This window comes from Acidobacteriota bacterium (assembly GCA_039028635.1).
Classification (GTDB): Bacteria; Acidobacteriota; Thermoanaerobaculia; order Multivoradales; family JBCCEF01; genus JBCCEF01.
This window is the reverse complement of record JBCCHV010000014.1, coordinates 1-55,966: the sequence shown is the minus strand read 5'-3', so window position 1 is coordinate 55,966 and position 55,966 is coordinate 1. Positions and strand designations below refer to the sequence as shown.

At 67.3% G+C, this 55,966-nt stretch carries 56 protein-coding genes (1 of these 56 cut by a window edge); 20 read left to right on the top strand and 36 right to left on the bottom strand.

Annotated features, from left to right (window positions below; translation table 11 throughout):
- The 3 genes in view from AAF604_08210 to AAF604_08200 are tightly spaced (at most 1 nt apart) and all read right to left on the bottom strand, a layout consistent with a single transcriptional unit that may run on beyond the window.
- A protein-coding gene (locus AAF604_08210) for a R2-like ligand-binding oxidase (protein MEM7049627.1) crosses the window boundary here: on the bottom strand, positions 1-398 show its beginning. Its footprint begins 493 nt before the window's first position; the window shows 398 of its 891 coding nt (coding positions 1-398); the start codon lies at positions 396-398; the stop codon falls past the left edge of the window.
- On the bottom strand, positions 395-811 hold the full coding sequence (locus AAF604_08205) for an SCP2 sterol-binding domain-containing protein (GenBank protein MEM7049626.1): 417 nt from the start codon (positions 809-811) through the stop codon (positions 395-397). The genes AAF604_08210 and AAF604_08205 overlap by 4 nt, the downstream gene beginning before the upstream one ends.
- A gap of 1 nt (position 812) precedes the next feature.
- Positions 813-1,349, bottom strand: coding sequence for a DinB family protein (locus AAF604_08200; GenBank protein ID MEM7049625.1), 537 nt, complete (start codon positions 1,347-1,349; stop codon positions 813-815).
- A 198-nt stretch (positions 1,350-1,547) separates the two neighbouring features.
- Here AAF604_08200 and AAF604_08195 point away from each other — a divergent pair, with 198 nt between their 5' ends.
- Complete coding sequence (locus AAF604_08195) at positions 1,548-2,438, top strand: glycosyltransferase family 2 protein (GenBank protein MEM7049624.1); 891 nt, start codon at positions 1,548-1,550, stop codon at positions 2,436-2,438.
- Positions 2,439-2,444: 6 nt separating this feature from the next.
- On the opposite strand, the gene AAF604_08190 is transcribed toward AAF604_08195, so the two are convergent.
- The 3 genes from AAF604_08190 to AAF604_08180 all read right to left on the bottom strand — a co-directional run bounded on the left by AAF604_08190 (position 2,445) and on the right by AAF604_08180 (position 3,539).
- On the bottom strand, positions 2,445-2,645 hold the full coding sequence (locus AAF604_08190) for a PspC domain-containing protein (protein ID MEM7049623.1): 201 nt from the start codon (positions 2,643-2,645) through the stop codon (positions 2,445-2,447).
- Between the two features lie 141 nt (positions 2,646-2,786).
- Complete coding sequence (locus AAF604_08185; GenBank protein MEM7049622.1) at positions 2,787-3,149, bottom strand: hypothetical protein; 363 nt, start codon at positions 3,147-3,149, stop codon at positions 2,787-2,789.
- Between the two features lie 132 nt (positions 3,150-3,281).
- Complete coding sequence (locus AAF604_08180; GenBank protein ID MEM7049621.1) at positions 3,282-3,539, bottom strand: hypothetical protein; 258 nt, start codon at positions 3,537-3,539, stop codon at positions 3,282-3,284.
- 172 nt (positions 3,540-3,711) lie between these two features.
- On the opposite strand from AAF604_08180, the gene AAF604_08175 reads away from it, so the two are divergent.
- Entirely contained in the window at positions 3,712-4,077 is a 366-nt protein-coding gene (locus AAF604_08175) for a hypothetical protein (GenBank protein MEM7049620.1), read from the top strand.
- 100 nt (positions 4,078-4,177) lie between these two features.
- A complete protein-coding gene (locus AAF604_08170) occupies positions 4,178-4,663 on the top strand; it encodes a hypothetical protein (protein ID MEM7049619.1) in 486 nt (161 codons plus the stop codon).
- Between the two features lie 377 nt (positions 4,664-5,040).
- Here the strand turns inward: AAF604_08170 and AAF604_08165 are convergent, their stop codons facing one another.
- The 7 genes from AAF604_08165 to AAF604_08135 form a co-directional block, all read right to left on the bottom strand.
- Positions 5,041-5,409 (bottom strand): RebB family R body protein, encoded by a 369-nt coding sequence (locus AAF604_08165; protein MEM7049618.1) that lies wholly within the window; start codon positions 5,407-5,409, stop codon positions 5,041-5,043.
- A gap of 36 nt (positions 5,410-5,445) precedes the next feature.
- Positions 5,446-5,670 carry a RebB family R body protein gene (locus AAF604_08160; protein MEM7049617.1) on the bottom strand — a complete coding sequence of 75 codons (225 nt, stop codon included), beginning with the start codon at positions 5,668-5,670 and terminating at the stop codon, positions 5,446-5,448.
- Positions 5,671-5,794: 124 nt separating this feature from the next.
- A complete protein-coding gene (locus AAF604_08155; protein MEM7049616.1) occupies positions 5,795-6,214 on the bottom strand; it encodes a RebB family R body protein in 420 nt (139 codons plus the stop codon).
- 33 nt (positions 6,215-6,247) lie between these two features.
- Complete coding sequence (locus AAF604_08150) at positions 6,248-6,607, bottom strand: RebB family R body protein (GenBank protein MEM7049615.1); 360 nt, start codon at positions 6,605-6,607, stop codon at positions 6,248-6,250.
- Positions 6,608-6,720: 113 nt separating this feature from the next.
- Complete coding sequence (locus tag AAF604_08145) at positions 6,721-7,089, bottom strand: RebB family R body protein (protein MEM7049614.1); 369 nt, start codon at positions 7,087-7,089, stop codon at positions 6,721-6,723.
- Positions 7,090-7,207: 118 nt separating this feature from the next.
- A complete protein-coding gene (locus AAF604_08140; protein ID MEM7049613.1) occupies positions 7,208-9,388 on the bottom strand; it encodes a sigma-70 family RNA polymerase sigma factor in 2,181 nt (726 codons plus the stop codon).
- A gap of 499 nt (positions 9,389-9,887) precedes the next feature.
- The gene (locus AAF604_08135) at positions 9,888-10,865 is read right to left on the bottom strand and encodes a threonine/serine dehydratase (protein MEM7049612.1); all 978 of its coding nucleotides are present in this window, start codon (positions 10,863-10,865) and stop codon (positions 9,888-9,890) included.
- Positions 10,866-10,973: 108 nt separating this feature from the next.
- Between AAF604_08135 and AAF604_08130 the strand changes: the two genes are divergently transcribed.
- Positions 10,974-11,600 (top strand): PAS domain-containing protein, encoded by a 627-nt coding sequence (locus tag AAF604_08130; protein ID MEM7049611.1) that lies wholly within the window; start codon positions 10,974-10,976, stop codon positions 11,598-11,600.
- Here AAF604_08130 and AAF604_08125 read toward each other — a convergent pair.
- Positions 11,575-12,561 (bottom strand): ornithine cyclodeaminase family protein, encoded by a 987-nt coding sequence (locus AAF604_08125; protein ID MEM7049610.1) that lies wholly within the window; start codon positions 12,559-12,561, stop codon positions 11,575-11,577. The genes AAF604_08130 and AAF604_08125 overlap by 26 nt on opposite strands.
- A 150-nt stretch (positions 12,562-12,711) precedes the next feature.
- Between AAF604_08125 and AAF604_08120 the strand changes: the two genes are divergently transcribed.
- The 3 genes from AAF604_08120 (at position 12,712) to AAF604_08110 (ending at position 15,749) form a co-directional block, all read left to right on the top strand.
- Positions 12,712-13,842 carry an aminotransferase class I/II-fold pyridoxal phosphate-dependent enzyme gene (locus AAF604_08120; GenBank protein ID MEM7049609.1) on the top strand — a complete coding sequence of 377 codons (1,131 nt, stop codon included), beginning with the start codon at positions 12,712-12,714 and terminating at the stop codon, positions 13,840-13,842.
- A 94-nt stretch (positions 13,843-13,936) separates the two neighbouring features.
- On the top strand, positions 13,937-14,764 hold the full coding sequence (locus AAF604_08115) for an AraC family transcriptional regulator (GenBank protein MEM7049608.1): 828 nt from the start codon (positions 13,937-13,939) through the stop codon (positions 14,762-14,764).
- Between the two features lie 502 nt (positions 14,765-15,266).
- Complete coding sequence (locus tag AAF604_08110) at positions 15,267-15,749, top strand: hypothetical protein (protein ID MEM7049607.1); 483 nt, start codon at positions 15,267-15,269, stop codon at positions 15,747-15,749.
- A 474-nt stretch (positions 15,750-16,223) separates the two neighbouring features.
- Here AAF604_08110 and AAF604_08105 read toward each other — a convergent pair whose 3' ends face one another.
- The 8 genes from AAF604_08105 to AAF604_08070 all read right to left on the bottom strand — a co-directional run bounded on the left by AAF604_08105 (position 16,224) and on the right by AAF604_08070 (position 20,365).
- Positions 16,224-16,655 (bottom strand): hypothetical protein, encoded by a 432-nt coding sequence (locus tag AAF604_08105; GenBank protein ID MEM7049606.1) that lies wholly within the window; start codon positions 16,653-16,655, stop codon positions 16,224-16,226.
- 95 nt (positions 16,656-16,750) lie between these two features.
- The gene (locus AAF604_08100) at positions 16,751-17,248 is read right to left on the bottom strand and encodes a hypothetical protein (GenBank protein MEM7049605.1); all 498 of its coding nucleotides are present in this window, start codon (positions 17,246-17,248) and stop codon (positions 16,751-16,753) included.
- A 124-nt stretch (positions 17,249-17,372) separates the two neighbouring features.
- Positions 17,373-17,720, bottom strand: coding sequence for a hypothetical protein (locus AAF604_08095; protein MEM7049604.1), 348 nt, complete (start codon positions 17,718-17,720; stop codon positions 17,373-17,375).
- On the bottom strand, positions 17,717-17,962 hold the full coding sequence (locus tag AAF604_08090; GenBank protein ID MEM7049603.1) for a hypothetical protein: 246 nt from the start codon (positions 17,960-17,962) through the stop codon (positions 17,717-17,719). Before AAF604_08090 ends, AAF604_08095 begins: the two co-directional genes overlap by 4 nt.
- Before the next feature lie 12 nt (positions 17,963-17,974).
- Entirely contained in the window at positions 17,975-18,511 is a 537-nt protein-coding gene (locus tag AAF604_08085) for a hypothetical protein (GenBank protein ID MEM7049602.1), read from the bottom strand.
- Positions 18,508-19,158, bottom strand: coding sequence for a hypothetical protein (locus AAF604_08080; protein MEM7049601.1), 651 nt, complete (start codon positions 19,156-19,158; stop codon positions 18,508-18,510). The genes AAF604_08085 and AAF604_08080 overlap by 4 nt, the downstream gene beginning before the upstream one ends.
- On the bottom strand, positions 19,155-19,793 hold the full coding sequence (locus tag AAF604_08075; protein ID MEM7049600.1) for a hypothetical protein: 639 nt from the start codon (positions 19,791-19,793) through the stop codon (positions 19,155-19,157). The genes AAF604_08080 and AAF604_08075 overlap by 4 nt, the downstream gene beginning before the upstream one ends.
- Positions 19,790-20,365, bottom strand: a complete 576-nt coding sequence (locus tag AAF604_08070) for a hypothetical protein (GenBank protein ID MEM7049599.1) — start codon at positions 20,363-20,365, stop codon at positions 19,790-19,792. The genes AAF604_08075 and AAF604_08070 overlap by 4 nt, the downstream gene beginning before the upstream one ends.
- 370 nt (positions 20,366-20,735) lie before the next feature.
- On the opposite strand from AAF604_08070, the gene AAF604_08065 reads away from it, so the two are divergent.
- Positions 20,736-22,487, top strand: a complete 1,752-nt coding sequence (locus tag AAF604_08065) for a nuclear transport factor 2 family protein (protein MEM7049598.1) — start codon at positions 20,736-20,738, stop codon at positions 22,485-22,487.
- Here AAF604_08065 and AAF604_08060 read toward each other — a convergent pair.
- Both AAF604_08060 and AAF604_08055 read right to left on the bottom strand, forming a co-directional pair.
- Positions 22,484-24,061 carry an MFS transporter gene (locus tag AAF604_08060; GenBank protein ID MEM7049597.1) on the bottom strand — a complete coding sequence of 526 codons (1,578 nt, stop codon included), beginning with the start codon at positions 24,059-24,061 and terminating at the stop codon, positions 22,484-22,486. The genes AAF604_08065 and AAF604_08060 overlap by 4 nt on opposite strands.
- A gap of 19 nt (positions 24,062-24,080) precedes the next feature.
- Complete coding sequence (locus AAF604_08055; GenBank protein MEM7049596.1) at positions 24,081-25,814, bottom strand: dynamin family protein; 1,734 nt, start codon at positions 25,812-25,814, stop codon at positions 24,081-24,083.
- Positions 25,815-26,090: 276 nt separating this feature from the next.
- Between AAF604_08055 and AAF604_08050 the strand changes: the two genes are divergently transcribed.
- A complete protein-coding gene (locus AAF604_08050) occupies positions 26,091-26,513 on the top strand; it encodes a helix-turn-helix transcriptional regulator (GenBank protein MEM7049595.1) in 423 nt (140 codons plus the stop codon).
- Between the two features lie 42 nt (positions 26,514-26,555).
- Here the strand turns inward: AAF604_08050 and AAF604_08045 are convergent, their stop codons facing one another.
- From AAF604_08045 to AAF604_08030, 4 genes are all read right to left on the bottom strand, one after another.
- A complete protein-coding gene (locus tag AAF604_08045) occupies positions 26,556-27,800 on the bottom strand; it encodes an aminotransferase class I/II-fold pyridoxal phosphate-dependent enzyme (GenBank protein MEM7049594.1) in 1,245 nt (414 codons plus the stop codon).
- Positions 27,801-27,828: 28 nt separating this feature from the next.
- Complete coding sequence (locus AAF604_08040) at positions 27,829-28,785, bottom strand: NAD-dependent epimerase/dehydratase family protein (protein ID MEM7049593.1); 957 nt, start codon at positions 28,783-28,785, stop codon at positions 27,829-27,831.
- 84 nt (positions 28,786-28,869) lie between these two features.
- Positions 28,870-30,243: a protoporphyrinogen oxidase gene (gene hemG, locus AAF604_08035; GenBank protein MEM7049592.1), complete on the bottom strand. Its 1,374-nt coding sequence runs from the start codon at positions 30,241-30,243 to the stop codon at positions 28,870-28,872.
- 49 nt (positions 30,244-30,292) lie between these two features.
- The gene (locus AAF604_08030) at positions 30,293-30,676 is read right to left on the bottom strand and encodes a copper-binding protein (GenBank protein ID MEM7049591.1); all 384 of its coding nucleotides are present in this window, start codon (positions 30,674-30,676) and stop codon (positions 30,293-30,295) included.
- A gap of 216 nt (positions 30,677-30,892) precedes the next feature.
- Here AAF604_08030 and AAF604_08025 point away from each other — a divergent pair, with 216 nt between their 5' ends.
- Together AAF604_08025 and pgl are read left to right on the top strand one after the other, a co-directional pair.
- A complete protein-coding gene (locus AAF604_08025; GenBank protein ID MEM7049590.1) occupies positions 30,893-33,598 on the top strand; it encodes a bifunctional transaldolase/phosoglucose isomerase in 2,706 nt (901 codons plus the stop codon).
- A gap of 8 nt (positions 33,599-33,606) precedes the next feature.
- Positions 33,607-34,335 (top strand): 6-phosphogluconolactonase, encoded by a 729-nt coding sequence (pgl, locus tag AAF604_08020; GenBank protein MEM7049589.1) that lies wholly within the window; start codon positions 33,607-33,609, stop codon positions 34,333-34,335.
- Positions 34,336-34,345: 10 nt separating this feature from the next.
- Here the strand turns inward: pgl and AAF604_08015 are convergent, their stop codons facing one another.
- Positions 34,346-35,203 (bottom strand): dienelactone hydrolase family protein, encoded by an 858-nt coding sequence (locus tag AAF604_08015; GenBank protein MEM7049588.1) that lies wholly within the window; start codon positions 35,201-35,203, stop codon positions 34,346-34,348.
- A gap of 309 nt (positions 35,204-35,512) precedes the next feature.
- On the opposite strand from AAF604_08015, the gene AAF604_08010 reads away from it, so the two are divergent.
- Complete coding sequence (locus AAF604_08010) at positions 35,513-36,301, top strand: hypothetical protein (GenBank protein MEM7049587.1); 789 nt, start codon at positions 35,513-35,515, stop codon at positions 36,299-36,301.
- Positions 36,301-37,074, top strand: a complete 774-nt coding sequence (gene lepB, locus AAF604_08005; GenBank protein MEM7049586.1) for a signal peptidase I — start codon at positions 36,301-36,303, stop codon at positions 37,072-37,074. Before AAF604_08010 ends, lepB begins: the two co-directional genes overlap by 1 nt.
- 560 nt (positions 37,075-37,634) lie before the next feature.
- Here lepB and rocD read toward each other — a convergent pair.
- Complete coding sequence (gene rocD, locus AAF604_08000) at positions 37,635-38,906, bottom strand: ornithine--oxo-acid transaminase (GenBank protein ID MEM7049585.1); 1,272 nt, start codon at positions 38,904-38,906, stop codon at positions 37,635-37,637.
- Between the two features lie 329 nt (positions 38,907-39,235).
- Here rocD and AAF604_07995 point away from each other — a divergent pair, with 329 nt between their 5' ends.
- Positions 39,236-41,284, top strand: coding sequence for a DEAD/DEAH box helicase (locus tag AAF604_07995; GenBank protein MEM7049584.1), 2,049 nt, complete (start codon positions 39,236-39,238; stop codon positions 41,282-41,284).
- Positions 41,285-41,290: 6 nt separating this feature from the next.
- Positions 41,291-42,550: a phosphopantothenoylcysteine decarboxylase gene (locus tag AAF604_07990; protein MEM7049583.1), complete on the top strand. Its 1,260-nt coding sequence runs from the start codon at positions 41,291-41,293 to the stop codon at positions 42,548-42,550.
- A 25-nt stretch (positions 42,551-42,575) separates the two neighbouring features.
- On the opposite strand, the gene AAF604_07985 is transcribed toward AAF604_07990, so the two are convergent.
- From AAF604_07985 to AAF604_07965, 5 genes are read right to left on the bottom strand one after another with little or no spacing between them, the layout of a single operon-like run.
- The gene (locus AAF604_07985; GenBank protein MEM7049582.1) at positions 42,576-43,193 is read right to left on the bottom strand and encodes a response regulator transcription factor; all 618 of its coding nucleotides are present in this window, start codon (positions 43,191-43,193) and stop codon (positions 42,576-42,578) included.
- A complete protein-coding gene (locus AAF604_07980) occupies positions 43,190-44,284 on the bottom strand; it encodes a sensor histidine kinase (GenBank protein MEM7049581.1) in 1,095 nt (364 codons plus the stop codon). Before AAF604_07980 ends, AAF604_07985 begins: the two co-directional genes overlap by 4 nt.
- A gap of 3 nt (positions 44,285-44,287) precedes the next feature.
- A complete protein-coding gene (locus tag AAF604_07975; protein MEM7049580.1) occupies positions 44,288-46,063 on the bottom strand; it encodes an amidohydrolase family protein in 1,776 nt (591 codons plus the stop codon).
- Positions 46,056-46,814, bottom strand: coding sequence for an ABC transporter permease (locus AAF604_07970; protein MEM7049579.1), 759 nt, complete (start codon positions 46,812-46,814; stop codon positions 46,056-46,058). The genes AAF604_07975 and AAF604_07970 overlap by 8 nt, the downstream gene beginning before the upstream one ends.
- Entirely contained in the window at positions 46,811-47,734 is a 924-nt protein-coding gene (locus tag AAF604_07965; GenBank protein MEM7049578.1) for an ABC transporter ATP-binding protein, read from the bottom strand. The genes AAF604_07970 and AAF604_07965 overlap by 4 nt, the downstream gene beginning before the upstream one ends.
- A gap of 113 nt (positions 47,735-47,847) precedes the next feature.
- Here AAF604_07965 and apaG point away from each other — a divergent pair, with 113 nt between their 5' ends.
- The 5 genes from apaG (at position 47,848) to AAF604_07940 (ending at position 53,568) form a co-directional block, all read left to right on the top strand.
- Positions 47,848-48,228: a Co2+/Mg2+ efflux protein ApaG gene (gene apaG / locus AAF604_07960; GenBank protein MEM7049577.1), complete on the top strand. Its 381-nt coding sequence runs from the start codon at positions 47,848-47,850 to the stop codon at positions 48,226-48,228.
- 106 nt (positions 48,229-48,334) lie between these two features.
- Complete coding sequence (locus AAF604_07955; protein ID MEM7049576.1) at positions 48,335-50,050, top strand: hypothetical protein; 1,716 nt, start codon at positions 48,335-48,337, stop codon at positions 50,048-50,050.
- A gap of 159 nt (positions 50,051-50,209) precedes the next feature.
- Positions 50,210-51,445, top strand: coding sequence for an argininosuccinate synthase (locus tag AAF604_07950; GenBank protein MEM7049575.1), 1,236 nt, complete (start codon positions 50,210-50,212; stop codon positions 51,443-51,445).
- Complete coding sequence (locus tag AAF604_07945; protein MEM7049574.1) at positions 51,442-52,794, top strand: lyase family protein; 1,353 nt, start codon at positions 51,442-51,444, stop codon at positions 52,792-52,794. The genes AAF604_07950 and AAF604_07945 overlap by 4 nt, the downstream gene beginning before the upstream one ends.
- Before the next feature lie 24 nt (positions 52,795-52,818).
- Complete coding sequence (locus AAF604_07940; GenBank protein MEM7049573.1) at positions 52,819-53,568, top strand: class I SAM-dependent methyltransferase; 750 nt, start codon at positions 52,819-52,821, stop codon at positions 53,566-53,568.
- 614 nt (positions 53,569-54,182) lie between these two features.
- On the opposite strand, the gene AAF604_07935 is transcribed toward AAF604_07940, so the two are convergent.
- Positions 54,183-55,835 carry an RHS repeat-associated core domain-containing protein gene (locus tag AAF604_07935; protein MEM7049572.1) on the bottom strand — a complete coding sequence of 551 codons (1,653 nt, stop codon included), beginning with the start codon at positions 55,833-55,835 and terminating at the stop codon, positions 54,183-54,185.
- Positions 55,836-55,966 lie beyond the last annotated feature (131 nt).

Below are 55,966 nucleotides of genomic sequence, written 5' to 3'. Positions count from 1 at the left end.
CGATAGCTCGGCGTGTGGTAGCGCGACAGGTCCGTGTGCTCGTCGGCGACCTCGTCGAGGAAACGCCGGAAGAGCTCGACATGCTTGGCCTCTTCCCACAGGAAAGCCGCCAGGAACATCTCCTCTTCGAGCCGACCTTCCCGGGCCACCACCTGGATCAGCGGCAGCAGGTCGAGGGCGACGGATTCTTCGCCGGCCTGGAACAGAGAGGTCAGCCGCAGCAGCACATCGCGCTCGTCCTCGGACAAGCGTCGCCAGTCCTCGGCGTCGCGCCGAAAGTCGATGTCCGCCGGATTCCAGATACCGTGGCGTTTCGCCTTCTGCCACAGGCGCATCGGCGGCAGGCGATGATCGAGGCCTCGCGGGCTGGTGGTCTGAAAGGTGCGTTCTGGGGTCATGGGCTGGACTCCTGGCGGCGGGCATCGACGCGGCGCGCGGCGGCGACGAGCTCCTGGGCGGCTTTGGCGTGGGGAACCAGTTGGGCGGTGCGGCCGCGCTCGAGCTTGAGCTTGCCCGACATCATCGCCCAGATGGGCTCGATGTCGCCGCTGAGAACCCGCTGCCAGTCGTGATCCGTGGCGCGCAGGATGAAGGCGGCGTCGCCGGTGTCCTGCTGCGAGGCGACCCGGGCGGCCCGGCAGTCGCCATGCCAGAGATCGAGGAAGGCCAGCCGCTCTTCGCCCGTCGGCAAGGCCATGATGAACAGGATCGAGCCCTCCCAGGCGGCGGCCGCGGCGCGATAGGCGTCGCTGCTGTTGAGCTCGTCGCCCCACTCGGCGATCCAGGCTTGCGAAAAAACGTCCGGTGACACGTCAGCTCCTTGCGACGGCGCTGCCGATGTCGGCGATGATGCGCAGGTGGTGTTGCTGGTGAATGGCGAGAAAGCGCAGCCATTGGCGGGCATTGAAGTAGCCCAATACGGCGTGGCGACTGGCCTGCCGGCTGTCCGCGATGCGCGGCAGATCAGCTTCGAGGGCCGGCAGCCGCAGGCGGTAGGCTTCGAGCCGCTGACGGGCCGCCTCGCGACCGCCGTCACCCGGAAACCACTCCGGCCGTGCCTTGCCGCGGCCGCGCGGAATCCTGCCGCTCAGGAGCACCAGCCGCCCCATGGTGCTGGGACTGCCCTGAGGGTGGCCGTTGCCGCCGAGCAGCGAGTCGATGGTGTCGAGGGTCAGGCTACCGGTGATGCCGAGATGCTCGAGATGCTGCGCCACATTCCAGGCGGAAACTCTCTGCTGGCGAGCATCGATCGCCGGGCCGGCGCCATCGAGAATGGCGATCAGGTGATCCGACTGGGTGACGATGCGCCGGAACTGGCGGCCCAGGGCGGGTGTGGTCGGCGGATTCACCAACAGATCCTATCCGATCCGTCGGCCGCCGCCGGGAGGCCCCGTCGAGCCTCCGGAGGGACTCTCGAAAAGCGCCGTCGGCAAGGGGCGAGGTGGTTCCTTCGGCGGTGATGGTGGACTGTCGAGTCGGCGTCGGCGGGAACGGTTTCGAAGGCCCGGCGAGCGCGATAGGATCGGCCCCCGAGGAGGGGGATTGCGATGTCACAGAATCAGAAAGAGGGCGCCGCGTCGCCCCAGCGACCCGCCGTTTCGGCGATCATCACCACCTTCAACGAAGAGGCGAACATCGCCGGTTGCATCGATTCGCTCCTCTGGTGCGACGAGATCTTCGTCGTCGACTCCTTTTCCACCGACCGCACGCCGGAAATCGTCCGCGGCTACGAGCAGGTGCGCTTCCATCAGCGCACCTATTACGGCTCGGCGTCGCAGAAGAACTGGGCGATGGATCAGGTGGAGCATGACTGGATCCTGATCTTCGACGCCGACGAGCGCTGCACTCCGGCCTTGCAGGCGGAGCTCGAGGGCATCCTCGCCAAGGGTCCGAAGTACAACGCCTACACGATCACTCGGCGGGTCTACTTCTTGGACAAGGTGATTCGCTTCTCGGGTTGGCAGCACGACCGCGTGGTGCGGCTGATTCGCAAGGGGACGGCGCGCTACCCCAACCGTCGGGTGCATGCCGACATGACCACCGAAGGGCCGGCGCCGATCCTCAAGAACGCCATGCAGCACTACATGGTGGACAAGCTCGACGAGTACATCCTGCGGATCGTCAAGTACAGCGTGTGGGGCGCCGCCCAGGGCTGGCGCGATGGGCGGAAGTCAGGGTTCGTGCAGGTCTGGGGACGCTCCGTCTGGCGATTTTTCCGCACCTACATTTTGCAGGGAGGCTTCCTCGATGGCATGCACGGCCTGGTGTTTTGCATGCTGCAGGCCTACGGCACCTACATGAAGTGGGCCATTCTGTGGGGCTGGCGGGTCAACGCCGCCCGCGGCAAGCAACCCAACCTGCCGCCCTTCGACGACGACGACGAGGTCTGGGAGCCACCGGAGGACGAGGAAGCGACTGCAGGCCCGCCAGCCCGGTGACGGCGATCAGGCCATGACCCGCTGGGAGTCCTGCGGCGTGACCAGCCACAGGATCAAGTAGACCAGGATGCCGGGGAAGGTGGCCGAGCAGACCGAGAGCAGCACGTAGGCGATCCGGACGAAGGTCGGATTCCAACCCAGCCAACGAGCGATACCGCCGCACACGCCGGCCAGGACTTTGTCGTCCGTCGAGCGATAGAGGGCCATGAGTTCTCCTTTCCGTCGCGAGGGCCGAAGTGGCCCTCGTCGGACCCTACGTTTGGCCTCGCCTCGATGTTTCCACCGCCGCGGGCGGATGCCCGCTCGGCCCTTCTGCGCTCGCTGCCTCGGGCTCGTCGAGGCTCCGAATCAGCAGCCGGGGCAAGACGAATTGTCGACCACGAAATTGAACACGCCGGGATCCTGGGAATCCTCGAAGCGGGCCGAGTCGTCGAGGTCGGGGTCGCCCTGAATGCGGTAGCAGCGGTTGACCACCAGATTGGGATTCTGCTCCGCGTTGACGATCAGCTTGCTGCCATCGGCGCCGCTGCCCTCGAGGGTGGCGGCGGCGTTCTCGATGACGGTGCGGCAGCCGTCCGATTCATCGCGAACGGTGACGTTCGAGAAAAGCTGGCTCTGGAAGCGGGTTTGGGAGACCTGGCGCTTGGAGTTGTTGGAGCGAGGCTCATGGCTCAGGGACACGGTGACGGTGATGGATTGAAGGTCGGTCATGGGAACCCTCCTGGGAAGTGGGTGGCTGGTGGTGACCGGCTGCCCGGCCAGCGCTGGCGGCCAGCGGTCTCGTGTCGCGATGCTTCGAGAGGTCAGACGGTGGGCGGTGAGCGCCTGTGAAAGGTTGCCCGGTCAAACCTCGAACAGGCGAAGTCCTTGCTGGCGGCCGAGGTAGCGGGCCTGGAGGTTGAGGCCGGTGGCGAGCAAGACGTAGGTGCGGCCCTCGGTCAGGGGGGCGAGGGCGCGGGATTCGGCCGTCTGGTGGATCTCGACCACGGCAGGAGGGTGGTGGATCAGGGCGCGAACGTTCCACAGGCAGCGCGCGCCGCTCGCGCCGCAGATCACCGTGGTGCCGTCGAAGCATCTTCCCGGCCTGACCATCTCGAACACAGAACGGCGCCGCGCGCCGGCGGTGAATTTGTCGCCGCCGCGTCCTCGGCAGCGGGATCCCGGGATCGGCCGCGGGGAGCGCCGCTGCACTCGCCCGCGAGGTCGCGTCGCAAGCTTCACGGAACGGTCGATCGGCCGTCTTTGCGGGGGACGGAGAGAGAAAGGAATCCAGATGTCGGACCCGGCAGCACCCATTCGCGATCTCGAGCTTTGCGCCAACGAGGCGCTCGAAGCGGCGCAGCAGGTCGAGCATCACGCCGACGAGGCGTTGCTCGCTCTGCGCGCGGCTCGGGACGCGGCTCGGCAGACTCTCGAGCAGGCGCAGCGCGCCCAGCTCTGGCTGCAGCAGCTATCCGATGCCGGGGGACCGTCCTTCCGCAGTCAGATCGGCATCCTCCAGGCTCAGATGGCGGTCGCCAAAGGCCTGCAGGGACTCGAGCTGGCGGAAGGCATCCTTTCCCATTCCCGCCTCGATCTCGGCGTCGCCGGTGACAACCTGCGCGAGATCTCGGGCTCCCTCCGTCCCGCCGGCGACTGATCGCCGCCCTGGGGTCGGCGAGGTGGCCGATCGGCCACCTGAACGCTCACCCTCAATCGACAGCTCGGGAGTTGATCAGGCTCCCGGCAAGGAGAATGCGATGGCCGATGGGCTCAACTTCACCATCCTGGAGTTCTTCGAACAGCTCGGTTCGGAGGCCGGGCGCCTCGATGTGCCGTGGGCGAAATTCGAGGGAGAAACCTCGTCGCGCAAGACCTTCGAGATCGTGGGCAATCCCACCATCTACGACGCCGCCACCGAGGCCAACCTCAATCAGGCGTTTCTGCTCGGCCAGTTCTGGGGCGTTTCCGACAGCTCCAGCCAGGTGATGATCAACGGCCAGGCCCTCGAGGGTCTGACCATCCCGGCGGCCACCGGCTGGAATAGCTGGCTGACGGTTTTCTCAGCGCCGGTACTGCAGCAGGGAACCAACTCCCTCGAGATCAAGGCCAGTCCGACCCTGCCTTCCAACTTCATCATCGGCAGTATCGTGCTGCAGTGGCAGGAAGAAGATGCCGAGGGCGGAGACCAGGAGCCGGCGAATGACGTCAGCAACCTCGAGGAGCCTGCCGGGCGTCGTCGCTGAGAAACCTGCCCCGAGGGGGTGGTGGCCGAAGGAGTCGGGTGCGGCTTCTTCGGTTTTTTTGTTCCTCTCGGGAGCACTCTTGCGGGCAGCTCAGACCCGATTTTTATCATCTGCCCGGCGGGGCGTCGTCCACACCAGTCGAAGAGGCGGCTTGCCGAGGACGGCGCGGCGCGGTGTCGGATCGATCTGGCGAGGCAGGGCCCGGCGAGGGTCGGGAGGTCCGAAGCCTCGAGGGCGGTGGTCTGCGGGGGGCCTGAGGGGACGAGCGCCCCGAGCTCGGTGCCCGGGCGCGGAGATGGCGGACCACCGGTCGCCGGAGGAGTGGGGTGCGCCGGAGGGCGGGGACGGGACGTTTCGAGCCGAAGCGGCTCCGCGGCTCAAGGTGAGGAGACCGCGCTCGACAGATCGCTCAGCACGGAAGCCACCGCTTTGCCAATCTCCTCGACGTCCTGGATGCTGTCCTGGACCACCTGGTTGGCCTTCTGCAGCGCCAGCTCCGCCTGAGGAATCTTCTCCGGATCGGCCAGGATGATGGCGAGGGCCTGGCCGGACACGGCGCTGTCCAAGGTCAGGGCGTTTTGGAGGTGATCGACACTGTCCTGGACTGCCAGGCCGACGGCCTGGGCGATCTGTTGCGAAACCGCCCCCATGCCCATGGTGGCGGCCTTCGAGAGGACGATGGCGTTGGTGGTCTCGACGGCGTCGACGATCTGGGGGTTGACCTTCTGAGGGGGATCCTGCGGCATGCTGGTTCTCCTTCTTCGGCGGATCGCCGGCCGTTCTTAGGCAGTGCCCGCCATGATCTTCTCGACCGCCTTGGCGGTGGCCGCGGCAGCGACGGTCTGCATGTTCTGCTGGGCGCTGGCGCCGTTCTGCATCGTCAGGCCGATGGTCTGTCCCAGGACCTGGTAGATCATGCCCATGGCCTCGGCCGGAGCCTCGGCGAGGACCTTGACGTTGGTCTGGGTGACGGCGTCGGTTATTTGCTCGTTGACTCGATCAGGCATCGGAAGTCTCCGCTCTGGTGAATCACGCCGGGCCGCGATCTCGGGCTTCTGGTGGGAGGCCCGAGATCGCGGGCGGCGTCAGGACCGCGGTTCGAGAGCGCGGCGGGGTCAGACCCTCATCGCCCTAGCCCGCCGGCTGCAGCGGCTGCTGCGGCGGCTGGCCGGCTCCCGGAATCGTGTTCGAGGACGCGCTCGGAGTGCTCTGCGCCGTCTTGACGATCTGCTGGTTGCTTGCCAGCGACGCACTGAGCTCGGAGAGGGACGAGGCGAGGGCATTGCCGGTCAGCAGATTTTGAGTGCTGACCGCCGCCGAAGCCGGATCCATCGTGAACAACAGGTTGATTCCCTGGGTGGCGGTGGCTCCGCTGAGGGTGGTCTGCTGCTGCTGGGCGGCGACGGCGTTCTGCATGCCGATGCCGACGGTGTGAGCCATCACCTGGTAGACGGTACCGAGGGCTTGCCCCGGCGACTCTCCCAGAATCTTGACGTTGGTTTGGGTGGCCGCATCGGTGATTTGGCCATTGACGAGGGTGGGATCAGCCATGAATCAGATCTCCGTGGTTGAAAGCGGTAGGGACTAGCCGGTGGGGGTGCTCTGGGCGGTCTTCGCCGCCTGCTGGTTGCTGCTCAGGGTGGCGTTGAGGGATGCCAGCTCCTGGGCGAGGGAGTTACCGGTCAACAGCTCCTGGGTGCTCACCGAGGCCGAGGCCGGATCCATCGTGAACAGCAGGTTGACGCCCTGGGTGGTAGCGGCGGAGCTCAGAGTGGTCATCTGCTGCTGCGCCGAGGCGGCGTTCTGCATGCCGATGCCGACGGTGTGAGCCATCACCTGGTAGACCATCGCCAGCGCTTCGCCGGGAGCCTCGCCGAGGATCTTGACGTTGGTCTGGGTGACGGCATCGGTGATCTGGCCGTTGACGAGGGTGGGATCAGCCATGGTTTTTCTCCTTGTCGATGGAGGTTGAGGGAGCCGGAGTCACGCCTCCGGGCCCGCGGTTGTGAAATCGGTTGTGAAACATGGAATCAGTTCTCGAGCCGTTCGAAAGTCGCTCAGCGAACCGGAGCGATTGGTGTGGACTGGGCGGTCTTCGCCGCCTGTTGATTGAAGGACAGGGCCGATTGCAGCTCGGCCAACAGGGTGGCGAGGGAGTTGCTGCTCAGCAGCTCCTGAGTGCTGACCGAGGCGGCGGCCGGATCCATGCTGAACAGCAGGTTGATGCCTTGGGTGGTGGCCGCCTGGCTGAGGGTGGTCATCTGCTGCTGGGCAGTGACGGCATTTTGCATGCCGATGCCGACCGAGTGGCCCATCACCTGGTAGACCATCGCCAGCGCTTCGCCGGGAGCCTCGCCGAGGATCTTGACGTTGCTCTGGGTGACGGCGTCGGTGATCTGGCCGTTGACGAGAGTGGGGTCCGCCATAGTTCGTTCTCCTTCTCAGGGTCGTGGTCCGGCTGTCACCGGCACCGGTTTTCGCATCGGAAGACGACCGCTCTCCGGGGGCTGTGAATTTGCTTCTCGGTCGCTCCTGCGGAGGCCCTCAGGATCCGGTCTGGCGGAGCGCCCAGCGAGCCGTCTCACGCAGCGGGAAGAGCAGGCCGCAGCGCAGCGCCGCCTGCAGGGCTCGGCGGGCGGCGCCGGCGAAGTCGAGTTGCTGCAGGGCGAGGCCCTGGAGGGCGAGACCGTGAGCGGGTTGGGTTTCTCCCAGGTGGGTGCTGTGATCGACCGCCCGCTGGAACCAACCCTGGGCGGCGCAGCGGTCATCCAGCTTGCGAGCCGCGAAGGCGGCGTCGAGGGCGGCCGCCGCCGACAACCCGAAGGCGTCATTCGATGGCAGCCGTTGCCAGCCTTGATGGAAGGCGTCGAGGGCCAGCGTCCAGCGGCGCCGAAGGAGCTGTCGGCGAGCGCACGCGAACCAGGCCCCCGGCTCCGTCGGCAGCAGTTCCCACAGCTTCGGTAGATCGCCAGCCTCCGGAGGATCGGCGGCGCGGTGCTCGAGGAGGTCGCGCAGGAGAAAGGCATCCTGGACGTTGTCGCGCAGCAGTTTCGCTAGCAGGTGATCGGCGAGCTCATCCTGGCCGGCTCGATCGAGGATCTTCCAGCCTTTGCGGGCGGCGCGCCGATCCTCTGGATCGAGCTGACAGGCGGTGGCGGCGGCCTGGGCCGCGACGCGATGGTTGCCGGTATTGGCCAGGAGCTGCGCCAGCAGACTCCAGCCGCGGGCGTGGTGCGGTCGGCGATCGACGAACTCGGCCATCGAGCGCAGGCCATCGTGCCAGTAGCCGCGGGCGACCAGCAGGCGGGCCTCGATGCCGACCGTTTCGGCGCGGTCTGGCGCGGCGGCGCGGAGCGCTTCGAGCAGTCGGAAGGTCTCGCCCTCGGCGGCCTGGCGGCCGGCGGCGCGGTGGCGCAGGAGGCGCTCGAGGACGGCGTGGTCGGCAGGGGCCTGCTCATAGGCCGCCGCGAGGTGGCGACGGGCGGCGCGCTCGCGGCCCAGGGCGATGGCGAGATCGTGAGCGGTGATCAGCGCCGTCGGCTGGTCAGCGGCCAGCGGAAGGACGCCGGCGAGGGCTTCGGCGGCGTCCGACAGGCGACCGAGCTCGAGGGCCGTCGCCGCCAGGGTCAGACCGTGAGTGGGGTTGCGGCCGTTCTGCGACTGGGCCTGGCGGAAGGAGCCGAGAGCCTCCTCCCACTGCCCCTCGGCTCCCGCCAATAGGGCACGCAGGTGACTGGCCAGGTCTTGCCTATGCTGGCGCTGGAGAGCGCGGCGGTAGGTTGCTCGACAGGCGTCATGCTCCCCCAGCGAGCTCAAGGTCGAACCGAGCTCGATCCAGACCGCGGCCGGCACGGCATCGCGTTCCACCACCGCCCGGTAGTGGCCGAGGGCGGCCTCGAGGTCGCCCCGGGAACGCAGGGTGCGGGCGAGTTCGAGGCGCCGTTTCCAGCCCCGGGGGTGGCGTGCGATGTAGCGTTCGAGATTGCGCACGCGGGCCTCGGTGCTCGACGCCGGAACCGCGAAACAGGGCAGCTCGACGTCCCGTTCGACTCCCGTCGGCAGGCGGACCTGGGCCGGCGTTCGGGTCTCCAGCCGGAGCGCCGGGGGAGACTTTCGGGCGCTGGCCGCGGGTGGCGGTGCGCTGTCTCCATCGCGGTAACGCTCGATTCCGCGACGCAGGATCTGGCGTCCATGCTGAATCCGCTTGCGCACGTTGACCTCGGTGATCGCCAGGCGCTCGGCGATCTGTCGGTAGCGCACCCCATGGAGGAAGTGCAGCTCCATGGGCTCGCGCAGCCGGGCGGGCAGCGCAGCGAGGTGCTCGAGGAGAACGCGCTGCATCTCGGCATCGAGGGCCAGGCGCTCGGGGTTGCGCCGGGGCGCGCCGAGGGTGCGGCTGGGGAGCGCGTCGAGATCTTCCTGAAAGCTGACTCGGCTGCGCCGCCGCTCGCGGTGCAGGTCCATGCAGGTGTTGTAGGCGATGCGGAGCAGCCAGCCGCGAGCGCTGGTCAGGGCTTCGGGTTGGCGCGGGAAGTTCTGGAAAGCGGTCATCGCCGCGCGGCTGAAGGCCTCCTCGGCGTCGTCCCGGCGGCCCCCGGTCCAGCCCAGGCAACGCTTGAAGATCTCGCTGCCGTGCTCCTCCCAGAGCTGCGAGAATCGGTGCCGCGTTCGGTCGCCGCGGCAGTGGTTCCCCCCACGCGCAGGGGTCGAGCGATCGGAGTCCACGGCGACAGTCCTCCCAGCAGCCATCGAATCGCGCCGGTAGGGCGCGGTATCGCAAGTTCTGGCCGGGTGACGTCTTCATCGCGCAGCTTGTGAATTTTCTTAAGCGAAGCTTCTTTAGAAATGTGGAACGAGGGGGCGAGAAGTTTCTTTGCGTTTTCGATGAAAAATTGACATGAGTTGGCGACGCCAGGCCGTCGACCTGGTCGACCGGTGACGCGAAGGTCCGACCGTCAGCTAGCAGGTTGCTGAACAAGTCTTGACTCGGCGCATCTTTGGTCCTCAAGAGTTCCCGAGCCCGAGGGGCGAGGCGGCGGCTAAAGCCGCCGAGGTCGGGGGTGAAGGCGCACGACATGTGCGTGCGCCTGAGGGGGGCGCCTTTAGCCCCCCTGAAACAAACAGCAGGCGCTGAATAAGTCGCCATGCGACTTTTTCAGCAGCCTGCCAGCGGGCCTCGCGGCGCGCGGGCGCCCACGAGAAGGAACTGCGGCAGGAAGGAGTGTCAGGAATCGGCGCCGAGGAGGCGTGCGAGCTTTCTCGGGTCGACGTTGTCGCCGCTGACGATGACCGCGATGTGCTGGCCCAGGCGGCCCTCGAGCTTGCCTTCGAGGAGGGCACCGAGGCAGATTGCCCCGCCGCCTTCGAGCACCAGCCGCTCTTCGACGAAGGCGTAGACCATGGCGCGGGCGATCTCCTCTTCGGAGAGCAGGACGATGTCGTCCACCAGGTCGCGACAGAGGGCGAAGGTGTGGCGATTGGGTCGCGGCAGGCCGCCTTGCAGGGCGTCGGCGAGGCTGGGTTCCTCGACGACGTCGACGATCTCTCCCGCTGCGATGCTGTCGTACATCGCCGGTCCCAGATCCTGAGACACGCCGAACAATCGGATCTCGGGGCGCAGGGCGCGGGCCGCCAGGGCGATGCCGCCCATCAGGCCGCCGCCGCTCACCGGCACGACGATGGTGTCGATCTTCGGGTCTTGCTCGAGGATTTCGAGAGCGATGGTGCCCTGACCCGCGATCACCGCCGGTTCGTCGAAAGGGGAGATGTAGGTCGAGCCCTGGGTGGCGGCCAGGTCGAGGGCGAAGGCGGTGGCTTCGTCTTGATCTTTGCCGACGACGCGCACCTCGGCGCCGCGGCGGCGAATCCCCTCGACCTTGTTCTCCGGCACCTGCTGGCTGACGCAGATGGTCGCCGGAATTCCCAGGTGCCGGGCGACCTGGGCCAGCGCCTGGCCGTGATTGCCGCTCGACATCGTCACCACGCCACGGCGACGAGCCTCCGGCGGCAGCTCGAGCACCGCGTTGGCGGCGCCCCGGATCTTGAAGGCGCCGGTCGGCTGGCAAGTCTCGAGCTTCAGGGAGACCGGGCGCCCGACCTGCTCGCCGAGGCGGTAGGAGGGTTTGAGCGGTGTCTCGACGGCGAGACCGCGAATTCTCTGGCGGGCTTCTCGAACCGAGGCGAGGGTGGGGGAGTCGGTCATCGTGGGCTGCGCCCGGGGCGGTTGCGTACAATCGGCGCCATCAACTTCTCGGTCGACGATCTTGAGCAGCCTAGACGAAATTGTCAAACCTCTCTCCGGCGGGCCGCCGTGACCGCGGCCCTCGAACAGGCGGCGACCGTCGGGGAGGCCCTCGCCCGCCTCTTCCACCCGTTCGTCGAGGTGGTGGTGCACGATCTCGCCAGTGGCCGCATCTCGGCCATCTTCAACCCCCTCTCGCGGCGCTCCGTGGGCGACGACTCGAGGGTGCGGGATCGCGCCGGCCTGGCCGCCGGGCCGGATGTTCATGGTCCCTTCGAGCAGCGCGGTCTCGACGGTCGGCGACAGAAGTACGTCAGCGTGGTGTGGCGCGACGAGATGGGCGAGGCCGTTGGCCTGCTGTGCATCAACATGGATCTCGGCGTTCTCGACCGGGTGCAGGAGGTGCTCGGTGCCTTCCTCCAGCCGGCTGGCGACTCGGCCGCCCTCGACGCCCACTTCCGGGACGATTGGCAGGATCGGGTGCGGTCCTTCGTCGGCGACTACTGCCGGCGCCACGGCCTGCCGACGACGGGGCTGGCGCGGGAGCGGCGCCGCGATCTGGTGGCCGCCCTGCAGGAGGCCGGCGGATTGCGCGCCAAGAACGCCGCCGCCTTCGTCGCCAACGTCCTCGGCGTGTCGCGGGCGACGGTCTACAACGACCTGGCGGCGCTCAAGGAGAAGGACCGAGGCGGCTGAGGGCGAAGCGGGCGATGGCGGTGTCCTGGGTTCCCAGGCCGGTGAGATCGCAAACGCTGATCTCGTCGGCGTGCCGGCGGCCGGGATGCCGACCGAGGAGGATCTCTCCCAGCTCGACGGTCTCGGCGACCGAAGGGCGGTCGCCATCGGCCTGGGCCAGCTGCTGCAGCTCGCCCAGGCGCTCGGCTTGTGACCTGGCGTCGCACACCAAGAGATCGGCGGCGCCGAGCAGATCCGGTGACAGCTCGCCCTTGCCCGGCAGATCCGCGCCGACGGCGGTGATGTGCATGCCGGGCCGAAGGTCGCGCGCCGTCAGCAGGGGCGCGCGCGCCGGCGTGGTGGTGATCAGGCACTGGCTCTCGGCGGCCAGCCGGCGCAGGTCGGTGAGGCAGGAAATCTCGACCTCGTTGCCGAGGCGCGACGCCATCTCCCGGCGATAGGCCTCGGCATGAGACGGCTGGCGCGACCACACCAGCAGGCGGCGGAAGGAGCGCACCAGCCGCAGGGCTTCCACCTGGAAGCGCGCCTGGGTGCCGCTGCCGACCACGCCGACGGTGTCGATCTGAGCCGGCGCCAGGTGTTGGGCGGCGACGGCTCCGGCCAGGCCGGTGCGCAGATCCGTCAGGTAGCCGTTGTCGAGCAGGACGGCCTCGCAGAAGCCCGTCCGGGCGCTCAGCACCAACATCAGACCGCTGCCCGTCGGCAGGCCGAGATCGACGTTGCCGAAAAACCCGGACGCGATCTTGACGGCGAAACGGTCCTGGCCGGCGACGTAGGCGCCCTTGATGTCGACATCGCCATGGCCTGCGACGTCGAAGTGCATCACCGGAGGCATCTCGGCCCGCCCCTTGCTCCACCAGGTGAAGGCTTCGGAGACCGCCGCGAGGGCGGCTTGGTCGCAGCCGACCCGCTGGCGCAGGTCCGCTTCCGAATAGACGACGACAGAAGGGCGCGAGGTCATGGGGCGGTCTCCGGAATTGCGGCCGATCGTCGTTCTTGACCCGATCTCATTTAGACAATATTGTCCACTCTCGAAGTGAGAGTCAACACCTGGCCCGGCCGTCTCACCGTGCCAGACGCCCGCCCGATCACCGGGGGAGGACCCACCGCGATGAAAATCGAAACCTTCGAGCTCGAACGCCTGCAGTCCCTGTGGGAGAACCGGGTCGACTACAACCTCACCGAAAGCGGAGTCCATCCCTACACCCTGCGCGAGCTCTTGACGCCGGAGGAGATCGAGTCGCTGCTCGACGTCCGGCTAGGCTACGGCTGGACCAACGGCGCTCCCGCCCTACGCGAGCAGGTGGCCTCCTACTACCCCGGCGCCGGAGCCGACAATGTGCTGATCACCAGTGGCTCCGCCGAGGCCAACTTCCTGGCCATGTGGACGCTCCTCGAGCCCGGCGACGAGATTGCGGTGATGGTTCCCAACTACCTCCAGATCTGGGGCCTGGCGCGCTCCCTCGGGGTGACCGTGCGGCCCTTCCGGCTGCGCGAAGAGCAGAATTGGGCTCCCGATCTCGACGAGCTGGCGGCGATCGTGACCCCGGCGACGCGGGCGATCGTGCTGTGCAATCCCAACAATCCCACCGGAGCCGTGCTCGAGCCCGCCGTGATGGAGGCGATCGTCGACCTCGCCGCAGGGGTCGACGCCCAGATCTATGCCGATGAGGTCTACAAGGGTGTCGAGCTCGAGGGACCGGAAGGGCCGAGCTTTCGCGACCTCGATGGGCGTGCGCTGGTCGCCTCGGGGTTGTCGAAGGCCCTGGCCCATCCCGGTCTGAGGATCGGCTGGCTGGTGGGGCCGGAGGAGTTCATCGCCCGCGCCTGGAAGCGCCACGACTACACCACCATCACCACCGGCTTGCTCAACGAGCAGGTGGCGTTGTCGATCCTGCAGCCGCCGCGCCGGCAGCAAATCCTGGAGCGCAATCGCCGTCTGCTGCGCTCCAACCTCGCCCTTCTCGAAGACTGGATCGGCGAGCGTTCCGAGCGCTTCTCGTTCGTCCCGCCACGGGCCGGGGGCATGGCCTTCGTGCGCTACCACTACGACATCAACTCGAGCCGGCTGGCGGAGCGCCTACGCCGCGATCAGAGCCTGCTGGTTCTGCCTGGGGACGTCTACGGCATGGACAACTTCCTGCGCCTCGGGATCGGCGAGCGTCCGGAGTACTTGACCCGTGGCCTCGAGCTCTTGGCCGAGGGGCTGGCGAGCCTGCCCGAGGGCGATCCGCCGTCCTGAAGCAGAAGCCAGCGCGCTTTCCAGCCGCGGTCGAGGGGAGTAGGCTTCCTCTATAGGGAGGAGATATCAGGACGTCTATCCGTCGGAACCGCTGGTGCGGAGCGACGACCGCGTCCGTCCCCTGGCTTCGGAGCTGCTCTCCCTGGAGTATTTCGAGGCCGAGCCCGGCGAAATGCCGACCGAGATCTTCGAGCAGCACCACATCCTGATCAACCTCCGGGACGAGCCGCAGCGGGTCGAGAACTGGCGGGCGGGCGAACACCGCGACTTCATCTTTCGCCGCGACGAGATCGTCGTCACCCCCGCCGGAGTGGAGAGCGGCTGGCGCTGGCACGCCCGCTCGAAGGTGATCGTCATCACCCTCGAACCGGACAAGCTCGAGCGCTTCGCGCAATCGGAGCTGGCCGTCCTGCTGACCGAGGCGCAGCTCGCCAACATCCCCCAGTTCCTCGACCGCGAGATCAGCGACGCCAGCGTCCTTCTCGCCGAGGCCCTCGAGCAGGCGGTGGGCTCAGCGGTGATGTTCGAGAGCCTCGCCCGCGTCTTCCTCACCAAGTTGATTCTGAAGTACGGCGAGCGCGACGAAGCCCGCGCCTTCTCGGCCAGCTTCACGCCGCAGCAATACAAGCGGGTGCTCGACTTCGTGGCGCGCCACTACGGCACCGGCATCACCCTCGAAGACATGGCCCGCGAGGCAGGGATCAGTCCGTACCACTTCTCCCGCCTGTTCAAGAAGACCATCGGCCAGTCCCCCTACCAGTTCGTCATGGCCTATCGCGTCGAACAGGCCAAGAGGCAGATGAGCGACCCGACCAGATCACTCGTCGACGTCGCCCTCTCCTGCGGATTCTCCGATCAGGCCCACTTCTCGCGCGTCTTCAAGCGCTTCAGCGGCTGCACGCCCAGTGCCTGGCGATCCTAGGCACTGGCTGAGACCGAGGTTCCGGCAGTTAAGCCGTTGGTTCCCTCCCGCGAGTTGGCTTGGAGACGGGATCCCCGCAGGCTGGTGGCGATGATGGCGAGGCGTAGGCGCACGGGTTCCCCCGGCGATGAATTTGAACTTCATTGCATTCGAATTATGCGAATACGAGGCAGGCGAGGGCCGCTGATGCCACATTCCAGCCGTTGCAGATCCGAACAACGAAGTCACGGCTCAGGTCCGCAGACGTTCAAGAAATTGCTCAAAACGACCGAAACTAGGACGCTTTGGCTGTCGTAATAGAGGATGAGTGCCCAAGCGTGGAGGGTTATTTTTGTTGACAATTTTCATAGATATCCCTCAGTATCAACGGTCAATACAGCCAGGATGTGGCTGTTCTTGGGGGACGCACGAAATGAGTCGACGGCCAGGATTCTTCGCTGGATTCCGGATCTCCCCTAGTCAGCCGGCCTGTTAGCCGGCCCAACAAGGGAGGTACTGCTTCATGAACATATTCCCCATTCTGTTCGGGGTTCGAGACCCGATCATTGGCAATGGCTTCGTTGCTGAGGTGGTGGCAAACGGGCGCTGCCTGATGCGCGAAGAATCCGATGGTGCGTTCTGGGTCGACGGAGTCAATCCCGGTGCCGTGTGCGCGGGCGGAGCGACCAAGGACGAAGCGCTCCTGAGGTTTAGAGAGGTCTACCGGGACGTTCTGGTTGAGGCGGCCAGCAGGGCCGAGTCCTTCGAGGAGTTCAGGTCTGAGCTCGAGAGATTCTTTTGGGAGGTCACTCCGGGCGATCCGGAGGAGTGGCACGAGGCGGCCGAAAGGCTGCGTAAAGACAATGGCCTCTGCGGAGACTGGCTCCCGCTGCAGCGCGATTGGGGCGAGCCGTCGCTCAAGGTTCTGAGGCGCGAAGACGACCTGGAACCCGACGTCAATGCCGCCGAGCACCTGGAGCTCGCAGCAAACAGAAGGGCTGCGTGAGTTCGAACGGCCAAGTGCAGCTCAAGAAGGTTTGGAAAATGCTGAACAAATGCGCCGATGGACACAAGGCGATAGAGCAGCAACACCTCTGGCGAATCGAGTTCCAGGGAAGAACCTTCCCTAGCCTGCCCATTGGAAGGCGGAAGGTGAAGGTACCCGAGGTTCAGCTCGGCATTGTCCGAAAGATGGTTCGCCATCTGCAGCTCGACGAAAAGTGCGTTCGGAGGCACCTTCCGCAGATCTGATCCCTCAAATGGCGGCCAGATAGACCTCGACGGCCGGCAGCTCCCCGGTGGCCCCTCGGTCGACCCTGACGGCTCGATCTCCCTCAACGGCGGCCACATGGACCCCGATGGAGGCGTCTGCCTCAATGGGGGGCAGTACGACCCGGATGGAGCTCCGGCCTCCGGTGGTGGCGGTCACGACCCAAACGGCTAGGGAGGGCTCGACGCATCCGGGAGCGAAGGCGGCTTCCTAGTCGTAACCCATGGAGTCCAAGAACGCCGAGTCCCTGATCCGCTCGCGGGCCTCGGCAGCCTCGCGATGAGATGCCTTGGCCGCGGCGTGGACGCGCTCCGCGAACACGCTCTTTTCGGCCTCCGATAGCGACGAGGCCTTCTCCAGCCCATCGACGAGGGCCTCGAGCCCGTTGGTGGAATAGCCCGAGAGGTGCTCCCGAATCTCCGTCTGGGCGGTCCGTCTAGTGCGTCGATGGTCTGGACAGCAGACCCTCAGGGCGCGGTCGGGAAGCTCCCAGGGCTCGACCCCCTTCGGGAAATAGTTGATGTGAACCGACAGATCTTCGTAGGCATCGCAGTCTTGACACTCCCCTCCCGCAGCCCGAATGACCTGCTCCTCTCGCTCGATCCATCGAGGGTCCTTGAACTTCTCAGCGAAGGTCTTCATGTGTCAGTGCAATCCTCAGGAAACGAGTGGCTCATCAGGGGCTAGTGCTCCGTGGGTGGTTCGAGGGGCGGGAGAGTGGGTGTGGCGGCTGACTGTCAGCTCAAGTTCATCGTTAGTTGAGGCTCCTTGGTCAACCAGGCCCGGACGATGTAGTAGACGCAGCAAACTCCGCAGGCAAATCCGACGAGCAGGGCCACTGCCGAATAGCGACTCTCGACTCCGGCGACTGCTGCGAAGGCGAAGATCGCGAGAATCTGGACCAAAATTGCAGACCAGCCTGCTATCGAGTACCTATAGGCTCCCTCTCTCTTCTCCTTCACCGCGCGATCATGGGCCCGAAGGAAGAAATAGCTCGTTGAGAAGATGAGGCACAGCGGGAGACACATGACATACCCTGGGCCTGCAAGCCCCAGGAGGAACGCAATTCCCGCAACCCCATTCGCCACCGCTCCTAGGAGCACTAGTCCGATGAAGCAGTCCCGACACCAAATACTGCAGGCGATTACGATTGCAAGAATATATCCAAGTACAGAGGCTTGTAGCGCAAGCGGCACGACTAGAATGCCAATCGAGTAGACAATCTGAAAGGCCATAGCTTTCCTTCCTTTCCGCAGATTTAGGAGCCAGGGTCTCGCCGCAGCGCGGAGGTGATAGTCGCGCAGTTGCCCATCAGGGGCCAGTGCTCCGTGGGTGAGTCGAGGAGTGGAGGCGTTGCCCTCACTGCTTCAGCCTTTGGTCGAAGTACCTCTCCCCGCTCCCGATCTCAAGCTGAGCCCAGCTTGGGGCTGCGGGGTTGTCCAGCTTGAATACCTCCACTTGCACCACTGTGCCGTCCTCCAGCGTGAGGGGAAACGAGTTGGAGTCGTCGGCGAAAGCGGCAATCAGCGCGGCGGACGGCTGAGGATTGAGGACCGTCATCGAGCCCTCGATCTCCCCAACTCCTGGCGCGCCCTCGACGAACCACTGCTGGATGCGGAACTCGTACCGCACGGGGATTTGAGCCTCTCCGACGGCGAAAGTGCCGTGGCCGGAGAGGGTCTCGAGGAGGAGGAGTTGGCGAGTCACAGGACTTGAAAGCTGTCCGCTGCGCTGGGCGGCTCCGGGTTGGGCTCCTTGCTCGCCTCTGCGATCCTTCGGTCGGCCTCGAGCACGCTCTTCGTTAGCGCTGCAACCAACTTCTCGGCGTCGGATGCCGGTGGGATTGACTTGGCATCTCCTCGCGTTGCTCCTAGCCCCGCAACCAAGGCCGCTGCGACCGTCTTGCGAACCCAGGTCTGTCGGTAGGTCCCCAACTTCTCGTCACTCATTCCTAGCTCTCCTTACTCAATCCCCCCATCCAGGATGGCGTCGAGCTCGGCCTGGAGGGCGGGATTCATGGTGGCCTCGTGAGGCTTCACCGCACGGCGCTCTTGCCCCGGAGGTGGGATCGTGCTGAACGGCTCGAAGGGGCCGTCCACCGCCTGCGCGCCCAGGTCTAGACGGTACGCGACCCAGCGATCACGCACGGGATTGCAGTACACCAGCTTGATGTCTGGGTCCGAGAGGTGGCTTCGGAAGACCCACTTCTTGCACTTCGGAACCAAGTCGTTCGCTCCGAGTGCCAGCGCGAGTCGGGTGGCCTGCTTCGCGCTCAGAGCGGGATCCCAGGGGCCGGGAAAGGCGGCGACTCCTGTTGGTCGGGCTCGAGGCTTCCCCGCCCTCGTTGGCGCCTCCTCGACAATCGCGGATAGCGCGGTCGACCGGGGCTGGCCTTGGTGGCGAACGACGAACGCGATCACGGCCACAAGAGCGATCCCTGCGGCCAGCATGATGCCGATGGCGATCAGGACGCTCTGGAGGTTGGATCGAGCGCTCATTGGCTCCTGCGAGCTCGCTGCTGCTTCCGCTCACGAAGGATCCGCTCGACTTCGTTGCGGGCGTGGTTGCTGGGGTCGAACTCTGAAAACTCACCAATAGTTCGCCGATTCGCAGGCGATGGTCGGAGATCGGCCGGCAGCGGGATCCCCGCGACGAGCTCAGGAAGCTCGGCGCAGGTCTCCGTTCCGGAGCGGAGAATGTACGCCCGAGTTGGCTCCCCGGGCCAGCCTGAGTAAACGAGGTACTGGCTCCGCTCGGTAGAGTGCCGCCGAAAGTAGTGGAGATCACCGCCACGGATTCCGCAACCGGGCTTTGCGATCGTCCGAAGGACCGGAATCGCTCCGTCGTCTGTTGCTGCGAGCCACCGCCCAGGGTACTCGTGGCCCCGGACAGGTGTCTTCGCCACCTTCGACGCGATCGCGTACGGGCTCGGGCTCAGGGCCGCCCAGGCGACGACTCCAGCTCCGATGACAAGCATCACCATCGTTGCAATGCCCACGGCCTTGAGGTTGCGATCGAACTCCGAAGGTTGAACCGAGACGACGCCGTAGGGGCTCGGTGCCTGCTGAGGGATCGCCTCCCCGCAGAACCGGCACTTGATGGCGGCGTCCTGGATCTCCTCGGTGCAGTAGGGACAGAGTTTCATCGCCCACCTTCCGTCGCGCCGCTATCTTCGAGCGAGACGCCCAGGGTTTCCAAGAGCGGGTCTCGGGCGCGATGCCAGAGTTGCCGGTCCGAGAGGTCGAGGCAACGGAGGGCTTGAAGCAGGTAGGCGGCCCCAAGGGAAGGCTTGCCCGTCTCGAGGTGGCACTCGCCGATTGACACGAGAGCCGCACTCTTGGTCTGGAGGAAGTAGTTGGCGCGAACCACGTGCTTCCTCTGCGACCGAAAGTGATCCTCCAACCAGAAAATGTCCTCGGTATCGACTCCCCGTGGCGAGCCCCGCAGGCCGGGGCGGACACTGGAGTAGACGAGGAATGCGAGGGCCTCGGCGTCCTTCGCAAGGCGCTCCCAGTGGGGGATCGCTTTGGCGCAGCCGCCGGACTTCGCAGCGTCTTCGGCCAGAATCTCGTGCCTTACGATGGCGCGAAAGGTAGGAAGCGGCTTGTCAGAAGGCCAGGTCTCGAGCACTGCGGACGCCGACAAGCAGTGGTCGATTGGCAGGGGCATGCTGGCCTGGGTAATCAGGTTCTCCAGTCTCTGAAGCTCAGGTTGGGCGCTGGCTCCTGAGACGGCAAAGAGAAGCACAACGAGGCCGGAAGCGAAGGACCGCCCGCTCACTCTCTGACCTCGAGAATCAGGCGGAGCTTTGCATCGTCACCTCCCAAGCTTTCCTGAAAGGCATCCTCGGACGGGAAGGTAAAGACAGCCTCCCGGCTTTCGGTCCTGTTCGGGGCAACCACACCCACGAGCCCCTCCGTCACCTTGACTCCAACAATGAACTCGTCTTCCCAGTTTTTCACCAGGGTGTCGCCGGCGAGGAGCTGGACCTGGAGATTGACTTTGTCTCGGCGGTTGATGGTCCGGAGAATTGGCATCACGACGACTTCGGTCCGCTTCTTTTTCCCTTTGCGGTGGAGGAGGGTGACGCTGTCGATCGTCACGCCGCGCGATATGAAGTCGCGAGTGTCTCGGATCAGCCGGGAGGTCTGCTTCGGGAGGTCGACGAAGTGGGCTTTCTTGTCGTCGCCTGCAAGAGGCAGATCGAGAAGCATGGGGGAGGCGATCTCCTGCTGCACTTGGGAGACCTTGGCGTCTTCCGGCGTCGCGGTACGGGCCTCGATCTGGGCCAGGGCTTGGATCGAGAGGAAGCCCGCGAGCACAGCCGTCTTCCACGGCAAAGCACGGCGCATTCGGTATCTCCTCGCCCTAGAGGGCACTGTGGGTTCGCTGCGAGTTTCAATCTTAGTTAGTTTTCGACTTTGCGTTATCGATTTTAGCGGCCATCATTCTTTGCGCCAAGCCTGAATTTCCATGCGGAAATCCAGATGCGTCAATTTCTTAGGGTCGCTTTGAACCTTTGACGATTTTTGGTGCCGCATCTCCGCTTTCTCAGGAACCTCCGAGCAAGAATCTTCAAGAGTCGAGCAGGGTGATTCAAGCGTGGCTGGTGGGGTGGCTTTTAGGGTTGGATGCATCACGAGGTGGTGCCGTCAGCCAAGGGCTTTCCGCACGAATCAAACGCACTGTCCCATCCCACCGGGGACGCAATCGGAGGTCGCCATGAAGAAGACCGTTACGTTCGAGAGCCACGGCCAGAAGCTGGCCGGAGACCTTTATCTACCGGAGAGCGATGCACCGGGCCAGAGCTGGCCGGCGGTCGTTGTCACCGGCGCCTGGACGACCGTGAAAGAGCAGATGGCGGCGACCTACGCTGCCGGCCTGGCCGAGCGCGGATTCGCCGCCCTGGCGTTCGACTTTCGCGGCTGGGGGCAGTCCGAGGGCGCGGAGCGGTTCGTTGAGGATCCGGAGCTCAAGACCGAGGACATCTCCGCCGCCGCGGCCTTTCTCGCCAGCCGTCCGGAGGTCGATTCGGACCACATCGTTGGCCTCGGAATCTGCGCTTCGTCCGGCTATATGAGCGACGCGGCTCGTCAGAACGCTGCCATCCAGGCGATTGCGCTGGTGGCGCCCTGGCTGCACGATGCCGCCATCGTCGAGCAGGTCTATGGCGGATCGGAGGGGGTCGACGGGCTGTTGCGAACGGCCCGTAACGCCGCCGCTGGGGAGGAGCCCGTGGTGATCGAGGCGGCGAGCCTGACCAACGAGTCCGCGCTGATGTTTGAGGCGCCTTACTACACCGAGGAGGATCGCGGGCTGATCCCCGAGTACGACAACCGCTTCGACGTCCGCTCTTGGGAACCCTGGCTGACCTACGACGGTCTGCACGGCGCCGACTCGCTCACCAAGGAGACGCTGCTGGTGCACTCCGAGGCGGCGGCGATCCCGCAGGGCGCCAAGGAGTTCGCTCGTCGTCTGGGAGAGCACGCCGAGACCCTGTGGCTGAAGGACGTCACCCAGTTCGATTTCTACGACCAGCCGCAGGCGGTGGTGACGGCGATCGAGGCGGTCGTGGCCCACTTCCGGGCGGCCCTGCGGCGGGGCGACCGCGATCGCGCGGCGATCGCCAGCGTCGTCGAGAGTGTCGGCGTCCTTGCCGATCAAGGGCGGTTCGAGGTTCTCGAGCAGCTCTACTGGGATGAGGTCGAGGTGGACTACACCAGCCTTTCCGGCGGTGAGGTCGAGCTGAAGAGCGCCCGCGCCTTGATGAACGATTGGGCTGCCGTGCTGCCGGGATTCGACCGCACTCGCCATGAAATCTCGAACGTCGCCGTCACTCTCGATGGCGACCGCGCCGAGGCGACGGCGGAGGTGACCGCCGATCATTGGGTCGGAGAGCTCTTCTGGCAGGTCGAGGGCGAGTACGCCTTCGAGTTGCGGAGCGACGAGGACGACTGGCGGATCTCCCGACACGTCTTCCTGCTGCGACGGGAAGTGGGATCGCGGGACGTGTTCGGGCCTGCCGGCGAGAAGGCGGCGGCCAAGCCCCCGGCCCATCTCCTGCGGCAGCAGACGGAGCAAGCGGTGCGCGGCTTTCTCACCGCCCTCGAAGACAAGGACATGGAGCGGTTCGCGGAGCTTTGGAGCGATGACGCGGTCCAGGACATGCCCTTTTCACCGGACGGCTTCCCGAAGCGGGTCCATGGACGAGAGGGCTTGATCGCCCACTACGCGGCCTGGCCCGAGAACAGCGGCGAGGCGGATTTCACGTCGCAACTCGTGTTCTATCCAATGGTCGATCCCGAGAAGGTCTTCGCGGAGTTTCGCGGCCGGGTCGAGATCGTGCCCACGGGGCGTCTCTACGAGCAGACCTACGGCGGCCTGTTTCACGTCGAGAACGGCAAGATCCGCCTCTTCCGGGAGTACTACGACCCGGCGCCCTTCCGCTACGCCTTCGGGCTAGACGAGAGCTAGGGTTCGTCTCCGAGAGCGTCGCCGGCGCCGTGGCGGGCGGCGCTGATGGCTGCGGTCAGCAGACCTCCGATGGCGCCGAAGGCGAGCAGGCCGACCCAGCGCAGGGCTCCTTTGATGCCCACTGGCTGCAGGACTTGGCCGAGGTGATGGGCGAAGTCGATGCCCTCTTCGGGGTTGCCGAGGGCCGCCATCAAGGCGATCAGGAGCACGCCGGCGACGGCCGTGGCGAGGCCGCCAGCGAGGCCGCGCAGGGCCAGGTTGCGGGTCGAGAGGGGCTCCCTGTGAGAGGTCTTCTCGACCCGGAACTCCGGCTCCCGGGTACCCAACGGAACGAAGCGCGCCAGCAGCAGCAGGCCGGGAATGCCCGCCGGCAGGGTGAGCCAAAAGAAGGTCTGCCAGCCGACGGCGTGCACGGCGTAGCCGGCGATCGGCCCAGAGATGATGCGCGGCAGGCCGAAGAGGCTCGAGAACAGGGCGTACTGGGTCGCCGAGAAGCGTTTCTGGGTCATGCGCAGGAGCAGAGTGGAGAAGGCGCCGGTGCCGAGCCCCTGGGTGAGCACCTCGAAGCCCATGGCGCCGTACATCAGCGGCCGATCGACGCCGCCTTCGGCGGCCACCAGCACATAGCCGACGTTCGAGAAGATCTGCAGGATGCCGAAGATCCACAGCGAATGGCCGAGGCCGATGACGGTGGTCAAGGCGCCGCCGAGGAAGGTGCCGGCGAGCACCGCGATCAGGCCGACGGTGCCGAGGGCAATGCCGCGGTCGAGGTTGCTGTAGCCCATGTCCACCAGGAAGGGCCGTTTGAGGCTGTCGGCGAGGTTGTCGGCGAGCTTGTAGAACAGCACGAAGGCGAGAATCTCGAGGGCGCGGTGGCGCGACAGGAAGCCGACGAAGGGCAGCCAGACTGCCTCCTTGAGGGATTGCGGCGGCCGGCTGGGCTTTTCCGGCGGCGGTGCCTTCCAGGTAATCACCATCATCGGCAGGTAGAGGGCGGCCAGGCCAATGGTGACCCAGGACCAGCCGATGGCACCGGCGAGGGTGATCGCGAAGGCGCCGGCGACCTGCATGGCGGCGCGGTAGACGGCGATGCGGGCGCCGACGGCGACCCCTTGCTCTTCCTGGCGCAGTACATCGACGGCGTAGGCATCGATGGCGATGTCCTGACTCGCCGAGGCGAAGGCGATGGCGAGGGCGAGGGCGCCGACCACCCACGGAGCTTCCGGGTGATCGCCGATGCCGGCGAGGGCGAGGGTGAGGACGAAGAGGGCCACCTGGGCGATCAGGGCCCAGCCGCGTCTGCGCCCGAGGCGGGCGAGGGGCGGCGAGAAGCGGTCCATCCACGGCGACCACAGGAACTTGAAGGTCCAGGGTGCCTGGGCGAGGGTGATCAGGCCGATGGTGCGAATGTCGACACCGGCGTCGCGCAGCCAGTCCGGCAGGGCGATCCACACCAGTCCGAGGGGCAGCCCCGACGAGAAGGACAGCAGCGCCACCGACAGGGTGCGCCACGAGCCCATGGCGGCTCGCAGGCTGGCGAAGGTGCCGAGGCGCTTGGGCTTGCTGTCGCTCATCGGCCGGGGAACAGGGCAGTCAGGAGATCGCCTGCACCCGCTCGGCGAGATCGGCGAGCGAGGTGTCGAGGCGTTGCGCTTCGGTGGTGAGGGCGGTGAGCTTGTCGCGCTCGGCGCGCACGAACCGCGAGTAGGGGGCGATGGACTCCAGAACGCGCCGGATGCTGCGGTCGATCTCGCCCTCGAACTCCTCCGTCAGGGTGGTGACCAGGCGATGGCGGAGATCCTCGATCTTGACCTTGAGGTCGGCCTTGGCGCGCTTGCGCTTGGCCGGAATCACGAACAGGCCGACCACCGCCAGGGTGGAGGCGGCGAGGATGCCGGTGATGTCGACGGCGGTCGAGGTCGCCAAGGTGGCCACCAAGGTGCCGAGGCCGACGGCGCCGGCTTCGAGCAGGGCGGTGCTCGCCAGGGCGCTCTGTACCGATTCCGCCAGCCGCGCCGACTCGCGTCGCCGGTCGAAGCTGTCGACGGTGCGGCGGGCGGCGCCGCCGACGGCCTCGAGGAGACCGCCGCGGTCGAGCTCGAAGCGCGCCTGGGTGCCGCCGACGATGCGGTCTTGGTGGGCCGCCTGGCGAGCGGCGAGACGGTCGCGTACGGCTTCCCACTGGCGCAGCTCGCCGTTGATCATCCAATCGATGATCTCACTCACCTTGTGGTCGATCTGCTGCGGCACGTCGGCGACCACCTGGCGCTCGAAGTCGGCCTGGATCTTGGATCGGTTCATCAGGTCGAAGGCGCGGGTCAGGCGCAGCGTCTCGTCGAAGAACTCGTGGCCACGATTCTCGAAGGCGTGGAGCACCTTCTCGACGTCGGCGAGGCGAAAGCGAAACTCCCGGGTCATGTCCTCGCGGTAGACCTCGAGCTGGCCCTCGATGTCTTCGAGGGCGGTGAAATCACCCCGCAGAAGATCCATCTGGCCATCCACCGAAGCGCGGTAGGTGGTCGCCAGCTTGCGTCCGACGCCGAGCGGATTGAGCAGCTTGAGGCGCAGCCGTTCGCCGGCGTCGAGGGTCTCGACGATGTAGCGTTCGAGGGCCTCGAAGCGGCTGCTCTCGGGAACGGCGTCGCCGGCGAGCTTGGCCTCCAGGGCCTGCAGGGCCGAGACCGGGAAGACGGCGGGTTCGAAGCCCAGCAGGCGTCGGGCGCTGTCGGCGATGAAGGTCTCGATCTCGGCGATGTCCTCGGCCTTGGCGAGGTGGTCGATCTTGTTGACCACCACCACCACCTTCTTGCCCCACTCGCGAATGCCCTCGAGGAAGGCGCGCTCACTCTCGGTGAAGGGACGATCGGCGGAGGTGACGAAGAGCACCAGGTCGGAGGCCGGCACGAATCGCCGGGTGATCGCTTCGTGCTCGCGATCGATGGCGTTGGTGCCGGGGGTGTCGACGATGTGCAGGTGGCGCAGCAGCTCGAGCGGAGCGCTGACCCTGGCCACGCCGTCCTCGATCACCGGCTCGCCGCCGGCTTCGCCATGACCCAGCAGGTGGATGCGGGCGGTGGTCGGCGTGACGCCTTCCTTGAGCAGCCGTTGGCCGACCAGGGCATTGATGAAGGCGCTCTTGCCGGCGTTGAACTCACCGGCCACCACCAGCAGGAAGAGCTCGTCCAGCCGGCGCACCGATTCGGCCAGCAGACGGCGATCCTCGTCGGTCCCTTCGACTCTCTCGAGAAATCTCTCTAAGTCGCTGAGGGCCTGACGGTTGTCGTCGAGGAGCTGGTCGTGTTCCGGGGCGAGAAGAGGCTTGATCATGGGCGCGCGACCGAATCTAGCATGGGGTTCGTCGCAGAAGCCTGGGGCCGCGCCGTCGCCGGGCGAGCGGTCATCCTGGTGAGTGTCCTTAGTAGACTTTTTTGAATTTTTCTTCTCATTTTTGGAAAATCTGACGAAATACTCTGAGATCAATGGACTTTTGTTGTTTTCAAAGGAAGAGAATTACCTTTGGGGAAATTCCATGGAAATCTTCAATATATTGATATTAAAGGGTTTGTTATTGATCTGTGGGCGGAAGATGTGTAGAGTTCGCGCATGTCCGAGAATGACCGCCTCGATCTGGCTCTGAAAATCTTGCGCATCGCGCGAGGCATGAGTCAGAAACAACTGGCCGCGACCTCGGGCGTACGCAACAACGCGATTTCGAAGTATGAGAGCGGCAAGGCGACGCCCAAGTACGACACGTTGCTGCGGCTGACCGATGGCCTCGGCTTGACCGTGACCCAGCTTCAGGTTGCCAAGGAATTCGTCGCCGACATCAATCGCCTGGCGGCGATCGAAGGGGACGGCGCGGAGGCGGCCCAGGACGGCATCGATCGCCAGGGAAACGGCATCGCCCTGGGGCACCAGATCGATCAGGTGTCGAAGGATGCCGGGCGGGTGGTGGAGCGCCTGTCGGCGCTGATGTTGGAGCTCGTCGCCCGCGGTCAGCGGTCCGAAACACCCACCGACGACTGAAACCTACCTCGCGCGGTCGAGCCCAGGACCTTCTGCTCGGGCTCAGTCCGCTGTCGCGGGCCTGCCCTGCCAGTCGGCGAGCACCGCCAGCACCTCGTCGATATCGGCGGCGGTGTGGTCGGCGCAGATCTGAAAGCGAATCTCCTCGTCCCCGCGCGGCACCACCGGGTAGGCCAGACCGGTGGCGAGGACGCCCTGCTCGAACAGGTGGCGCACCAGGTCCTGGGTGCGGGCGGTGTCCCGGACCAGCAGCGGGACCACCGGGTGGGGGCCCGGAATGATCTCGTAGCCGAGGGCCACCAAGCCGTCTTCGAAACGGCGCGTGAGATCGCGCAGGTGGGCCAGCAGGCCGAGGCCGCGCTCGCTGTCGAGGATCTCGATGGCGCGGTGGGCGGCGGTCGCCTCGCCGGCGGTGATCGGGTTGGAGTAGATGTAGAGCGGGGCCGACTCGCGCAGAAAGGTGATCACCTCCCGGCTCGACGTCACGTAGCCGCCGTTGACGCCGAAGGCTTTGCCGAGGGTCGCGATCAGGACGTCGGCCTGGCCACCGGTGTGCTCCTCGGTACCGCGGCCGGAATGGCCGAAGGCGCCGGCGCCGTGGCTGTCGTCGACCACCACCACGACGTTCTCGGAGAACTTCTCGTCGTAGCGCCGCGCCGTCTCCACGACCTCCGCCAGCGGCGCGTGGTCGCCGCGCATCGAGAAAATGCCGTCGGTCACCAGCAGCACGCGCTCGGCCTTGGCGGCGACAGCCTGATCGAGGGCGCGAGCCAGGTCGGCGACGTCGTTGTGGCGGTAGATCGCCTTGCCGAGGGGCCGCGCCATGCGCATGCCGTTGATGATGCAGTTGTGGTTGAGCTCATCGCTGACGATGAAGGTGCCCTTGGTAGTGAGGGGCACGAGCACGCCGACCACGGTGGCGTAGGCGGAGCTGAAGATCATCGCCTCTTGCCGTCCGTGAAAGCGCGCTAGGCGCTCCTCGAGGGCGACGTGTGCGGTGCAGGTGCCGCTGATGAAACGCACCGCCCCGGGGCCTGCTCCGAAGCGCTGAGTGCCCTCTTCTTCGGCGGCCATCACCTCGGGATCGAGGGACAGGCCGAGGTAGGAGTTCGAGTTCATGCGCAGGAAGGGCCGCTCGCCTTCGCCGGCGAGGCGGTAGCGGGGACCGCGGCCGTCGGCCGCCGGCAGGGTGGCCGTGACGACTTTCTCTTCGCCCTTGGCGGTGCCGGCGGCGTGGAGGTCCTGAACCTGCTGGGCGAGGGTCGAAGCGAGGCGGTCGAGGGGCATGAGGTCTAGGTCTCCGTAGACTTGTGGGCTAGTCCGAGGGAACCGTCGCCAACCCCAGCTTGCGCGACAGGTTTTCGAGCATGTCCCGGGTCATCGCGGCGAGGTCGTAACGGTGTTGCCAGCCCCATTGCCGTCGCGCCGCCGAGTCATCGAGGCGGCGGGGCCAGGAGTCGGCGATCGCCTGGCGCACCGGATCGATGCGGTAGTCGATCTCGAAGCCCGGGCGATGGCGGCGGATTTCCGTCGTCAGGAGCTCGGGAGTGAGCTGCATGGCGGTGACGTTGAAGGCATTGCGGTGCTCGAGATGGGTGGCGGGGGCTGCCATCAGCTCGATGGCGGCGCGCACCGCATCGGGCATGTACATCATGTCGAGCTGGGTATCGGCCGACAAGAAGCAGGTGTAGCGGTCGTCCTGCAGGGCGCCATAGAAGATGTCGACGGCGTAGTCGGTGGTGCCGCCTCCGGGCTCGGCGGCCCACGAGATCAATCCCGGGTAGCGCACGCCGCGAACGTCGAGGCCGTAGCGCTGGGCGTAGTAATCGCACAGCAGCTCGCCGGCGACCTTGGTGACGCCGTAGATCGAGGTCGGCCGCTGCAGCGTGTCCTGGGGTGTCGGATCGGGCGGCGTCGAGGGGCCGAAGGCGGCGATCGAGCTCGGCACGAAGAGGGCGCAGCCGGCCTGGCGCGCCACCTCGAGGGCGCTCTCGAGGCAGCCCATGTTGATCTGCCAAGCGCGCTGTGGATTTTCTTCCCCTTTGGCCGAGAGCAGGGCCACCAGGTGGAAGACGACGTCCGGCCGATGCTCGTCGACCAGCCGCGCGAAGGCCTTGCGATCGGTGCAGTCGAGGCGTGCCGAAGGACCCGAGGTCGAGATCTCGCGGATGTCCGTGGCGAGGACCGCTTGCTCGCCGTAGCGGGCTCGCAGGGCCGGCACCAGCTCGGAGCCGAGCTGGCCGGCGGCTCCCGTGACCAGGGCGCGGGTCATGGCCGGAGGCGAGCGCGGGGCGGGCTGGGGTGCAACGGCGACGGCATCGACATGGGAGATCTCCAGGAGTGAGAACGGGCGGGATTATAACCCTGCTGCAGGCTGGCGGCGGACGAGCTCGGTGGCGCGCCGGACGCAGTCCGGGACGGCGGCTCCAGTGCGGTAATTGCCGAGCAGATGGAGGCCCGGGAGCTCGCTTTCGAGGTCCGTCGCCAAACGCTCGAAGCGAGCGTGGCCGATTTCGAGCTGAGGCAGGGCGCGGGGCCAGCGCTGCAGATGCCGAAAGCTCGCCGGAGCGCTGGCGCCGAGGGCTCGGGTGAGATCGGCCTCGGCCAGGGCGATCAACTCGTCGTCCTCGCCGGCGAGCACTTCGGGATCGGTGCTGCCGCCCAGGAAGACGCTCAGGGCCACCTGGCCCTCGGGGGCGCGGTGCGGGAACAAGGTGGACGCGAAGAGGCCGCCGAGGAGCTTCAAGCCGGTGTTGCGAGGGGCCAAGAACCCGAAGCCGTCGAGGGGGTGAGCGATGGCCTCCCGGGGGTATCCCAGGGAAATCACCGCCAGCGGGGCATAGGGCAGCTCCCGGAGCGCAGCGGCGCGGCCGCCGGTCGTCGCCTCCAGGAGGTCGGCAGCGATATCCGCCGGCGTCGTCAGCACCAGTTGGCGGCAGCGGACCGTGTGGGATTCGTCGTTGCCTCGCCGCAGCTCGCAGCGAAAGCGGTCGCCCTTCTGGTTGACGGAGAGACAGGTGGTGGCGGTGTGGAGGCGGTCGCCGAGGACTTCGGCGAGGCGGTGCGGCAGGGTCTCCTGACCGTCGCGAAAGGACATCAGGGCACCCCGGCCGGTCGCCTCGCGGCCTTTAGCCGGTGCTTGCGACCGCCGGGCCCGCCGCGCGGCACGCAGGCCCCGCAACAGGCTGCCGTGCCGGTCTTCGAGCTCGGCGAGCTTCGGTAGCGCCCAGCGCAGCGACAGGCGTTCCGGATCGCCGGCATGGATGCCCGACAGGAACGGTGCCACCGCCCGCTCGAGAATCTCACCACCCAGGCGGCGACGGACGAAGTCGCCCACCGACTCCTCTTCCGGCGGTGGCGGCGGCGCCCAGGGCTCGCGCAGCAGCCGTAGCTTGGCGGCGGCGCTGAACAGAGGAGAGCGCAGCAGGGACAGCGGGCTGTCGGGCAGGGCAGCCAGCCGCCCGCGATGCCACAGGTAGCGGTAGCGGGCGGCCGGTGACGCCGTCAGTCGTTGATCTTCGAGGCCGAGGTCGCGCACCAGGGCGCGGATGGTGGGCTCTCCGTCGAGAATCGTGTTGGGACCGAGCTCGAAGCTCCAGCCGTCGCGGCGCAGAGTCCGGATGGCGCCGCCGACGGTCTCTCGCCGCTCGGCCACCAGCACCCGCTGGCCCGCTTCCTGGAAGCGGTAGGCGGCGGTCAGGCCGCTGATGCCGGCACCGACGACGAGCACGTCGACCTCGGTCGGCGAGAGGGATGGCATCGGGCGGGGCGGGGGCCGATCAGCGGCCCGTTAGCTGCAGCTCCGTTTGCGGCGGCAGCGCTTCGATGCGGAGGACCTGATAGGGCGGGTCGCCTTCCCAGCGCACTTCGAAGGAAAAGCTCACCTTGTCGCCGATCTCGACTTCCGAGAGATCGACCTCGGAGGCCACCGGAAAGGGCATCGTCATGGACGGCATGCCGACGATCTCGCCATCGAGATCGCGGAACTCGTCGATCGCCTCGTGATGCAGGTAGAGGGCCGATTCGACGGCACTCTCGCCGGGCAGGGAGACGACCTGGGCGCGGCTGTCGTAGATGGTTCCCGGCACCGCTTCCGGCTCGGCGTCGCCGCAGCCCAGCCAGGGCAGTGAGAGAAGGATGAGGAGGGGGGAGATTCGCAGCATGCTGGCGGTCTTTCTTCGACCCGCGAATCGTAGCACCGAGTCGATCTTCGGGGGCTCGCCGTGTGAGAGGATTCGGCGGGCTTTCGACAGCTCGTCGAGCGGCGATGGCCGCCGGGGCCGGGGGTGAGAGCGATCCCCGTGGAATTGGCTCGAGAGGCTCCTCGAAGGCTCACCGGTGCGGATTTCTGGCGCGAACGATTCGGAGGACGACAGACGATGAACCCATTGCGACGGTTGAGCGATCAAGGGCAGGCGGTCTGGCTCGATTTCATTCGCCGCAAGCTGCTCGTCGACGGTGGCCTGGCGCGGCTGATCGAAGCCGACGGCTTGCGCGGCATGACGAGTAACCCGTCGATCTTCCAGCAGGCCATCGGTGGCAGCGATGACTACGACGAGGAGCTCCAGGAGCTCCTGGGCCGGCGTCCCGCGACCACCGCCAGCGAGCTCTACGAGGCGCTGGCGATCGAGGACATCCGGCGGGCGGCGGATTTGCTGGCGCCGGTCTACGGCGACACCGGTGGGGACGACGGTTACGTCAGCCTCGAGGTGTCGCCTTACCTGGCCCACGACACCGAGGCCACCCTGGTCGAGGCGCGCCGCCTTTGGCAGGCCGTCGACCGGCCCAACCTGATGATCAAGGTGCCGGGGACGGCGGCCGGCGTGCCGGCGATCGAAGAGCTGACGGCGGAGGGCATCAACGTCAACGTCACGCTGCTCTTCTCCCTCTCCGACTACGAGGCGGTGGCGCAGGCCTACGTGCGCGGGCTGGAGCGCTGCACCCGGCCACAGCAGGTGGCGAGCGTCGCGTCCTTCTTCGTCAGCCGGGTCGATTCCGCCATCGACCGCCAGCTCGACGGGATCGCGGGCGCCGAGGCCCTCCTCGGCAAGGCGGCGATCGCCAACGCCAAGGTCGCCTACCGTCGCTTCCAAGAGATCTTCGGCGATTCCCGGTTCGCCGCTCTGAAGGCCCGCGGAGCCCGCCCCCAGCGCGTCCTTTGGGCCAGCACCAGCACCAAGAACCCGGCCTATCGCGACGTCCTCTATGTCGAAGAGCTGATCGGTCGCGATACCGTCAACACCCTGCCTCCGAAGACCCTCGAGGCCTTCCGCGATCACGGGGAGGTGCGCTCGACCCTCGACCAGGGGGTCGACGAGGCGCGCGGGCAGCTCGCCGCCCTCGCCGATCACGGCGTCGACCTCGACGCCGTCACCGACCAGCTGCAGGCCGATGGCGTGGCCGCCTTCGCGCGTTCCTTCGACGATCTCTTGGCGGCCGTCGAGGGCAAGCGGCGGGCGGTACTGGCGCAGTCCGTGGCGGCCCTCGAAACCACCCTCGGGGACAGCCGCTGGCGGGTCCATCGGCGTCTTCAGAGTTGGCAGGACGAGCGCTTCTCCGAGCGCCTGTGGCGTCGCGACCCGACCCTTTTCGGCAGCGACTGGGCGCCGGAGCTGGTCGACCGCCTCGGCTGGCTGGCCTTGCCCGAGAGCATGCGCCCGCGGCTGGCGAATTTCACCGCCTTCGCCGACGAGATCCGCGGCGAGGGCTTCGAGCGGGTGCTGCTTCTCGGCATGGGCGGCTCGAGCCTGGCGCCGGAGGTTTTCCAGGCGGTGTTCGGCAATGCCGCTGGCTACCCGCGGCTGGTGGTCGGCGACAGCACCCACCCGGCGGCGGTGTCGGCGCAGCTCGCCGACGGCGACCTCGCCAAGACCTTGGTGGTCGTCGCCAGCAAGTCCGGCTCGACCCTCGAGACGGACTGCCTGCGTCGTCTTCTGTGGCAGCGGCTGGCGGCGGTCGTCGATCAGCCCGGCCGTCACTTCGTGGCGATCACCGATCCCGGATCGGGCCTCGCCGCTCGGGCGCGCGAGGACGGCTATCGCCGTATCTTCGAGGCGCCGCCGGACGTCGGCGGCCGTTACTCGGCCCTCAGTCCCTTCGGCTTGCTGCCGGCGGCCCTCATCGGCGTCGACCTCGAGCGCTTCCTGCACCGCGCCGTCGCCATGGCCGAGGCCTGCTCGTCGCGCCGCTCGGAGCTGGTCAACCCTGCCCTCGAGCTGGCGGCGGTGCTGGCCGAGGAAGGCGCCGCCGGCCGCGACAAGATCACCTTCATGACCTCGCCGCGGCTGTCGTCCTTTCCCGATTGGCTCGAGCAGCTGATCGCCGAGAGCCTGGGCAAGGACGGCCGCGGCCTGCTGCCGGTGGTCGGCGAAGGCGCGACGGCCCCGGGGGACGATCGTCTGTTCGTGATCTTCGAGCTCGCCGGGGACGAAGCCGTCGCCCTGCCGGAAGCGGGTCGCGCGGTGGTTCGCCTGCGCCTCGCCGATCCGCACGATCTGGCCGGCGAGATCTTCCGCTGGGAGATGGCCACCGCGGCGGCCGGCGTCGCCCTCGGTGTCCAGCCCTTCGATCAGCCCGATGTGCAGCTCGCCAAAGAGCTCACCCAGCGCGCCATGGCTCCCGCCGCCGATGCGGCGGCCGCGGCTCCCGAGGCGCAGCCGGTGGTTGCCGGCGGTGGGGCTTTGCAGGGCTGGCTCGCCGGGGCCGACTACGTCGCGGTGATGGCCTACCTGCCGCCGACGGGCGAGATCGTGGCGCTGCTCGATGACCTCCGCCGCGCCCTGTCGCGCCACGCCGGCTGCGCCGTCACCGTCGGTTTCGGGCCGCGCTTCCTCCATTCCACCGGCCAGCTCCACAAGGGCGGGCCGGCAGGCGGCCGGTTCGTGCAGCTCATCGATCAGCCGCCGGCAGACCTAGAGGTCCCAGGCAAGGACTTCGGTTTCGCCGCCTTGGTGCGCGGTCAGGCCGACGGCGACGCCGCCGCCCTGGTGGCCAGGCAGCGCGAGCTGCGGCGCTTCGACCTCGGGAGCGACGGCGCCGCGGGATTGCGCGCCCTGGTCGATCAGCTCGCCGCCGTCGCCGTCTGAGGGCTGGTGTGGTGCCCTTCGCGGCGGGTCCTCCTCGGGATGAGCTGGTGGTGGTCGCGACCAGCCCCGAGCTCGCTTCGGCGGCGGCCGCGGCGATCGCCGCAGACCTGCGCCGGGCGGTGGCCGATCGTGGCGCCGCCTCCCTGGTACTCGCCGGAGGATCGACGCCGCGCCCGGTGTACGAGCTGCTGGCCGCGGCGGAGCTGCCCTGGGATCGCATCGAGCTCTTCTTCGGCGACGAGCGTTGCGTCCCTCCGGACCATGACGACAGCAACTTCGCCATGGTCGAGACCTGTCTTCTCAGAGCCTTGCCGGGCCCGCCGCCGGCGGTTCATCGCATCCGCGGCGAGCTCGGGCCGCGCGCCGCGGCGCGCGCCTACGACCAGGTGCTCCGCAAGCACTGCGAGGCCCGTGGCGGTTGGGACGTGGTTCTGCTCGGCCTGGGGGAGGACGGCCACACGGCGTCGCTGTTCCCGGCAGCTTTGCCGACCGAGGATGGTCGGCTGGCGGCGGAGGGGCGAGCGCCGGTGGTGCCGCACGAGCGGGTGACCTTCACTCTGCGAGGGTTGGCGTCTTGCCGGCAGGTGGTGTTCTTGGCGCGCGGTGCGAGCAAGCTGCCGGCGCTGCGCTCCGTGCTGGCGTCCTCGCCGGCGCAGAGTGGCGTCCCGCCGGCGGCGCTGGTGGCCGGGCGGCGGCGCTGGTTCGTCGACCTCGCCGCCCTCACCGGCGTTTCGTAGGCAGCCTCGCTCAGCCCGTGGCGGCGAGGTTTTTCTTCAGGAAAGTGAGGGCCTTGTACCAGGCGTCGCGCGCCGCTTCCGGCTGATAGCGCGTGCCGGAGGGATTGGCGAAGGCATGGTCGGCGTCTTCATAGACGTGGATCTCGGCGGCCTTGCCGAGCTTCCCGAGGGCGGCCTCGAAGGCTTCGACCTGAGCGACCGGAATGCCCCCGTCGAGGGCTCCGAAGAGGCCGAGGATGGGCGTTGTGAGATCGGCCAGGATCGCTTCGTCGGTCACCAGGCGACCGTAGTAGATGATCGCCGCGTCGAGCTCGCCCGGGTGCAGGAGGGCGGCCTGTAGCGACCAGCCGCCGCCGAAGCACCAGCCGATGGCGCCGGTGGTCGGGACCGACCACTGACTCTCCAAGAAGTCGTGCGCCAGGCGCAGGTTCTCCTCGCCGGCAGCGCTGTCGGTCATCGCCGCCTGCATCAGGCTGCGGGCCGAGTCGCGATCCTCGGCGACCTCGCCGCCGTAGAGGTCGACGGCCAGCGCCACATAGCCCTCCTGGGCCAGCATGCGCGCCATCGTCTCGATGTTCTCGTTCAGTCCCCACCATTCGTGGATCACCAACAGCCCGGGGTACTCACCCGGTTGACTGCCGGCTGGCCGGGCGAGATAGCCCGACAGCTCGAGGTCCCCCTGCTGCCCATAGACCACCCGCTCGCTCTCGACGTCGAGCACCTTTCCGGCGGCGCGCTGGGCGTCGGCGGCCACCGGCTCGTCGTTGGCATGCTCGTGGGCCATGCGGTCGGTGTGGGAGTGCTCACCGGCGCAGGCGGCGAGCAGGGCGAAGAGGCTCGGGATCAGCAGGACTTTGCACAGGCGCATGGTCGGGCTCCTTGGGTTGGTTTCGCGGCGGGACCCTATCAAGGGCCGGTGGCCGCTGCCTGATCGACCTCGAGGGGCCGCCATCCCGCCGGTGGTCGACCGGCGCGATTGCCCGGCCTGGCAGGGCCCGCTTTGTGGGAAGATTGCCGACAGATCTCCTGTTGCCCTTTTCGAGCTGCTGCGCGAGTCCGTTGAACCGTCAAGTTTTCGTTGCGTCCGCCTGAGCTCGGGAAGGGACGCAGTGCAACCCAGGAGGTGCGAGAGTCGATGAACGGTCGCCGAAGCAGTTCAGCCTGCGGGGGAGGCCTGGTGCTCGCCCTGCTGCTCGCGTGGTGCGCGGTGCCGGCCTTCGCCGATTGGCGCCAGAGCCCGGTGTGGGATGACGGCAAGGCCGAGTACTGCGCCTATGAGGTTTCCTGGAGCCGCTACGGCAACTCCTACGACGGCCAAGCGCTCTTGGTGGTGGTCAAGGAGCCGTGGGCGCCGGATCTCGAGGTCAAGGCCGACGTGCCGCGGCCGGATGGCTTCGATGTCCTCAAGGTCAACCACATTCGGGATGTCCAGACCGGCATCTACGCCTACCATCAGATGGCCAGCATCTTCATCGATCGGCGCAGCGGGAGCCTGCGCAAGCTGACCGCGGCGAGTACCGAGGCGTGCGGGGTCTCGACGGCGGACATCATCGCCGGCGAGCTCACCACCCGTTCCTATTTCGATGGCCAAGGACTGCGGCGGCAGCCTTATCCCGCGGCCGCTTTGCCGGAGGACGGGCTGCCGGGATTCCTGCGCGAGTTCGTCGTCGGCAACGCCCCGGCGCAGCTCGAAGTCTTTCCGACCCTCCTCGAAGGGCGCTTTCCGCGCCTCGAGGCGCAGTCCTATGACCTGACGCGGCGCTCCGCCGCGGGCGACGACATCGAGCTGCGCCTTGAAAACCGACGGGGGTGGATGTCGTATATTTTCGAGAAGGCCGAGCCGCACCGGCTGCTGAGCCTCGAACGTAGCGATGGCACGAGCTACCGCAGGACCAAGTGCGATCGTCTTCCCTATTGGCAGATGAGCCAGCCGGGCCAAGAGGCCTGGTGGCCTGAGAATAAGTGATGAGCACTCCCCCCGAACCCGCCGCTCCGACCGTCGAGTCCAGCGCCGAGGCGCCGTCGAAATTGCGCAGCTTCTGGACCGAGTGGATCCGGCCCTTCCTGGTCGTTTTGCTGGTGGTCTTCTCGTTCCGCTCGGCGGTGGCCGACTGGAACGACGTGCCCACCGGCTCGATGCGGCCGACCATCCTCGAAGGGGAGCGCATCTTCGTCAACAAGCTGGCCTACGACCTCAAGGTGCCCTTCACCCGCGTCCGGCTGCTCGAGTGGGACGACCCGCAGCGTGGCGATGTGGTGGTGCTCTACTCGCCGGCGGGCAAGAAGAAGCGCCTGGTCAAGCGGGTGGTGGGCCTGCCCGGGGATCGCATCTCGATGATCAACGGTCGGGTGCAGATCAACGGCGAGCTGGCCTCCTATCGACCCTTCGGGCCGGAGGAGCACGAGCTCGCCCTGGGCCTCGACCAGGAAGTGCTGCTCGACGACGGCCAGGTCTTCTGGGAGACCATGGAGAACGACGAGAGTCACCCGGTGATCTGGCGTGAGATGGACGCCGGCTTCGGGCGGCGCGCCCGCTTCCGCACCTTCGGACCCACGGTGGTGCCCGAAGGCAGCTACTTCGTGATGGGCGACAATCGCGACAACAGCAGCGACTCACGCGCCTTCGGATTTGTCGACCGCACCCTGATCGTGGGCGAGGCCACGACGGTGGTGTTCTCCCTCGATCCGGAGCGCCATCGCGCCCCCCGCTGGAGCCGTTTCTTCCTCGGTTTGCCGTAACTTAACGAGCCGCGTCGCGGCTGTCTTTTCCAGGGGGGCTGAAGGCGCCCCCCTCGCCTCCGCGGCCCGGCCCGCACGCACATGTCGTGCGGTGCGGCCGGCCAGGCCTCACCCCCGTCCTCGGCTGCTTTCGCCGCCGCCTCGGGCTTCCCCCTCGGAGCCGCCTGCTGCCTGGCAGGCGGCTGCTTAGTTTCGGAGGATCGAGTGGCCTAAGGGCTATAGGCGCCCCCCTCGAACCAACGCACAGGTCGTTGGCTCTCACCCCCTTTCCTCGGCGGCTTAGGCCGCCGCCTCGGGCTTTGCCCTCGGACGCCGTGTGCTGGATTAGCACACGGCTGCTTGCTTGGCAGGCTGCCTTGGGCTATGGCGTTCTCAGATCTGCACTCACCCATTGCGAACTGCAGGCTCGCCCTGTCCTGCAGCAGCAGGCCGATGCTCTCCCGGCTGCCGTGGGTGAGGCCGGCTCTGCGCCCGTTGGGCTCGGCGCCGCCTTGAAATGAAAAGACCCCGGGCGAGGGCCTCTCGCGCCGGGGTCTGGTGGCCTGCCTGAGGGGTGAGCCTCAGGCCATGGACGGGTCGACCGGCGGGGCCGGCCAGACCAGCTTCATGAGCACCTTTTCGATGCGCTCGAGGGCCCAGTCGAGCTCGTCCTTGGTGATGGTCAAGGGCGGCGCGATACGAATCACGTTCTCGTGCGTTTCCTTGCACAGGATGCCGTGCTTCTGGAGCTCTTCGCAGAAGCGCCGGGCGCCATTGGCTTCGGGCTTGAGCTCGATGCCGACCCACAGGCCGCGGCCGCGGTACTCGTGGACGTAATTCGAGGGAATCGCCTGGAGGCGCTCCATCAGGTAGTCGCCGAGGCGCGCCGAGTTGCCGATCAGGTCCTCGTCGATGAGCACCCGGAGGGCGGTGCGGGCGACTGCCGCGGCCACCGGGTTGCCGCCGTAGGTGGAGCCGTGGTCGCCGGGGTGGAAGACGCCCATCACCTCGTCGTCGGCGAGGATCGCCGACACCGGATAGAGGCCGCCGGAGAGGGCCTTGCCGATGATCACCACGTCCGGGCGAATGCCCTCGTGCTCGTACGCGAACATCTTGCCGGTGCGGCCGAGGCCGGACTGGATCTCGTCGAGCATCAGGAGCACGCGGTGCTCCTGGGTGACCTCGCGCAGCTCGGCGAGGAAGCCATCCTGCGGCAGGATGATGCCGCCCTCGCCCTGGATCGGCTCGATCAGCACCGCGGCGGTGTTGGGCGTGATCGCCTCGCGCACGGCGTCGATGTCGCCATAGGGGAGGATCCGGAAGCCGGGAGTGAAGGGACCGAAGCCCTCCTTGTACTGCTGATCCGAGGAGAAGCCGACGATGGTGGTGGTGCGACCGTGGAAGTTCTGATCGAAGACCAGAATCTCGGCCTGGTCCTCGTCGACGCCCTTGACCGTGTAGGCCCACTTGCGGGCCGCCTTGATCGCCGTCTCGACGGCCTCGGCGCCGCTGTTCATGGGCAGCGCACGGGCGAAGCCGGTGAGCTCGCAGAGCTCTTTGTAGAAGAGGCCGAGCTGGTCGTTGCGGAAGGCGCGCGAGGTGAGGGCGACGCGGCGCGCCTGCTCGACCAGGGCGTCGACGATCTTGGGATGGCAGTGGCCCTGGTTGACGGCCGAGTAGGAGGCGAGGAAATCCATGTAGCGATTGCCCTCGACGTCCCACACCCAAATCCCTTCGGCGCGTGAGATGACGACGTCGAGGGGGTGATAATTGTGCGCCCCGTAGTGGTCCTCGAGCTCGATCAGCTCGGCGCTGCTCAGGGCGGGCTTGGTCTTGATTTCGGCAGTGGTCATGGTTTCGAGTCCCCCAATCGAGTCCGTTTCGTCGTTGGCGACCAGCTTGTACCACAGTTGATACCCCGGGGGCCACATCCCGAGTTGCGCACCTGATTATCGGTGCCCTTCGCGTCCTCCTCGGGTCGACCTCGGGTGGGGCCGCGAACGGGCGGCTCGGAGCCGGGCAAGTTACGCCCTATCAGCCTTTTCGGTTACAATCGACGGAAAAGCAGGCCGGTGGCCCTTCGCCCGAGTCCGCCGTCCGATGGACCTCCATATCGTGATCTTGGCTGGGTTCAGAATCCACTTCGTGGAAGGGGAGGAGAACGGCCAGCCGGGGAGCCCCGATGACCTTTGATGAGCTGAACCTGGCCCCCGATCTACTGCGCGGAATCGCCGACCTCGGATTCACCGAGCCCACCCCGATCCAGGCCGACGCGATTCCGCCGGGCCTTGCCGGACGCGACCTGCTCGGTGCCGCGATGACCGGAAGCGGCAAGACGGCGGCCTTTCTGCTGCCCATCCTGCACCAGCTCCTCGAGCGCTCGCGGGGGGTCACCCGGGCCCTCGCTCTGACCCCGACCCGCGAGCTGGCGGCTCAGATCGAAGAGCACCTGCAGTCCCTCGGCAAGCACACGCCGCTGACCGCTGCGGTGATTCACGGCGGCGTCGCCTTCGAGCCCCAGGAAAAGGCCTTCCGGCAAGGCGTCGACATGATGATCGCCACCCCCGGGCGTTTGCTCGATCATCTGCGCCGTCCCTATGGCCATCTCGACGGGGTCGAGTTCCTGGTGCTGGACGAGGCCGATCGCATGCTCGACATGGGATTCATTCCGGACATCCGACGGATTCTTCAGAAGCTTCCCGGACGCCGCCAGACGATGTTGTTCTCGGCCACCATGCCGGGGCCCATCGCCTCCCTCGCCAAGGAGCTCCTGAAGGAGCCGGTGACGATCAACATCGAGCGCAAGGCGGCGCCGGCGGACGGCATCACCCAGGTCACCTATGCCGTCCGGCACGCTCACAAACCGGCCCTGCTGCTGCACCTCCTGAAGCGCGGCGGCATCGAGAACGCCCTCGCCTTCACCCGCACCAAGGAACGGGCCGATCGTCTGGCGGGCTATCTCAAGGGCCACGGAATCTCGGTGACGGCGATCCACGGAGACCGTTCCCAAATGCAGCGCACCCGCGCCCTCGAAGCCTTCAAGAAGGGCAAGTACCGGGTGCTGGTGGCGACCGACGTGGCGGCTCGAGGGATCGACGTCGAGGGCCTCAGCCACGTGGTCAATGTCGATGTGCCGAGTCAGCCGGAGGACTACATCCATCGCATCGGCCGCACCGGCCGGCAGCAGGCGACGGGCGATGCCATCACCTTTGTGGCGGCCCGTGAGCTCGCCGACCTGCACGCCATCGAGCGCGCCATCCGCAGCAAGCTGCCGCGCCTGACGGCGGAGGACTTCGACTACCAGACCGGTCGCTCGGTGCCGACGCCGGAGGAGGAGGCCGCCGAGCGCGAACGGCAGGAGAAGGAGCGGGCGCGGCGCGAGGCCGCCAAGGCAGCGAAGGTGAAGGCCGCTGCCGAGAGAGCGGCGGCCGCCAAGCGCAAGGCGGAGCTCAAGGCCGTCGAGGAACAGATTCGCGCCGCGGCGGCCAAGGCCGCCGCCAAGACCGATGCCACCGAGGCTGTTCCGCCCGAGACTGCTTCGGCCGCAGCCGAATCCCCAGAGGTGGTGGAAGCCGAGGTGGCCGCGGCGTCGTCGGCAGGCCCCGACGCACAGCCGGCGGAGCCGGCTTCCGAGGCGACAGCGTCGCCGACCCCGGGCGCTGCCGAAGCGCCGGTCCAGGACGCCGCTTCGGCGCCGCAACCGACCGGCAGCGAGGCGGCACCGGACGATCACCAGGCTTCGCCCCAGGCGAGCCGGTCCCGGCCGGTCGCGGTGGATTCGGACCGCGACTCGGTGCTGCAGCGATTCCGGGAGATGCAGGCGCGGCGGCGCGGTGGTCGACCCGGCCCTGCGGCGTCGCCACGACCGGCGCCGGTCGCGAAGCCATCGTCTCCGAAGCCGAAGGCAGCCCCCAAACCCCAGGCAGCTCCCAAGCCCCAGGAGGCAGACGCACCTCGACCTCCTGCCGAGATCCAGAAGACTCCGCCAGCTCCTCAGCCGGAGGCCGTTTCTCGGCCCCGGGCGGCTCCCGAAGCACCGGCGCCGCCGGCGAAGGCGGCTTCCAGCGCGCCCGCCAAGGCGGCGCCGCCGGCGAAGCGCCAGGCGTCCGGTGGGGCGTCGCGCAAGCCGGGTCAGCGATCGCCGGCCAAGAGCCGCTCGACGGCCCTGTCCCCGGAGCGAGAGGCGATCGTCGAGCGCTTCCGCGCCATGCGTCACCGTAAGCGCGGTTAGCTCGTCGTGGGCGACTGGGACTTTTCTCCGCCGCGCAGCGCGGAGCTCGGCGACCATGACGTGCCGCTCCTCGGCGAGCAGCTCGTCGGGCGCCGCATCGCCCTGCTGGTGACCGGCGGCATCGCCGCCATGAAGGCTCCGCTGGTGGCGCGCGCGCTGCGTCGTCGGGGCGCCGAGGTGACCGCCTTCGTGTCGCGCGAGGGGCTACGCTATGTCACCGAGGAAACCCTCGCCTGGAGCACCGTCCGACCGGTGGTGACCCGCCTCACCCCGGCGGCGGAGCACCTCAGCGACGGGCAGCCCTTCGACGCCTACCTGCTGGCGCCGGCGACCTACAACAGCCTCAACAAGATCGCCGGCGGCACCGCCGATAGCGTCGTCACCTCGACGCTGGCGTCGGCCATCGGGCGGCTGGAGCGGGGCGAGACCCAGGTGCTGGTGGCGCCCACCATGCACGGCACCCTGCACACCCGCATCCTCACCGACTCCCTGCGGCGGCTGGCCGATCTCGGGGTGCGGGTGATTCCGCCGCGGGACGACTACGGCAAGCACAACCTACCGAGTGAAGAGGTGCTGGTGGCGGAGGTCTGTCGCGCCGTCAGCCGGTCGCCCCTGGCCGGCGTTTCGCTGCTGGTCACCGGTGGCCCGACGGCGGTGGTGATCGATGCCATCCGCCGGTTGACCAACAAGTTCACCGGCGAGCTAGGCTGCCGCATCGCCGAAGAGCTCTACCTGCGCGGTGCCGAAGTCCACTGGGTGCACGGCGAGAGCCCGTTCTCGCCGCCCGAGTACCTGCCCTGCCGGCCGGTCCGAAACTTCGACGACTACCGGCATCAGGTGCTCGAGGTTCTCGGCGAGAAGGCCTGCCCCTTCGCCGTCTTCTCGGCCGCCGTCGCCGACTATCGACCGATCACCGTGCTGCCCGGCAAGACCCCCAGCGGGGGAGCTCTGCAGAGCCTCGAGCTCGAGCCCACGGAGAAGGTCGTCGAGACCGTGCGCCAGCGTTTCCCAGACCTCCACATGGTGACCTTCAAGTACCAGGAGGACATCTCTCACCAGGAGCTGCTCGAGATCGCCGCCGCGCGGCGCGCCCGCGGCTACCAGGCGGTGGTCGCCAACCGCGGCGAAGAGCGTGGCCCCAACGGCGAGCAGGTGGCCTACCTCACCACCGAAGGGGCCGAGCCCCAGCGCCTGGTCGACAAGCGCGGTATCGCCCGAGCCCTCGCCGACTATCTGGAGCAGCAGGCCGGCGCAGACTCCGGCTGAGCCCAAACAGCGACGGAAACAGGGGTTAGAGCCAGCCCTCCTGGCGCGCGATGCGCGCTGCCTCGGTGCGGTTGCCGGCGCCGAGCTTGTGGATCGCCTCCGAGAGGTAGTTGCGGACGGTGCCTTCGGAGAGGTGGATGCGGCCGGCGATGGCGGCGGTGCTGTGGCCTTCGCCGGCGAGTCGCAGCACCTGCCGTTCGCGCTCGGTGAGGGGGTCCGGAGCGCCCCAGGCGTCGGCGGCGAGCTCGGGGTCGACGGCTCGCAGACCGCGATGAACTCGGCGCAGGGCGTCGGCGAGGTCGCTCGCCGGCGAGTCCTTGAGGAGGTAGCCGGCGGCGCCGGCGTCGAGGGCGCGGCGTAGGTAGCCGTGCCGTCCGAAGGTGGTGAGGATGACGACCCGCGGTTTGTCCGAGGCCTGCTCGCCGTTGCGCCGGTGGACTTCGGCGGCGAGCTCGAGGCCACTCATCTCGGGCATTTCGATATCCGTCACCACGATGTCCGGAGCGCTGTCGGCGAGCAGGCCGAGGGCCTCCCGGCCGTGCTCCGCCTGGCCGCAGACGGTGATGTCGTGCTCCAGGTCGAGGAGAGCCGCGAGGGCGCCACGCACCATCGCCTGATCCTCGACGAGGAGCACTCGGATCACGAAGCTTCTCCGTGCGCTGCGCGCGGCTCCGCCGGCAGCCGAGCCACCAGCCGGGTACCGCCCTCCAGGGAGCGCACCAGGCTGCCACCGGCGGCCTGCAGTCGTTCCCGCATGCCGCGCAGGCCGGAGCCTTCGCGCCCACCGCCGATGCCGTCGTCGCTGACCGTCAGCAGCCAGCCCTGGTCGTCGCCGCGCAGCTCGACGGTGCAGGTGGTGGCCCGGGAGTGGCGCAGAACGTTGGTGAGCGCTTCGCGCAGCACGAAGGAGAAGATCTGGCTCTGCTCCTCCGGGAGCTGCACCGCGCGGTCCTGGCGCACCAGCTCGATGCCGGCGGCGCGCAGCGTGCTGTCGGCCCGCGCCAGCTCTTCCGCCAGGCTGCCGAGGCGGTAGCCGGTGACCGCGGCGCGAACCTCCGACAGGGCGCGACGGGAGATCTCTTCCACCTGGCGCATCTCGCCGGCGGCCCGTTCCGGATCGCTCGCCGCCAGCCGCGCCGCCAGCTCCGACTTGAGGGTGATCAAAGACAGGGTGTGGCCGAGGAGATCGTGCAGGTCGCGGGCGATGCGCTCGCGCTCGGCCTGGGTGGCGAGGCGCTCGACCTCCTCCTGGCTGGCCTCGAGGGCGCGGCGATTGCGGCTCAGCTCGGCGTAATGGAAGCAGATGCCGCCGACCAGGGTCGAGAAGGCCAAGGCGATGGCCCAGTAGAGGATCGGCAGGTCGAACCACCAGCTCTGCAGCACGACGGTGACCAGCACGACGGCGATCCAGCGCAGGGCGGCCCGGCCTCGCTGGGACTGGCCGAAGGCGCCGGCGGCATAGATCGGAAAGCAGGCCGCCCCGGGGTTGCCCGGCGCCGCCAGCAAAGCGACGCCGAGAATGCCCAAGGCCGGAGCGACGGCCTGGCCCTCGTCGACCCAGTAGCCGCGAAAGTAGAACACCAGGAAGAGCCCCGTCAGGGCCGCGGTGCGGCCCCATTCGAGTGCGCCCGCCTGGCCGATGGCCGGGTGCATCAAGTAGAAGCCGAGGTAGATGAGCCAGGCATAAGGGGTCCAGCCGTGGACTGCATCGCGGGGCAGGAGGCGAAGGGCCATCGTCTACTCGAGCTCGACCTGATCGATCTCGAAGCGGAACTCGCCGAGGCCGGGGCCGCCGGCGAAAGCGATACCGAGGAGGTCGGAGCCATCGATACCGAGGGATTCGAAAGCAACGCTGTGACGCTCCCAGGTGTCGTCGGCGACGAAGGTCGTTTGCACCGGAATCTGGCCGAGGCGGCGCGCGAAGACCATCAGCCGGTAGGTTCCGCCATCACCGCGGGCCATGAACGTCACGGCGCGATTGGCCGAGACGTCGACCGCCGCCATCGGCTGGTCGGCGGGAAAGAACATGGCACCGGCCCAGGGAAAGGGAAAGCCGGTCTTGACCTCGCCGCGAATCTCGAGGACGCCGCCGCGTGCGTCGTCGGTGATCACGGCGAGCTTCGTTTCGGAGGCTCCACCGGCCATCTGGTCGGTGGTCGGCTGCCAGCCGAATCCGAACTCGGCGCTCAGTTCGCCGGCGTCGAAATCGCTGATCAGTTTTTGGGAGACCACCGGATGCTTGGGCTTCTCGACGTCTTGCCGCCGCCGCTCGGTGGCCACCCCGAGCTTCCAGACGGCGACGATGTCGCGGCTGGCGGTGATGTCGTCGAGGGGGTCGCCCTCGACCAGCAGAAGATCGGCACGGCGCCCGACCTCGATGCGGCCGCGGTCCTGCAGGCCAAAGGACTCTGCCGGTACCGCGGTGGCGGCGGCGAGGGCCTCGCCGGGCGTCAGGCCGGCCTCGACCAGCAGCTCGAGCTCGCGGTGCATGCTGGCACCGTGGGCCGTTCCCGGATTGGGGGCGTCGGTGCCCGCGAGCACCGCAACCTGTGCCTGGCGTAGTAGCCGAACGGTCTCGAGGGCGTGCTCGAAGCGGTTGTCGGTCTTGCGCTGCGGTCCGAAGCTGCGGGCCAGGCTGGCGCGCTGGTCGCCGTCGAGGTAGGGGGACAGCCGCTCATCCTGCAGCACCGTCTCACCGCCCTTGCGCTGGAAGTTCTCGAGTACCGCCAGGGTGGGCACGACGAAGATGCCGTGCTTTGCCGCTCGGCGGCCGAAATCGTCGCCCGGCGCGGCATCGATGAACAGGTGAACCAGGCCATCGACTCCGGTCGCCATCACCTCGAGGGCGGCCTCGCGAGTCCCGATGTGGGCGACGGCGAGGCGCTCCCGCCGGTGGGCCGCCGCGGCGACGGCCCGAATGGTGTCGATGTCGAGGGTCGGGGTTTCGGTGCCCCAACCCTTGCCGTCCTCGTGAACCACCTTGATGAAGTCGGAGCCTTCGGCGAGGCGGGCGGCGACGAAGGCGTCGACATCGGCGCCCGCCTCGAGGGTCGGAATGCCGAGGCCGTACTGGGTGCCGTGGCCGCCCGGCGCCGTCACCAGGACGCTGGCGGAGTAGAGGTCCGCTTTGCCGGGATTGCCGTTCTCGGACTGCTGGCGACGCACCCCGGCGGCCCAATCGGCATTGGTGAACATGTCGATGGCGGTGGTGACGCCGAAGGTCAAGGCTTGCTCGAGGGCGTTGCCCCAGCAATGGGTGTGGCTGTCGATCAGGCCCGGTAGGAGGGTGCGGCCGGCGCCTTTCACCACCGGCAGCTCGGCAGCCCACGGCAGGGCCTCCCCAACCGCCACGATGCGGCCGTCGCGCACGACGACGGTGGCCTTTTCGAGGCTCGTCTCGCCATCGAAGAGGCGCACGTCGAGGATCACGAAGTCGTCGCTGGGTAGCTCGTCGGCCGCCAGGGCGAAACCGCAGGTGAGAAGGGCGAGGGAGATGAGGCAGCGCTTAATCATGGTTGTTTCCTCTCGGGCGGCGCGACGCGAGATAGGCCGTGCCGAGCAGCAACAGTGTAAAGAAGCATAGTGTGGCGAGGCTGCGCCCGACCGATTGCTGAGTTTCGAGACCGACCGCCCCGAGGGCGAGCTGGGCGAAAGAGTAGGCCGGCAGGAAGGGTGCCGCCGCCTGGACCCAGCCGGGCAGGATGTGGATCGGGATCCACAGGCCGGAGAGGAAGGCCATCGGCAGGTAGATCAAATTGATCACCGCCGGCGCCGAATGTGCGGTGCACAGGTAGCCGAGGGTGAGGCCGAGGGCGGCGAAGGGCAGGGTGCCGGCGAGGAAGATGACGACCAGCTCGAGCCACGCCGAAGCGGGGAGCTCGACCTCGCCGACGAAGGTGGCGAGGGCGGCGAGTCCGGCGACGATGGTCAGCGAGAACAGCACCGCGGTGCCGAGCTTGGCCAGGAAGTAGGCGCCGGCGGGCATCGGGCTGGCGCGCTTGAGGCGCAGCCAACCTTGCGCCCGCTCGCTCGCCAGACCGACACCAAAGGCAAACAGGGTGGCGCCGATGACCCCGAATGCGCCGTAGGTCGCTAGCAGGTAGGTGGCCATCGGCCCTTGCCCTCCGGGTGGGCTGAAGGCGAGGCCGAAGAGGATGTAGAACATCCAAGGGAAGGTCAGCGTGGGGATGACGAAGGACGGCATGCGGAAGGTCTTGACGACCTCGTAGCGGGACTCCAGGAAATAGGTGCCGAGGGGGCTCATGCGGCTTTCTCCTCACGGCCCTCGAGAAGGGCCAGGAATGCGTCTTCGAGGGCGGCGCTGCGGACCTCGAGGTGGCTGAGGTCGGGATCCCGCTCGAGCAGAGCCCGGAGGGTCTGTTCGGCGTTTTGCACCGTCAGCTCGACCCGCGGGTCGTGGGGCTCGGCGGTGCGTTGCAGGCGCTGCACTCCCGGTAGCGCGCGCAGAGTGCCGTCGTCGAGGTGGGTGTGGCAGCGGATGGTTTTGCCGCCCACCTGGGCTTTGATCTCCTGGGAAGTGCCGGCGGCCCGGATGCGGCCGCGATCGAGCACCAGCACGCGATCCGCGAGGGCGTCCGCCTCCTCCAGGTAGTGGGTGGTCAGGATGACCGAGCGGCCTTCGCGGGCGAACTGCGCGATGCGCTCCCAGAGAGCCCGCCGGCTGGCGACGTCGAGGCCGACCGTCGGCTCGTCGAGGAAGAGCAGGTCGGGATTGCCGCAGATGGCGAGGGCGAAGAGCAGGCGCTGGCGCTCGCCGCCGGAGAGCTTGCCGAAGGGCCGCCGCCGGAGCTCTTCGAGGCCGGCCAGCGCGAGCACTTCGGTGAGCGGCAGAGGCCGCGGGTAGTAGCTCGAGAACAGCCGGATGTGCTCCTCGACCCGCAGCGTCTCGGGAACGCCGGAAATTTGCAGCATGGCGCCGACCCGGCGACGTGCCGCCAGGCTGTTCGGTCGCCGGCCGAAGAGCTCGGCGGTGCCGGCGTCCGGCGACAGCAGTCCGAGCAGGAGTCCGACGAGGGTGGTTTTGCCGGCGCCGTTGGGCCCCAGCAGGGCGACGACCTCGCCGCCGTGGGTGGCGAAGTCGACACCGTCGAGGGCGGTGACGCGGCCGTATTGCTTGACGGCGCCCTGCAAGTGGGCGACCGGTGAGTTGGAATTCGAGCTCATGACTTCTCTCCTTTCGCCTGGCAGTTTGGCGTCGCTCGGGGGGCCGCGACAGTGCGCTCTGTCATCGATCCACCATGACAATTGTCATGAGCCTGTGATAAACGCTGATGGACATGAGCGATACCGTCACCCAGGGCATCCGCATCGAGGTCGAGGCGAGCTTCGAGCCGGACCACAGCAAACCGCCGGAGCAGTTCCTGTTCTCCTATCGCGTGCGCATCAGCAACCTGGGCGATCAGACCGTCCGCCTGATCAGCCGTCGCTGGGTGATTACCGACGGCGAGGGTCGCCAGCAGGTCGTCGAGGGCGCCGGCGTGGTGGGGCAACAGCCGACCCTCGAGCCGGGCGAGAGCTTCGAGTACTCGTCCTTTTGTCCCCTGGAAACGGCCGTCGGCTGGATGGAGGGGAGCTACTGGATGGAGATCTCGTCGGAGGAGTCCTTCGAGGCCGAGATCGGTCGCTTCACGCTGGCGGCACCCAACGCCGTCAACTAGCCCGCCTGAAACACGGATTGGCCGGCCTGCGTAGTGCGGGCAGGGACGGATTTCGTCCGTCCATCCGAAGACAAGCCGGCGTCGAACGCCTTTGGGGATCGCGACTATGAGCAATTTGCGGAAGCTGTGGATTCAAGGTCTGGGACTGGTCTTGGCAGGGGGCATGGCGTTGCCCCTGGGAGCCGCCGAGCTCGGCCGCGTCGAGGACCTCGAGCCCGGCGACGTCATCGTAGAGCCGTTCCGGCTGGAGCGCTCGGGTCGCGTCACCATCGCAGCCCGGGGGCCGGTGGACACCCTCGGCAACGGCGAGCGGGTGGCCGCCTGGCTGCTCGATGCGGACAGTCGTCGTGCCGTCTGGGTGCTCGACGAAGACGATGCCGACGACAAGGACCGCAAGGCCTTCGAGCTCACCCGGGAGCTCTTTCTCGAGGCCGGGGACTATGAGCTCTACGGTGCCGCCGCCCCCGATTCGGAGGCCGATCTCGACGCCATTCCGGTGGTGGGAACCGCTTTGCGGATGCTCGCCGGCCTCGAGTCCTACCGCGCCAAGGTCGAGTTGGTGTCGGTCGTCGTGCGCGGTGACGGCGAAGCGGTGTCGGCCGCCGAGCAGAAGCGCTGGATCGAGGAGCGGCGCCGTGGCCTGTTGATCGATCTCGCCCAATTGGGCGACGGCGATCGCGAGCAGCGCGGCTTCCGCCTGCCGACGGCCGCGACGGTCGAGGTGCGGTCGACTGGCGAGGTCACCCGCAGCGGGCGCTATGACTACGCCTGGATCGCCGACGCCGAGAGCGGCGAGGTGCTGTGGCAGCTCGATCGCGATACCTCCGAGCCGGCCGGTGGGGCGGAGAAAAACCGCACCACTCTGCGCCGCCTCGAGCTGCCGGCCGGCCGCTATGTTGCCGGGGTGGCCACCGATGGCTCCCATTCCTGGCAGGAGTGGAATGCCGCACCGCCGCACGATCCCACCCACTGGGGGCTCACCGTGCGTACCCTGACGGCGGTCGACGCGACCTCCTTCGATGCTCCGGCCTTCTTCGATCAGCAGGTCCTGGCGGCGGCGATCGAGGTGGGCGACGGCGAGCAGCGCGAGCTGGCCTTCCAGTTGTCCTCGGAGACGGCGTTGCGCATCTACGCTCTCGGCGAGGGCGCGCGCCGCGAGATGTACGACTATGGCTGGATCGTCGACCAAGGCAGCGGTGAGAAGGTGTGGGAGATGACTTATGAGGGCTCTCGCGATGGCGGTGGAGCGCGCAAGAACCGCCTCGCCGACGAGGTCGTGACCCTGCCCGCCGGCACCTACACCGCCTACTACGTCAGCGATGGCTCTCACTCTTACCCCGACTGGAACGCGGCGCCGCCGGCGGACCAGGAGCGCTGGGGGCTGACCCTGATGGCGCCGACGGCGGACTTCGACCGCCAGCTCTTCGGCCGTCTCACGGAAGCGGTCGGGCTGGTGCCCTTGGCGCGCGTCGAGCGGGTGCGGGACGGCGTTCACTCGAGCCAGGACTTCGAGCTCGTCCGCGAGACCGAGGTCACCGTCTCGGCCCTCGGCGAGGGCACCCGTTCGGGCATGGCGGACTACGGTTGGATCGAAGACCGCGACTCCGGTGCGCGGGTTTGGGAAATGGCCTACGAAGACACCGTCGATGCCGGTGGAGCGACCAAGAACCGGCGAGTCCAGCGGCGTTTGCGCTTGCCGGCCGGCAACTACGCCGTGCACTTTCGCACCGACAACTCTCATGCCTACGGCGAGTGGAACGCGGATCCGCCGGCGCAGCCCGATGCCTGGGGCATTCGGGTGAGCGTCGCCGAAGTTCCGTAAGCTCCGAATCCGAGGCTCAGCGGCTTCCCGGAATTGGCCCTCCGGGGGGTAGGGCAGCCGGGGAGTCTGAGACTGCCCACAATCCCTCTTCAGGGGGTTGTCTTATGCCCGAGAGAGGTTAGGATCGGCCCTCCGTACGAACCAGCTCGGGAGGGCCCGATGAGCGACAAAAAGGTAGTTCTCGCTTACAGCGGTGGCCTCGACACGGCCTGCATCCTGAAGGTGCTGCAGGAGCGTGGCTATGAGGTGATCGCCTATGTTGCCGATGTCGGACAGCAGGATGACTTCGAAGAGGTGGGCGAGCGCGCCCTGGCCACCGGGGCCACGAAGGTCTATGTCGAGAACCTGCGACGAGACTTCGTCACCGAGTTCATCTATCCGGCCATCGCCGGCAACGCCATCTACGAGAATCGTTACCTGCTGGGCACGGCCCTGGCGCGCCCTCTGATCGCGCGTCGGCAGGTCGAGATCGCACTCGCCGAGAAGGCCGGCGCGGTGGCCCACGGCGCCACCGGAAAAGGCAACGACCAGGTTCGTTTCGAGCTCGCCTATGCCGCCCTCGCCCCCCGTCTCGAGATCATCTCGCCGTGGAAAGAGGGGCCGTTCCTGGAGCGCTTCAAGGGCCGCCCGGACCTCCTCGAGTTCGCCCGCGAACGTCAGATTCCGGTGGAGGCGACGGCGGAGAAGCCCTTCAGCTCGGACGAGAACCTGATGCACAAGAGCTACGAGGCGGGCATGCTGGAGGATCCGCTGCTGGCGCCGCCGGACGACATCTTCCGCCTTACCCGCTCACCCCTCGACGCTCCGGAGACGCCGGCGCGGCTCGAGATCGAGTTCCGGGACGCCCTGCCGGTCGCGGTGCGGGACCTCGACCAGGGTGCCGCCTGGGACGATCCGCTGGAGATGTTCGTGGCCCTCAACCGCCTCGGCGGCGAGCACGGCGTCGGCCGCGTCGACATGGTCGAGAACCGCTTCGTCGGCATCAAGTCGCGTGGCGTCTACGAAACCCCCGGCGGCACAATCCTTCATCACGCCCTGCGCGATCTCGAGGGCATCGCCATGGATCGCGAGGTGCTGCGCCTGCGCGACTCCCTGTCGCCCAAGTTCTCGGAGCTGATCTACAACGGCTTCTGGTTCAGTCCTGAGATGGACTTCATCCGGGCCGCCTTCGCCCAGGCCCAGCGATTGATCGACGGCAAGGTGCGCCTCGACCTCTACAAAGGCGGCGTTCATGTGCTCGGCCGCGAGTCCCCGAGCTCCCTCTACGACCAGGACCTGTCGTCGATGGATGTCGAAGGCGGCTACGACCAGAAGGATGCCCGCGGCTTCATTCGCATCAACGCCCTGCGCCTCGGTGCGCACCAGGTGATCGTTGGGGGAGCCGACGAGCGATGAGCCGTCTGTGGGATCGCGGCGAGCCGGTGGACGAGCGCATCGCGCGCTTCACCACCGGCCGAGATCCGGAGCTCGATTGCCGACTGGTGCCATTCGATGCTCTGGCGAGCGCCGCCCATGCCGCCGGCTTGCTCGAGATCGGCATCCTGTCGGAGAGCGAGTTCGAGGCTCTGCGGCGCGAGCTGGCGGTGATCGCCCGGCAGGCCGTCAGCGGCGAGTTCGAGGTGCGCTTCGAAGACGAGGATGGCCACACGGCAATCGAGAACCGTCTCGTCGAGCGCCTCGGCGAGGCCGGCAAACGCATCCACACCGGGCGCAGCCGCAACGATCAGGTGATCGCCGCCACCCGCCTGTTCGCCCGCCGCGCCCTGCTCGACCTGGGGGGCCAGGTCCTGGGCCTCGCCGATCGCCTGCTCGCGCTCGCCGACGAGCATCGCGAGGTTTCCGTGCCGGGCTACACCCACGCTCGCCAGGCGGTGCCTTCGACCCTGGGTTTCCTGTTCGCCGCCCATGCCGAGGGTCTGCTGGCGGCGCTGCCCTGGCTGCGCACCGCCTACGAGCACGTCGATCGCTCGCCTTTGGGGAGCGCCGCCGGCTACGGTGTGCCGCTGCCCTTGGCGCGCCAGACGGTGGCCGACAAGCTCGCCTTCTCGGCGGTGCAGGAAAACACCCTGGCGGTTCAGAACGACCGCGGCAAGGGCGAGTTTCTGGTGCTGGCGGCGGTGCTCGGACCGGTGCTCGACATGGGGCGCTTGGCGGCGGATCTGATCTGGTTCGCCAGCGACGAGCTGCGCTTTGTGCGCCTGGCGACGGCGGTGACCACCGGCTCGAGCATCATGCCCCAAAAGCGCAATCCGGACGTCCTCGAGCTGGTGCGTGCCGGCAGCGCTCGCTGGCGCAGCCGGCAGGCGGAGATCGCCGCCATCGCGGGTCCTTTGTCCTCCGGATACCACCGTGATCTGCAGCTCACCAAGGAACCCTTCCTCGAAGCGATGGTGGGCGCCGGCGACCTGCTGGCGGCGATGCTACCGGTGCTCGAGACCCTCGAGGTCGATGCCGAGCGCTGCCGCGCCGCCTTCCAGCGTTCCATCGGGGCCACCGACGAGGTCTTCCGGCGGGTCGCCGAGGGCGAGCCTTTCCGCACCGCCTACAAAGCGGTGGCGCAGGACCCGGAAGGCGCCGTCTCCGGTGATCCGGCGGAGAGCTGGCGCTTGCGCACCCACCTCGGTGCTCCCGGCGCCCTCGATCTCGATGCCAGTCGCAGGCGGCGGCGGGAGGCCGCCGAGTGGCTGCGCGCAACGTCGGAACGCGAGGGTGCCGCTTGGGACCTTCTCGCAGAGGAGCGCTGAGATCCACCGCGAGGAACCTCCGGCATGAGCCGGTCCGATCATTTCTCCGCCGTTGCCGACGGCTACGCGCGCTTCCGTCCGAGCTATCCGGCGGAGCTGTTCACCCATCTCGCCAGCCTGGTGGGCCGGTGTCGGCTGGCCTGGGACTGCGCCACCGGCAGTGGACAGGCGGCGGTGGCTCTCGCCGAGCACTTCGATCGCGTCGTGGCGACCGATCTGTCGCAGAGCCAGATCGATTCCGCCAGTCAGCATCGGCGGGTGGAGTACCGGGCGGTGGCGGCCGAGGAGCCCACCTTGGAGGACTCCTCCGTCGATCTGGTGACGGTCGCCCAAGCGCTCCATTGGCTCGACCTGCCGAGCTTCTACGCCGAGGTCGAGCGGGTGCTGTCGGCGGATGGCGTGATCGCCGTCTGGTGCTACAACAACCTGCAGGCCTCCCCGCGCGTCAACGCTGTCGTCAATCGCTACTACAGCCAGGTGGTCGGGCCCTACTGGCCGCCGGAGCGGCGCCTTCTCGAGGCCGGTTACCGCACGGTGCCCTTCCCCTTCGTCGAGGTCGACGTGCCGGAGATCGACATGCGCGCCGACTGGACCCTCGAGCGGCTGCTCGGCTACCTCGAGACCTGGTCCGCCACCACTCGCTACCGCGCCGCCGAAAAGAAAGACCCGATGGCGATCATCGCCGATGACCTGCGCGCCGCCTGGGGCGACCCCGAAGAACCCCAGACCATCCGTTGGCCCCTCCATCTGCGGGTCGGGCGGTTGGACCTCTAGTCAAGTTTTCTCACCGGCTCCCTTGGCGAACGGACTCGGGTTGTAGGAGGCGCAAGGCAGCGATCGGCGCGGCGTCGCAGCTAGACGGGAAGTCCTGAGGAGCTCGGTCAGGACTATTATTTGGGCGACCTATAGCCTGGCAGAGTGAATCGGGAGAGGGGGACCCTACCTGTTAAGTTTTAGCCGAAGAACAGAGGTCGAATCACTGTGGCTCCTCAGCGAGATCGGGAAGGCTGAGCGTAGACTTGGCGATCCAGTCACCTCGGCCACCCCGCAAGAAGTCTCGAGGCACCATGAGCGTTGTGCTTCGTACGACTCGATCGTCTTTCACGATCTCCATTACTACGCCCTCGGGTCTACGGTTGCATTTGTGGCGAAATCCTCGATTTTCCGAGTGAGTTTCGAATCGGATCTGGATCTCTGAAAGCTCCGCATCTATTGGGTAAGCCGCTTGAGGCGCCCATGTAGACCCATCAAAGATTGGGCGTAAGCGCACCGATAGGTCTGCCTCTGGCGCTGTCACAGTTACTGGAACTTTTAGGTAAGACTTTGGGCACTTCCCGGCGGTCGATATGCAAGCGAAACTCAAGGAAAGAAACGCTATCAGCACAGCTCTAGTCATTGGGAGGCGCTCCGGTTCCGCAATTGAAGCAGTCTTTCTCTGCCTTGTATGCTGCGTTTTCGCTGATCGTTCTGAGGTGAATGAGTTCGTGCAGAACTGTGCACTCAAGAGGTCCGCAACGCCCTGGCTCATAGGTAATAGGCCCGAGCTTCATTCGGCGCCGCAAGAAGTCAATCGGACCAACCCTTCCGCACAGGCCATCAAGTCCGGGTTTGTAGATGAGAGTTGCGGTTTCCAGTTTCCGCAACAGTTCGTCCGGGTCTTCCACACAGCAAGTGTCCTCAAGCTTTTCTTTCACTGTTTTGACGGCGTCTTTAATCGCAGTCTCCTTGTCTGGCGGGAAGCCTCTGTAGGAAGTGAGCCCGGTTGGATCAAGCGAAGCCAGAGGATTGGCACGTGAGTAGACGTAAGGATTCGGTCCTCCTTCGAACCCGAGAGGATCCACCTTCGCATACCTTCCCGTGCTGTTCTCATACCAGCGATACAAGTTGTAGAAGACCTTCGCTCCTTCACTTGCCCCACCCCATGCCGAGTCGACCCACTGCCCCGGTAGCCTCAAGAAGACGCCGTTCTCGCTGGCGCCGGCGACCGTGCCGGCTTGCCAGTCGTTACCGAAGGGCTCGAAGCCGCCCTGCCAGAGTAGGTTGCCGCTGTCGTCGGTGACGAGAATCGGAGTGCCGAGGTGATCGGTGGTGAAGAAACTCCAGGAGCTGCTGGCCTGGTCGAGCTGGGCCACCGGACGACCGGCGAGGTAGAAGACGAAGGTCGACTCTTCGGTGCCGTTGACGTCCGGTCTTGCCCTCAGGACATGCACGGTGCCCTCGGAGTCGTAGATCGGCCGCACTCTTCGGCCTTGGTTGGAGAAGCAGCCAGCGCCGCCAGTTCCTCCAGCACTTCCCACCTGAGCGCTCCAGCAGCCCGTACCGCCGGTTTCGAAACCATCCCTGAAGATCTCGTTCTTCGCCGGGATCTCGGTCGCGCTCAGGAGGAAGCTACGGCCGTCGTAGAGCATCTCGGCGGCCTGGTTGACCGCCGGGCGGCGCAGGCTCGACAGGCGACCTTCGCCATCGGAGTCGAAAAGGACCTGGTGGGCTCCAGCGGTCACCTCTTCGAGATGGCCGGCCAGGCCGAAGCTGTAGTCACGGCTTCCGCCGGCACCCAGCGCGATGTTCTCGAGCAAGGCCGTGTTGCCGGGGCAATTACGGTCCGGGAGAGAGCAGGCGTTCGGCGTGTAGCTGTAGGTGTCGGTGACGGTGTCTCGCGTCTCGGAGACTCGATTGCCGAGACGGTCGTAGCTCCACCCGAGGCTGCCCCAGGGCCCCACGGCATTGGTGAGGAAATCCTGAGGAGCTTGATAGCCGTAGGAGCGATCGCCGAGGTTTCCGCCGGTGATCGCTGCGATGTTGCCGACGGGATCGGTGGCGTAGGTCCAGGTGAAGAGCGCACCAGTGGAGATGCTCAAGGGGTAGTAGCGATCGTCAGAACCGCGCGTTTCCACCAGGCCGTTGCCGAGGGTGACCTCCTCGAGCGGGCCGCTCGGCCGATAGGAGGCGCCGGTCGCGACCGGCTGCGCGGGATTCACGCCGTCGTCGACCGACAGTGACTCCTGCCGGTCGGCGAAGTCGTAGTCGTAGCTTGCGATCACGCCTCCAGGATAGCCGATGGTCTCTCGGTTGCCGTTCGCGTCGTGACCGTAAGTGAGCTCGCCATCGCGGGTGACGCGGCCGAAGCGGTCGTAGCAGTAGTCGACGGATTCGCCGTGGCGCAGGATGCTCG

Coding starts and splice junctions, on each gene's coding strand:
- AAF604_08195 (MEM7049624.1), top strand. CDS start 1,548: ATGTCACAGAATCAGAAAGAGGGCGCCGCGTCGCCCCAGCGACCCGCC.
- AAF604_08190 (MEM7049623.1), bottom strand. CDS start 2,645: ATGGCCCTCTATCGCTCGACGGACGACAAAGTCCTGGCCGGCGTGTGC.
- AAF604_08185 (MEM7049622.1), bottom strand. CDS start 3,149: ATGACCGACCTTCAATCCATCACCGTCACCGTGTCCCTGAGCCATGAG.
- AAF604_08175 (MEM7049620.1), top strand. CDS start 3,712: ATGTCGGACCCGGCAGCACCCATTCGCGATCTCGAGCTTTGCGCCAAC.
- AAF604_08170 (MEM7049619.1), top strand. CDS start 4,178: ATGGCCGATGGGCTCAACTTCACCATCCTGGAGTTCTTCGAACAGCTC.
- AAF604_08165 (MEM7049618.1), bottom strand. CDS start 5,409: ATGCCGCAGGATCCCCCTCAGAAGGTCAACCCCCAGATCGTCGACGCC.
- AAF604_08160 (MEM7049617.1), bottom strand. CDS start 5,670: ATGCCTGATCGAGTCAACGAGCAAATAACCGACGCCGTCACCCAGACC.
- AAF604_08155 (MEM7049616.1), bottom strand. CDS start 6,214: ATGGCTGATCCCACCCTCGTCAATGGCCAAATCACCGATGCGGCCACC.
- AAF604_08150 (MEM7049615.1), bottom strand. CDS start 6,607: ATGGCTGATCCCACCCTCGTCAACGGCCAGATCACCGATGCCGTCACC.
- AAF604_08145 (MEM7049614.1), bottom strand. CDS start 7,089: ATGGCGGACCCCACTCTCGTCAACGGCCAGATCACCGACGCCGTCACC.
- AAF604_08135 (MEM7049612.1), bottom strand. CDS start 10,865: ATGACCGACTCCCCCACCCTCGCCTCGGTTCGAGAAGCCCGCCAGAGA.
- AAF604_08125 (MEM7049610.1), bottom strand. CDS start 12,561: ATGACCTCGCGCCCTTCTGTCGTCGTCTATTCGGAAGCGGACCTGCGC.
- AAF604_08120 (MEM7049609.1), top strand. CDS start 12,712: ATGAAAATCGAAACCTTCGAGCTCGAACGCCTGCAGTCCCTGTGGGAG.
- AAF604_08110 (MEM7049607.1), top strand. CDS start 15,267: ATGAACATATTCCCCATTCTGTTCGGGGTTCGAGACCCGATCATTGGC.
- AAF604_08105 (MEM7049606.1), bottom strand. CDS start 16,655: ATGAAGACCTTCGCTGAGAAGTTCAAGGACCCTCGATGGATCGAGCGA.
- AAF604_08100 (MEM7049605.1), bottom strand. CDS start 17,248: ATGGCCTTTCAGATTGTCTACTCGATTGGCATTCTAGTCGTGCCGCTT.
- AAF604_08090 (MEM7049603.1), bottom strand. CDS start 17,962: ATGAGTGACGAGAAGTTGGGGACCTACCGACAGACCTGGGTTCGCAAG.
- AAF604_08085 (MEM7049602.1), bottom strand. CDS start 18,511: ATGAGCGCTCGATCCAACCTCCAGAGCGTCCTGATCGCCATCGGCATC.
- AAF604_08080 (MEM7049601.1), bottom strand. CDS start 19,158: ATGAAACTCTGTCCCTACTGCACCGAGGAGATCCAGGACGCCGCCATC.
- AAF604_08070 (MEM7049599.1), bottom strand. CDS start 20,365: ATGCGCCGTGCTTTGCCGTGGAAGACGGCTGTGCTCGCGGGCTTCCTC.
- AAF604_08065 (MEM7049598.1), top strand. CDS start 20,736: ATGAAGAAGACCGTTACGTTCGAGAGCCACGGCCAGAAGCTGGCCGGA.
- AAF604_08060 (MEM7049597.1), bottom strand. CDS start 24,061: ATGAGCGACAGCAAGCCCAAGCGCCTCGGCACCTTCGCCAGCCTGCGA.
- AAF604_08055 (MEM7049596.1), bottom strand. CDS start 25,814: ATGATCAAGCCTCTTCTCGCCCCGGAACACGACCAGCTCCTCGACGAC.
- AAF604_08050 (MEM7049595.1), top strand. CDS start 26,091: ATGTCCGAGAATGACCGCCTCGATCTGGCTCTGAAAATCTTGCGCATC.
- AAF604_08045 (MEM7049594.1), bottom strand. CDS start 27,800: ATGCCCCTCGACCGCCTCGCTTCGACCCTCGCCCAGCAGGTTCAGGAC.
- AAF604_08040 (MEM7049593.1), bottom strand. CDS start 28,785: ATGACCCGCGCCCTGGTCACGGGAGCCGCCGGCCAGCTCGGCTCCGAG.
- AAF604_08030 (MEM7049591.1), bottom strand. CDS start 30,676: ATGCTGCGAATCTCCCCCCTCCTCATCCTTCTCTCACTGCCCTGGCTG.
- AAF604_08025 (MEM7049590.1), top strand. CDS start 30,893: ATGAACCCATTGCGACGGTTGAGCGATCAAGGGCAGGCGGTCTGGCTC.
- AAF604_08015 (MEM7049588.1), bottom strand. CDS start 35,203: ATGCGCCTGTGCAAAGTCCTGCTGATCCCGAGCCTCTTCGCCCTGCTC.
- lepB (MEM7049586.1), top strand. CDS start 36,301: ATGAGCACTCCCCCCGAACCCGCCGCTCCGACCGTCGAGTCCAGCGCC.
- rocD (MEM7049585.1), bottom strand. CDS start 38,906: ATGACCACTGCCGAAATCAAGACCAAGCCCGCCCTGAGCAGCGCCGAG.
- AAF604_07995 (MEM7049584.1), top strand. CDS start 39,236: ATGACCTTTGATGAGCTGAACCTGGCCCCCGATCTACTGCGCGGAATC.
- AAF604_07980 (MEM7049581.1), bottom strand. CDS start 44,284: ATGGCCCTTCGCCTCCTGCCCCGCGATGCAGTCCACGGCTGGACCCCT.
- AAF604_07975 (MEM7049580.1), bottom strand. CDS start 46,063: ATGATTAAGCGCTGCCTCATCTCCCTCGCCCTTCTCACCTGCGGTTTC.
- AAF604_07970 (MEM7049579.1), bottom strand. CDS start 46,814: ATGAGCCCCCTCGGCACCTATTTCCTGGAGTCCCGCTACGAGGTCGTC.
- AAF604_07965 (MEM7049578.1), bottom strand. CDS start 47,734: ATGAGCTCGAATTCCAACTCACCGGTCGCCCACTTGCAGGGCGCCGTC.
- apaG (MEM7049577.1), top strand. CDS start 47,848: ATGAGCGATACCGTCACCCAGGGCATCCGCATCGAGGTCGAGGCGAGC.
- AAF604_07955 (MEM7049576.1), top strand. CDS start 48,335: ATGAGCAATTTGCGGAAGCTGTGGATTCAAGGTCTGGGACTGGTCTTG.
- AAF604_07950 (MEM7049575.1), top strand. CDS start 50,210: ATGAGCGACAAAAAGGTAGTTCTCGCTTACAGCGGTGGCCTCGACACG.
- AAF604_07945 (MEM7049574.1), top strand. CDS start 51,442: ATGAGCCGTCTGTGGGATCGCGGCGAGCCGGTGGACGAGCGCATCGCG.
- AAF604_07940 (MEM7049573.1), top strand. CDS start 52,819: ATGAGCCGGTCCGATCATTTCTCCGCCGTTGCCGACGGCTACGCGCGC.